The organism is Aureibacillus halotolerans, from assembly GCF_004363045.1.
Classification (GTDB): domain Bacteria; phylum Bacillota; class Bacilli; order Bacillales; family DSM-28697; genus Aureibacillus; species Aureibacillus halotolerans.
This window is the reverse complement of record NZ_SNYJ01000018.1, coordinates 1-51811: the sequence shown is the minus strand read 5'-3', so window position 1 is coordinate 51811 and position 51811 is coordinate 1. Positions and strand designations below refer to the sequence as shown.

Below are 51811 nucleotides of genomic sequence, written 5' to 3'. Positions count from 1 at the left end.
GTGCAACATCGATTCGAAAGGACCTCATCGTGTTTTCTTTTCACCCTACGGGCACAAGTGCAACATCGATTCGAAAGGACCTCATCGTGTTTTCTTTTCACCCTACGGGCACAAGTGCAACATCGATTCGAAAGGACCTCATCGTGTTTTCTTTGCCGCAGGAGTCTCACTAGTAGCCGTTTTTGGTTTATTATACAGAACGAATGAAATGAGAAAGATCTTTTTTGGGTTCATTTTCAACAGTTACCAAAGGACATTCGTGTAAAAGGCACCAGGCGATCTACCTTGAAACATTGCACTTACTTGCCTTATTTGGTTGCAACACGGCTTTTTACCCTCTATACGAGACCGAGCCACAATAAACAATGTCCGCAGAAACAAACATCAGCGTAGCCAACATACGTAGACTCTAGTGGGATCAGCGCGAGCTGAAGATCCCCTCGGAAAGCCTGCTTTCCGAGGAAGCTGAAGCCGTGCCCCACAGAAAGCGAAGTATGTTGACGGAGCGGTCGTCATTCCCGTGCACCTTAGCGCATCTTCAACTCGAAAAGACCTCGTCGTGTTTTCATTGCTACTGGAGTCTCACTAGTAGCCGCTTCTGGTTTATTGTAAATGACGTTTGAAATGAGAAAGTTCTTGTGGCTTCATTTTCAACCGTTAACCAAACAAAATTGGTGGGATTTTTCAAATGAAGAAAGCGAGCGTTTCACAAAAAAATCAGGCTGAATGAAAACGTTTGTCTTTCGAGGCGCGAAGGCTTGGCAGGCGCGGAGTTGCCATCAGGGCAATGAGCACCGGACAAGGCAAAGCAACGAAGAAAGCGAGCGTTTTTCATCAAATCATATCAGGCTGAATGAAAACGTTTGTCTTTCGAGGCGCGAAGGCTTGGCAGGCGCGGAGTTGCCATCAGGGCAATGAGCACCGGACAAGGCAAAGCAACGAAGAAAGCGAGCGTTTTTCATCAGTCTGAAAAGGAGAATTTACATGAAAAAAGCACTATCCGCCGCAGGGCTTGGAGCCATAAATGGCCCACAGCATTTGATCGAACTAGCAGGCAAGAATGGCTTCGAGGCCGTTGAAACTAGTGGAAGCGCTCTCTTGAAAATTGCAGATGAACAAGGCGTTGAAACCATTGATACTTGGCTTCGCGAGGCTGGGGTTACGATCTCAACTTTTGGGCTTGCTGTCGAATGGCGTCAAACGGATGAAAAATTTTCGGAAGGTCTCGCCGATTTGGTCAGACAGGCTCAGCTTGCAAAACGACTTGGTGTCAGGAATTTCTGTACCTATGTCCTGCCCGCAACGGACATGAATGCGTCTCAATTTATGGCAAAGGCCATATCAAGGTTAAGGTTGTGTGCCCAAGTATTAAAAAATGAGGGCATTCAGTTAGGGCTTGAATTCGTCGGACCACATCACTTGAGAACGATGTGGAAGCATCCTTTCATTTGGACGATGGAGCAAATGTTGGATATGGTGGACGCAATTGACGAGCCGAACGTTGGCTTGCTTCTTGATGGCTTCCACTGGTATACGACAGGCGCGACAAGCGAAGACATTAAACGCGCTGGGGTCGACCGTATCGTTCATGTACATATTAACGATGCACGTAATGTACCGGTTGAAGAGGTGTTGGACAACGACCGCCTTTCACCTGGAGAAGGGGTGATTGACCTAACGACGTTTCTGCAAACGTTAAAGGATATCGGGTATGAAGGAGCGGTTGCTCAAGAAATTTTGACAAAGGAGCCACCTACTGAAAAGCCTGAGGTTTTAGCGGAAAAAGCTAAAAACGCCTACGAAAAAATCTACGCAACCTTGTCCTAAGAAAGCGGAGGTGGGCACAATCGTTTTGTTAGAGAAAGTGTTGGATCAAAAGCAAATAAAGGTGGAGAAACTGCCCTATTTGTTGGCTTTACCACCGGGTCATAATAAAACAAGCAGCTCTTCTTACCCCCTCGTTTTGTTTCTGCATGGGCGTGGGGAGAGAGGCAGTGATCTTGAGAAAGTACGTACACAAGGTCTGCCAAAAGCGATGGAGGGCTGGAGGGAGTCCCCGTTTATCATGGTGGCACCTCAATGTCCAGAGGATTCGTACTGGCCATTCTTGCTCGAATCACTTCTGTCTTTACTCGACGACGTTTGTGAGAGGTACGCTGTCGATCAACAGAGAATTTACCTGACAGGACTAAGCATGGGTGGGTATGGGAGTTGGTTCCTAAGTTTGAAAGCACCCGATCGATTCGCGGCAGTCGCACCAATCTGTGGCGTCGGCATACCGACATTAGCCGATGCGTTAAAAGATACTGCGGTGTGGGCGTTTCATGGTGAGAAGGATACAGTTGTTCCTGTAGAGCATACAAAAACGATGGTGTCGGCTATCAATAAAGCAGGAGGCCACGCTAAGCTAACCATTTATCCCGAAGCAGATCATGATTCTTGGACAGTGACGTACGAAAATCCCGAATTCTTTTCCTGGATGTTGAAACAAAAAAAGATGTAACAACGTATAGAAGAGCGAGGAGATGTCTCCCGTTCTTTTTTTGTGTTTGAGCAGTTCTGTAACACAGAGATAATCAAATCATATAATACCGTTGGAGAATGTCCTTAAAGCATATGCTAAATGGCAACAGTGCTTGATAAACATTTTTTAAGCACAAGGTTTACTACTAATATTTCAGGGCATAATGAAGAATTAACAAAATCGTAACAGTTCGTTCATCATACTATAACAGTTTTATAGTAGACTAATGATAACGTTTTAATTACGATAATAACAAGGAGGGATAAAATGAAACAGTTTCTATTTACCTTTATAACAGACAAATCTCAATGGGAAGAAAAAATTGATGCAGAAGGTATGATGGATGCTTCAAGAAAAGTCAAGGAACGACTCCGTCAATATGGCAATCAAACGGTTCAAGTGAAGTACAAAGGTATTTACTATCCATCACGCGCGATCGGTTAAGACAACAAAGAAGGGATGTGATTCATTTGCACTGGTTTTCCTATCAATAGCAACGCTTTAATCCAAACAATGGGTTAAGGCGTTTTTTTATGTCCTACTTTTTTGTTTGCGTAATGGATGAGAGGGAAAAGTATGGGGATAAAGAGATGAATTGAGGAAAAGAGGAAAGACGAATGGAAAAGTCGTTTGACTACGAAATGATAGGCATTGGGGCAGGTCCATATGGTTTAGGTTTAGCTGCAATGCTTGAACAAAATGAAATCAGTGCTTTGTTTTTTGAACGCCGCAACAGCTTCGCCTGGCATCCAGGCATGCTCATTGAAAATGCCAACCTGCAAGTCCCCTTTTTGGCTGATTTAGCTACGCTTATTGATCCAACCTCTCCATATACCTATTTAAATTATTTGAAAGTCCACAACCGTCTACAGAAATTTTTCTTTTACCAACGGTTAGAAGTGCCTAGAGAAGAATACAGTCGTTATCTAGAATGGGTCGGACAATCCCTCGCCTCTGTCAGACTAGGGCATGAGGTTGTTGCTGTGGAGGATGACCTGGAGTCCGGTGGATACAATGTACATGTGAAAAACCTCGAGACACAGGTTGTCGACAGCTACTCCGCAAAGCATATTGCCGTAGCGACAGGCAATGAGCCCAGTTTGCCTGCTGGAGTAGAAGTCGATCCTGAGGAAGGCGTATTTCATTCAATGACCTATATGCACAATCGAGAGCTTTGCCGAAGAGCATCTTCTGTACTCGTCATAGGTTCTGGTCAAAGTGCAGCTGAAATTTATTTGGACCTGCTTACAGACCAACGAACCGATTCATCTCGTGAACTGTCATGGGTGACGCGCTCGCCAGGTTTTTTTCAACTCGAATCAGCAAAGCTAGGGCAAGAATTATTTTCACTGGACTACGTTCACTATTTTCATGAGCTCTCCGCAAGTGCTAGGCGTGATGCGCTCCCAACGCTTTCACAGCTTCGAAAAGGAATTGATCCAGAAACGTTGCGTGCAATTTACGACGAGCTATATGAGCAATCCATTGACCATCGACTCAAAACGACGATACAAGCGATGGCGTCGTTTGTTGCTCGTCAAAATAAGAAAGTAACGTTTAAGCAATGGCAGGAGGACAAGGAATTTTCGATGAACGCAGACGTTATTATTTTTGCAACGGGTGATCAGCCAAGGCTTCCTGACTGGATTAAGGCAAATTATAGCGAAAAGCTCACCTGGGAAGATGAGAAGGCCGGGGAATATGCGGTCGACAAAAACTATCGCTTGCAGTTTAAAACACCACGGGATCGTCACATCTACGCGCTCACAAACCTTGTGCATAGCCACGGTGCAGGAGCAACCAACTTAGGTTTAGCCACCTATCGTAATGCACAGATTGTCAATGATGTGGCCGGGAGTACGATCTATGATGTTCCAGAAAAAACGGTTTTTCAACAGTTTAGTCCTAAGGCGTAGGGGACGCATGATGGGCTTGGTTCCTAAAGGCAGAAGGCGTCTCGCCCATCTGATCTTTAAACACTCTAGAAAAGGTTTTAAAGGAATTGAATCCACAGGCTTCGGCAATATCGCCAATAGGCATCCTCGTTGAAAAGAGCAGACTGCACGCATACCGAATGCGCAGCTCATGAAGGTTGTCTGTAAATGATTTTCCCGAAATGGCGTTCATTTTCTCACTTAACTGCGAAGCGCTCATGTGAAATTTCCCAGCGAGCGCTTTTTGCTGTAGTGGCAATCTGAAATGGGCATGAAGATAGTCCATCACCTCCCAAATATCAGCCGAACGTTCGTGCTTGGTTGGCGGGGGAGGCGTTTCTTTTGCAGCTTCAAAAAAAAGTAGGAGTAGTTCTCCTAGCTTTGCCTGCAAGAGTACATGGCGGTGCGTCTCGTGATTTTCATACAATCGGAGCATTTCTTCTGAAAGCATTGTTGCTATTTTCTTTTGATCCATCGTCAACTGGACATGACTTTGGGGCCAACGTTCTCGTTCATAGAACAGAGGATAAAGTGAAGAGGAGGCAAGCTCCCAAGAAGTAAATAATTCAGACCTGAAGTTAATGTTATAGATCATTAAAGGATCACTTGGTGTATCGCAGTAAATTGAATGGGTATCAAACGGTCTAATGAAGGTGACAGTCCCAGGCTCGAGTGTAAAGGAGTGACCGTTGACCTCCTCCACTCCATGCCCGGATACGACATAGGCACACTCTAAAAAATCATGGCGATGAGTGTGAAATGTGGTAGAAATGGTATGGAGGTCAATATGGAACGGAAAAAGAGTATTGCCGTTTGGAAATTCCGATAAGTGATATTGATACAGCGTCAATGCGATCCCTCCAGCGCAACCATTCTCTCTATCTATTGTAGCACATTGCTTGCGTTACAAATGTGCGACAAAACATTGTCAAATGGGTAACATACGTTACTTTTAATTGAGCAGTGGGAACAATAGTAAAGAACAGCAGAGACGACACGAAAGGAGCCTCATAATGAAAACCCCTTTTAATCCACCTCTTTGGCGCAAGTGCATCGCAACAGTAACTTTGGCATTAGGAGCATTTACTTCAAAAAGTGTACTTGGGAAACAATTCTATAAATAAATCGTACAGCACAAAACCTCACAAGGAACGTCCCCTGTGAGGTTTTGCGGTTTTCTACGTCTGAGATTTAAAGTCTCCAACAACGAGCTGGAGATGTTGTGGCAAATTAACGATGGTGGATGGAGTGGTAAAGCGCCTTTCTCCATCACAATCAATTTCAAGGTTGGGCTCTGTCACAACTCGAATCTTTTTCGCTTGCCCATAGACAAGATCCTCGTGTTCAGGAGGGGCTTGCTGTAAACGCGAACGGAACATTTCAATAAAAGATGGCATCGTTGATTGTTTAATAATTAGGACATCAAACGTCCCGTCTTGCAAATTATTGCTCGGAAAGAAGGCACGCACGCCGCCGGTAAAAGGGCTATTCCCAACGAGCACCATCACTGCCTCCCCATCAAAGTGGAACTCATCAGATTCAATTTTCACATGAAAAGGTTTAGCTTCCTTCATATTTTGCAGTGTGCTCAAATAATAGGAAAGTCTTCCGAGAGAATCTTTATTATTTACTTGTTGCGAGACCGTCGTAATTAGACCGATCCCCCAAAAGTTAAGAAAATATTGGTCTCCATCATAGCCAATATCGATCGGTTCAATGTGGCATTGTATAATTTGATCTAACGCTTCTAACGGATCCTGAGACATTCCTAACGCACGCGAAAAGTCATTCGCTGTGCCTCCTGGGAGAACAGCAAAGACTGGGCGATGATTAAGGCGCGAGAGGGCATTGGCAAGCTGATAAATCGTTCCATCGCCGCCAGCTCCAATAATGAGATCATAAGTTTGATGAATGGAATCAATCAGATCATCCACTTCTTCAGGTCCTTTTGTTTGAAACGTCTCGACCTTTTGAAAATGTTTCAGAAGCGTCTCCTCAATATGGTCAAGCTCTTCAATAATCTTTTGCTTTCCCGCATTTGGATTGACAACTAAAGCGACGGACAGGATTTGACTCATGGTTTCCCCTGCTTTCTCTTCACATGAATTCGTTTCTTTACTTTTTCCCTAAAAAACAAAAAATCACACATAAAGAGGTTTAATGAGTCAGCATAAAAGGAATTACGTCCTTATGTTTGCTTGCTTAATTGGCAGCTATCTTGCTGTCTGTCAACTAGGCATTTGGATGCATAGGCGACCATTAGGGCGTGAAACAAAGATAGAGTTGGTTAATCGCTTGGTTGGAAGGATAAGCTGGAAGTATTCCCCCATAGCTAGGCTCAGGCGTTTTGAGTTGCTTGCTTGCTTTTTGATACTATGAATACATATTTGCATTTTGGCTCGGTTCCAAGCAACCGTACAAAAATAGACACATGGTCGCGGGGAACTGATTCGAAATATAAAAAATTTTCTTTCAGGAGGTCAATTTATGATGAAGAAATTATTTACCGCAGGGGTGGCGGCATTAGGTTTAGCCGCAATGGTAGGGTGTACGCAAGTAAGTGATAGTGGCACAATGCAAAAGATTGAAAACGGGGAAACCCTTACTGTTGGGTATGCAAACGAACGACCTTATGGGTACAGCGAAAACGGTCAACCGACTGGCATGTCTGTTGATATTTCCAGCACCATTTTTAAAGAATTAGGTGCGGCAGGTATTGAGGGAGATATTGTTGATTTTGGCTCTTTAATTAATGGCTTAAATTCAAGTCAATTTGATGCCGTAACGGCGGGGATGTACATCACACCTGACCGTTGTGAAAACGCGATGTTTGCCGAGCCGGAGTATCGTATGGGTGAAGGTCTTGCAGTAGCTCCAGGAAACCCGCACGATTTGCATAGTTATACCGATATTCTTGAAAACCAAGACATCACCGTAACTGTGATGACTGGTGGAGTGGAGTATGGGTACTTAATGGACATGGCTGAAGAAATGGGCATTGAGCCGACAAATATCAAAACAGTCAACACGATCGCTGACAACGTTGCAGCACTTCAATCGGGTCGTACAGACGCAATTACAATGACCGAAGCAACGTTGCTCACAGCCCTTAAAGGTAGCGAAAGTAGTCAGATTGAAGTTGTTGAAGACTTTGAACAGCCCATTATTAATGGAGAAGAAATCTTTGGTTACGGATCGACCGTGTTCGCTAAAGGCGATGAAGCGCTATTAGAGGCATACAATGAAAAGCTTGCGGAAATGAAAGAATCTGGTGAGCTCGTCGAAATTTATGAGAAGTACGGCTTAAGTGAAGAAAATCTTCCTGGTGATGTAACAACTGAGGAGCTTTGTGGAGCATAAAAAATGAGAAGAATGTGCGGGGAGGAGAAGATTGCTCCTCTGTCCGCGTCTGTACTGAGTGTCTGCAATCGCAGTACAGACGCGGGGAAGGCACTGTAATCACAAGGAGGACTGTACAAAAGTGAGTATTAGTGAAATTTTACCTCGTCTTTATGAAGCTTCGCTAGTAACGATACAGGTCTTGCTTGTATCTATTGTATTCATGTTTATTATTGCCTTTATCGCAGGACTATCAAGAGTATCCAAGTACAAGTTTGTGCGCGTATTGACGCTAATTTATGTAGAGTTTTTTAGAGGCACCTCGCTTTTAATTCAGCTTTTTTGGATTATGTTTGCTGTTCCGTTAATTTTCGGGATTAGATTTGACCCATTCCTCGCTGGTGTTATTGCGTTAAGTCTCAATTATGGTGCTTATTCATCAGAAGTTGTTCGAAGCTCAATTGAAGCAGTTTCAAAAGGACAAACTGAAGCCGGCATCGCTTTGAATATGTCGCGGAGACTGCGCATGTTTCGAATTATTTTGCCACAGGCGTTTCGCCGCATGCTGCCTGGGTTTGGGAACAACGTCATTGAGTTGTTAAAGGGAACGTCTTTGTTAAGCTTCATCACATTGACGGAGGCAACGAGGATGGCAAGGAACCTTGCTAACCAAAGCTTTGATGATTACTTAACCATCTTTACATGTCTTTTACTCGTCTACTTTACGATCGCACTTCCATTGGTGCTTATCACGAAATATCTTGAGCGCAGAGCATCGAGAGGAGTGGCTGACGCATGAGTTGGGATTGGAATTTAGTTTTTGAATCGATGCCTGCTTTATTAGATGGTATGCTTTCGACGTTATGGATTACAATAGCCGCCTTTATAGTGGCCCTTATTTTTGGATTAATATTAACGCTTTTGCGTCGAATACCATTCAAACCATTGGCCATGGTGTTTTATGGCATTTCGGAGTTTATTCGAATGACACCCCCATTAGTACAGTTGTTGTTTGTCTATTATGCATGGCCGCAAATTCCTGTTATCGGAGTGGCCTTAAGTCCTTTTGTCGCAGGCACTTTTACTTTAGGCTTACATTACAGTACGTACCTATCTGAAATTTATCGCAGTGGTATTGAAGGTGTTGATAAGGGGCAATGGGAAGCAAGCAGAGCATTAAACTTTAGCCACGTGCATACGTGGACTAAAATTGTTTTGCCTCAAGCGATTCCGCCAGTCATCCCACAATTAGGAAACTATCTGATTGTAATGTTTAAAGAAACGCCTTTGCTGATCGCCATTCAGTATTCAGAAATGCTAAAAGCAGCGAATACAATTACATCTTCAACATTCAAATACGTTGAAATTTATACGATCGCAGGTCTCCTTTTCCTCCTCCTGAGCTATCCATCTTCATTGCTCGTCCAGTACTTGGAAAAACGGATGAAAAATCGTTATGCACGTAAAGCGAAAAAAGTAGAAAGAAAGGGTGCTACAGCATGACAGAGCCCATTGTTAAATTTCAGGATGTGCATAAATCTTTTGGCGAATTAGAGGTCTTAAAAGGAATCGACCTAGAGATTAATCCAGGAGAAAAAGTCTCCATCATCGGACCGAGTGGATCGGGAAAGACGACGATTATTCGTATGCTGATGACACTTGAAAAGCCGACAAGCGGGAAAATCATCGTTGACGGTGATTATCTATGGCATATGGAGAAAAACGGAAAAATCGTCGAAGCCAATGAAAAGCATCTTCGCCAAGTGCGCGGAAATATTGGTATGGTGTTTCAGCACTTTAATCTGTTTCCGCATATGACGATTATGCAAAATTGTATTGAGGCGCCAATGCATGTGCTAGGACTTTCTAAAAAGGAAGCTAAACAACGTGCAATTGAAATGCTTGAAAAGGTAGGCTTGGCGGACAAGGTTGACAACTATCCAGTGCAGCTTTCTGGTGGTCAAAAGCAACGTGTGGCGATTGCGCGCGCGCTTGTGATGCAGCCAAAAGTCATGCTGTTTGATGAAGTGACGTCCGCTCTCGACCCAGAGCTTGTTGGTGAAGTATTAGGCGTCATTAAAGATTTAGCAGCGCAAGGCGATATGACGATGATTCTCATTACGCATGAAATGGACTTCGCTTGGGAAATTTCTGATCGTGTCGTTTTTCTCGCAGAAGGAAACCTTGTCGAGCAGGGACCACCGAGCAAGCTATTTGAAAATCCGGAAAGCGAGCGACTGCAATCCTTTTTGGAGCGTTTCAGTCAAACATCCGTTGCCCCTTCTTAAAGGGTGCGGATGTTTTTTTTATGTTGTCATCTAAACGTAAGGTTTATGAGTCTGCAAACAGGGAACGTTTCATATAACCTTCTAGATTTTATAACTGAAAGGAGACGATTTGAATGAGAGTATTAGTTGCAGGTGGTCACGGACATACGGGGAAGCATGTGTTGAAATACTTAAAAGAAAATGGGCATGAGCCCTTTGGAATGATTAGAAATGAGGAGCAAATTGATGCTATAAATGATCTCGGCGCCGTCGCTGTGATCGCAGACCTAGAAGAGGATCTGTCCTCAGCGGTGACGAGCATGGATGCGGTGATTTTTGCGGCAGGTTCAGGATCACAAACAGGACCGGACAAAACGGCGTCAGTGGATCGAGATGGAGCCATTCGTCTGATTGAAGCCTCGAAGGCAAAGCAAGTACGAAAGTTCGTCATGCTGAGCTCGATTGGTGCCGACAAACCTGAAAAAGCGCCAGAGGCAATGCGTCATTATGCAGAGGCAAAGCATGACGCCGACGAAGCCCTCGTAGATAGTGGCTTGGATTATACGATTGTACGACCAGGAGCCCTTTCATTTGATCCAGCGAAAGGAACGATACGTGCTGACAAACGTTTAGTTGACCGAAGCGGCGCTGTATCAAGACAGGATGTGGCTAAGGCGCTTGTTGAATCACTCGACACCCCATTAACGGCGAATCTTATATTTGAAATGCTTGACGGAGATACGCCAATTAAGGATGCCATCACGTCTGTATAATATGAATTGGGTACATTGGCGTTGCACAACGCAATAACAGCTATTGGCGGGCTTCCTACGAGGGAGAGCTAAGCGAGCTTGGTGGCGCAATGCGTGCTGGCCGAGACAGCTTAGCTCTTTCGTCTGTAGTGGCCGAGATGTTTGGGCGCATGACCACCCGACATCTTATCGCATGGTTTCATCTGTATTAAGGTATTGGTTCAGGCGTATAGTGAAAGGGTTTGAACGACTTTTTTAATTGCGGATCGCACATTTGTGCAAAATTTGTCAGTTGAATCTGTACAAACGTGGAGTAAACTATGATATTCTATGAACGGTGCCTATTTTATTTTCAAAGCATTGGAGGAAGACTATGGAACAGATTCTTATTGTTCTCGCGATTGCACTTGTGGCAAGCTATCTGATTATTCCTTACTTCGGGAAACTCGCAATGAAAACAGGTTTTGTCGACCAACCAAATGAACGTAAAATACATAAAGAACCAATCCCGTTGCTTGGAGGCTTCGCGATGATTGCCGTTTTTATGGCAATGTTAAGTGGGCTCCGGTTAATGAACTGGATTGAAGGAACGCAGTACATAGGCATAATGATTGCGCTGGCGTTGCTTCTGATTGCTGGATTTATCGACGATTATGCAAAAACACGAAAAAAAGACTTTCCTGCATTGCCTAAGCTTCTCCTTCAAATTGCGGCAGCCATTGTTGTCGTAAAGTGTGGAATTGTGATGCAAGGGGTCAGCATTCCGTTTTCTGAAGCTGGTTATCTAAGCTTCCCACCTCTTGTTGGCGAGATTCTTACTGTCCTTTGGTTTGTCGGATTAATGAATGCAATTAATTGGATTGACGGCATGGATGGTCTTGCTGGGGGGATTTCCGCCATTTCTGCAGGCACATTAATGTGTGTTGCTCTCGTTACAGGGGAAATGCTTTCTGCGGTGTTGGCAGCAAGTGTTGTTGGTATTACGCTTGGCTATTTAAAGCACAATTTTCATCCCGCCAAAATTCTTATGGGTGACACAGGGTCAATGTTTTTAGGTTTAGTGCTAGGCGTTGTTTCTGTGCTTGGTACACTTAAAGCAATGACAGCTGTATCTGTGGCGATACCTGTGCTTGCGTTAGGACTGCCAATTTTCGACAGCTTTTACGTTGTGTTTCGCAGATTATTGTCTGGCAAATCGATTCATATTGCTGACAAATCACACGCCCATCATCGTCTGCTTGCGACGGGACTTTCTCAACGACAAGCCGTCACATTTCTTTACTTGATCGGCATTTGCCTAGGATTATCCTCGGTAATTCTTACGCTCGTCTCAATGATTTAACCGAAAAAGCTGCTTCTTTTGGAGATGTTCAAAAGGAGCAGCTTTTTTATGTGGTGAAATTCGCCAAGTCGGTGGAACAAGTGTGACGGAGTAGATCCAAGAAATCAGGCCCATCACATCAACGGAATGCTCCTTAATGAGTTCAGCGTTGTTTCCCCAATTATCATTATGGGGAATACTATAAATGGAAACGAATAACTGTACAGCCGATCCATTACGGGCATGGCAGAGAGGATGAATATAGTGACAGAGGCGATACATGTTACATCAGAAATTGGAGCGCTAAAAAGGGTCATTATTCACCGGCCAGATGGAGAGCTTGAAAACCTCATGCCGGACTATATGGAGCGTTTATTGTTTGATGATATTCCTTACTTACCTGCCATACAAAAGGAGCATGATGTGTTTGCAGATGAGCTTCGTAAAGCAGGTGCAGAAGTACTCTACCTTAGAGATCTCATGATTGAAGTTCTGCGAGATCAAAACCAGCGCACTGCGTTCTGCAAGGAATTTTTGCGGCGTTATTATGCCTTTGAGCATGACATTTTTCAAGAGGTGCTCTCCTACTTAACGCAACAGACACCAGAAGGGGTGTTTAAAGCGGTCACCTCTGGCATTTTAAAGAAGGACATTCGCACGATTAAAAAAACGCATCTCGCTGATATGCTCGGGACGACCTATCCGTTTTATGTAGACCCAATGACCAATCTGTATTTCACACGTGATTCACAATCAGTGATTGGAAACACAGTGTCAATTAATGCGATGGATCAGCGCGCACGTTCTTGTGAGCCGTTTTTAATGGAGACGGTGTTTCAAAAGCACCCTTCATTTTCAAGTAAGGTCGAGCGACTTTGGATGAATCGCGATCATGGCCATAGTATTGAAGGGGGCGATATTCTTGTGCTTAGTGCTGAAGTGTTAGCCATTGGTGTATCTGCTCGAACGTCTCCACAAGGTATTGAACATCTTGCTTCAGCGCTTTTCAATGAGCATCCGACAGTGAAAAAAGTCATAGCGATTGAATTGCCGAAATCCCGTGCGTTTATGCACTTGGACACCGTTTTTACAATGGTAGATCATGATATGTTTACAATACATCCCCTTATTCTAGGGCCACGCGGAGACATCAACGTGTTTGTGATGTCCCCTGAAGGCAACGGCGAAATCACAATTAAGCGTGAAACGGATTTGAAAGGCACATTATGTAAATTGTTGGGCGTATCAAACATTGCTTTCATCCCTTGTGGAGGTGGCGATCACATCACAGCAGCAAGAGAGCAGTGGAGCGACGGGGCGAATACATTCGCGCTGGCACCCGGCAAGGTGATGACCTATGAACGGAATGCGACGACGAATCGATTGCTGCGAGAGGCAGGGTTGGATGTGGTAGAAATTCCAGATTCAGAGCTTTCAAGGGGAAGGGGAGGTCCACGTTGCATGACCTTTCCGATTTTGCGAGACGATGTGACTTGTTAAAAAAAGCAAAATGAAAACGCTTGTCTTATCTAAGCACGAAGATTTGGTAGGCGCAGAGTCGCCACAAGGGCAATGAGCACCGGAGAAGGCAAAGCAACGAAGAAAGCGAGCGTTTTTCATCAGCCTGAAGGCGTGAGGGCTGAATACACCCCCACGCTTTTTTGATTCGAATTTATACATAAAACAAAATAGCAAAGTAGATTGATGCACTCCCAGCGAGCACAAACACATGCCAAATCGCGTGATGATAGGGGATACGCTTCCAGAGAAAAAAGACGGTACCGATCGTGTAAAACAAACCACCGAGCAGAAGTAACAAAAATCCACCTGTCGTTAAGCCGTTGTATACGGGCTGAAGGAAAAACATAACCATCCATCCCATCGCCACATAACAAATCGTTGAAACGAAAATGAAACGATCTACGAAAAAGGCTTTATAGGTAATGCCGACAAGGGCGATCCCCCAGACGATGCCAAACAACGTCCAACCCGAAGTGCCACCAATGGTTATCAAAGCAATTGGTGTATACGTTCCCGCAATGAGCAAATAAATGGCTGAATGATCAAGAATTTCAAAGACTTTTTTAGCCGTTCCACGTAAACTGTGGGTCAATGTGGAAAACGTATAAAGCAAAAGCATGGAGACCCCAAAGATTGTGAAGCTGACGACGTGCAATGTGGTGCCTTGGTCAACGGCAAACACAATCAAAAGCACGAGAGCCGGTATACATAATAACGCGCCAATGCCGTGCGTCACAGCATTGGCGATTTCTTCTCTTAGACTAAACTCCATGGCGTTTCTCCTTTCAAGACATGTTACTGTTTGTAGTATATCACACGACGTTACGCTAAATGTGTTCCGTGTTTTTACTCGTCACGTTTTAGGGAATACTCTTTGTAAGACATTACTTAGGAGGCGTTTTGTGTGAACCAGCAAGAACTAAAGAAACATATAATGACGATTCTCGATGCCCATCAAGTAGGAACGTTGGCAACGATTAATGACGGCAAACCATACACGCGCTACATGACATTTTTTAATAAGGCGTTCACATTGTATACGCCAACAAGCAAATCGACACATAAGGTGGATCATATTGAACAAAACCCTAATGTCCATATTCTTCTTGGGTACGAAGGCGATGGGTACAACGATTCCTTCGTCGAAATTGAAGCCGTAGCAGAAATTGAAGAGGATCAAGAAACAAAAAAATCACTTTGGAATGAAAAACTAGGTCATTACTTATCTGGACCAGACGACCCGAATTATGTCGTCATTCGCTGTAAACCTAACAGCATCCGGTACATGAATGCAGGGAAAGAAACACCGCTCGAATTGGACTTCTAAGTCGTTGCCAAAAGGGCAATGAGCACCAAACAAGGCAAAGCAACAAAAAAAGCGAGCGTTTTTCACCATCCATATTCAATTCAGGCTGAATGAAAACGTTTGACTTTCGAGGCGCGAAGTCTTGTTCGGCGCGGAGTTGCCAAAAGGGCCATGAGCACCAAACAAGGCAAAGCGACAAAAAAAGCGAGCGTTTGTCATCAGCCTGAAAAGCCTTATCCGACAAGGATAAGGTATTTTTATGTACAATTTTACAGGAAATTCACAACAGGTTTACAAACCCTTTACAGAAGGTTGGTACGCTCAAACAATAGAGATTTATTGGATGAGATGATGGAAAAATCATTGTTGATTTGATAAAGAGATGTCTCAAACAAAATCATCTGACTTTTTTGTCTGTAAAGAGGAGCGAATACCTTTGGAAAGAGAAATGAAAACAAAGCAGGATGTCACGGAACGATTAACGACGCTACGAAAAATTGCTTCTTTAAAAGAAATTAAATGGATTGAGCGTGCCGTTCAAGCACATATCGCTAGCGTGTTTATGATGACGGGTTCCCTTAGCACGGTAAAGCGATATGTTGATCTTTTTCATTCTCATGGAGTCCCAGTCTTTTTGCATGTTGATCGTCTCGGAGGTTTAGTGTCGGACCGTCAAGGCATTGAGTACCTTGCCAATCATATTCGTCCAACAGGCATCATTTCCTCAAAAGGAAAGGTCATTCGCATTGCCGCCCATTACCGACTGCTAACTGTACAGAGAATGGTTTTGATGGATCAAGAAAGTGTCGATAAGAGCATTGCTAGCATACAAGAATTTGAGCCTGATTTTGTTCAAGTCATGCCTGCGATTTTGCCGGAATGGCTGGAACGCATTCATAAGCAGGTTCCACAGGTCGCGTTAATTGCCGGAGGGTTAATTGACAACCAAAGCCAAATGCAGGCTGCGATTAAAGCAGGGGCTTTGGCCGTATCTACGTCCTCACCAAGTCTGTGGGACCACCCTCTTCCATCCATTGTTCCCAGAGCTAAGCCTGGCCAATAAAAGAAAGAGGTCTACCAACCATAGATTATATTCCGTTATACTGACTGTCCTAGACAATGGACAGTTTTTTTATTTTATGTAACAATTTTTATATAGAGGTGTAAAGTTTTTATTGGCTAAAGCGTCTATTCTCGTAGTAAGGGGGTCACGACTAGATGATCGTTCAAGAAGATATTCAGGCTGCTGCGAATGGTGACGAGGAAGCTTTTCAAACCATTGTGGAATCGTATGGACCGTCGCTTTACAGAGCTGTTTTAGGTGTTCTGCGAGATCCGGAAGAAGCAAAGGATGCGACGCAGGAAGCCTTAATTAAAATATATAGATCGTTACCTTCTTTTGAAGGAAGAGGGTTAAAAACATGGATGACACGAATTGCTGTCAACCACGCCATTGATATGAAGCGCAAAAAGCAACGTGAGTATTTAAAGTGGGAAAAAGCATGTAACGAGCCTGATGATCCTCAAGAGGCCGTAGATTTTGGATTGATTCAAACAGAACTTCAGCACAGGATTCGTGAGCGTGTGCAAGACATTCCTGAACGATATCGAGGGGTCATGGTTGGATACTACCTAGAAGGGAAGACGTATGAAGAAATGGCTGCCTCGTTACAAGTGAAACCTAAATCGGTAGAAATTAAATTATATCGTGCTCGGCAATGGTTGCGGAAGCATTGGGATAAGGAGGATTTTGAATGAGCCCTCATGTGACAAAAAAACGATTAAACAGCTACTTGCACAAACGGCTGTCTGAAACAGAGGAGCAAGAAGTAGAGCTCCATTTATATAGCTGTGACGACTGTCTGACGATGTATATGGATGAAGTGCAGGGATTGCATAATGAAAAAGAGACAGATGAGGCCGACCTTTCATGGCTGGCAACCTTCCCGAAGGAAATGGGCACGTAAATGGGAACAAGGTTAACCGCATTTCTTATCGCTATTATCGCACCGGGACTTGGGCATTTGATTTTGGGAAGGCGGATTCGCGCATTCGTCTTCTTCTTTTTGTTTTTCTCCATCGGACTTGTCGCGGCGATCACCTTCTTTTATTCGATTAACAGCTACATTGTCGATGGAGGATTAATAGCTTTCATTTTCATTCTTCTCGCCATCGTTTGGGTCATCCATTTTATCGATCTGATCGTCATTAGTGTGCGATCAAAAAACAGTGATATCGACGCGCAAGAATACTACTCCGAATATTCCATTCGCAAATATGTAAAACAAAATGGGAAATATATGCTCCCTGGATTTACCCATCTCAGAATTGGCATGCCAATGAGGGCGGCGTCCGTTCTTTTGCTGTTTATCCTCTCGTTTTTCTTTTTCTGTCATCTTTTTCTGTCCAACTATATAGAATTAGCTCTTCTGCCGATATTATTTGCCATTAGTCTCTTTTTTTACGCCATGATAGATGCGGCTGAAATGGATCGTCGAAAGTCAGAAGAACCAATAAGTGATGGGCTACTTTTTGCTGAGCCCGTAGCTCACTCGACAGCTTCCTTAATGTCGCTAGTGTTTTTACCAGGGCTAGGTCATTTCGTCGCTGGGGCTAAGAAAAAAGGAATCGAATGGCTCGGTCTATATGCATTGCTCTTGTTGCCTTATTCTTCCCCAGTGATGGGAGCGGCGGCATTTATCGTTTGGGTGCTCGCAATGTTGGACCTTTCTCGAATCGCAAAGGAAGGCGTACCTGAAGAAAAAGAGCGTCGTTCCGGTCATCCTTTGGTGGGACCCTTTATTATCGTATTAGCTATTTTGGCTCTATGTGACTTCCTTATCAAATGGATGTCGCAGATGGCAAACCCGTTTCAATTCGGTGGGCCATACATGGTATGGCGATATGTTTATAGTGAGCCCATTTTTTTAATCATTACTTTAATTTTTGGCTTTATTGCATACAGGCGAATGAAATAGGGAACGGCATGGACAGAAAATGATCCATGTCGTTTTTTTTGCAGGAACGATTGAGGTTTAAAGAGAAAGGGAATAAAGATTCTAAATAAAGGGGGAAGGAAATGCTCATCAAAAAAACCATTCAAACCTCTCAGCGCGATCAATTTAAAGAGATCACTGGGGCGGTGCAAAGGGAAGTATCTTTACAGGATATGACGAGTGGCGTGGTCATTGTTTATTGTCCACATACCACGGCAGGGATTACGATTAACGAAAATGCAGACCCTGATGTGGTTCATGATATGCTGTTGGCATGGGATGAAGTATACCCTTGGCATCACCCAAAGTATAAGCATGCAGAAGGAAACACCGCGTCCCATTTAAAGGCTAGCACGGTAGGGGCATCACAGCATGTCATTGTGGAGGATGGGAAACTGCTGCTTGGCACATGGCAAGGGATTTATTTTTGTGAGTTTGATGGACCTAGAAACAGAACGTATTACATAAAAATGATGTAAGCATTTAAGCATTGAAAATGAAAAAGCGTGGCAATCTAATGAATACGACTATTTTCGAGGAGGAATATACAATGAGTGCAACAGAAAACAAACGACTAGGCAAATGGATCGCAATTGGAGCGATCGCTGGATTGGGAGCGGCTTTGTTAAAACGCTCAACGAGAGAAAGCGCGTTTCATTGTGTGCGTTCCTCAAGCACAACAGCATTCTCTGCGCTAAAGCAGCCCGCGAGATTCCTAAAGCAAACGTCCACTCAACTAAGAACAGTCGAATTACAGGCTGGGCGGATTGCGGAGGATTTGGAAGGGGTCGCACATCGGTTGGATAGCTTGAAACAAAATGCTGAACAAAATGAGCGCCCTACACTCGATACATCATTATAGAAACTGAGGTGACCCATGGCTTTTGCAAAAGAACTGTTTGCCAAAATCGGGAAAGATGAAATCACAGCGTTAGCCGCGTCATTAGCCTACTTTTTTTTGCTGTCGCTATTTCCATTTCTTATTTTTGCTGTCGCTTTGCTTGCCTACATGCCTATTTCCTATACGGATGTGTTTGAAGCCATTCAAAGCTATGCCCCAGGAGATACGCTCTCTGTTGTGGAGAAAAACCTAGAGGAGATTATGGCAGCGAACAGCACGAGCTTGCTGTCCTTTGGAATCGTGGGGGCACTCTGGAGTGCCTCTGTTGGTTTAAATGGACTAATGAAAGCGCTGAATCGGGCATACGAAGTGGAAGAAAACCGTTCCTTTGTTCATGCAAGAGGGCTTAGCATTTTATTGACCGTCAGTATGTTTCTCGTCCTCATTATTGCTTTATTGCTCCCCGTTTTCGGGAAAGAAATTGGCGTTTTTATTTTTTCCTATTTGAATTTATCCGCTACTTTTCTAGACATTTGGTCTTTGTTGCGTTGGGTTGTCAGCTCGGTCATTATTTTTATCGTTTTTTCATTTTTGCTGTGGACCGCGCCAAACCTACGCTTGTCCTACAAAGACGTTCTGCCTGGAGCTGCATTTTCAGCAATTGGCTGGCAATTGTCATCTCTTGCTTTCTCTTTTTATGTGAATAACGTGAACAACTACCAGGGGACGTACGGGAGTCTCGGTGGCATCATCGTCTTAATGGTTTGGCTGTATTTGTCAGGCCTTGTGATTTTAGTTGGCGGAGAAATAAATGCCTTGATTCGGAGGCGCCGCCATGAACGAATCACAACCGTTCGATAGCCAAAGAACCATCTAAAGGATGAATATAAAAAAGTGGAGTGCGCATCCGAAGATGTACATTCCACTTTTTTTGTTTCTTATTCCGTTTCGCCTAGCACTCGGTTGACACGTTTCGTGAGCATTTTCATGCCACCGCCACCTGCCTGGAAGTGACGAAGCTTCCCATCTGCATCAAACACGTAATAGGCAGGAACGTATTGGTTGTCAAAGGCATCTGTTAACTTATGCGCATTATCTACAAATATAGGCTGAGTAATTTCATGCTCATCCGCGACAGCCTTAATTTGATCAAGGTCAAGGTCTTTTTCAGAGCGTGGCATGTGAACAGCAACCACATTCAACTTATCTTTGTAATCGTCTCTGAATTGGTTCACGTTTGGCATGGCTTCTTTACATAGGCCACAGCTTACCGACCAGAAGTGAATGAGTGTAGGCTTATCTCCTACAAGGTCGGATTTTGTAAGGTCTCCATTCAACCATGTTGTCGCTCCATCAAGTTCTGGCAATTCTTCGCGCAATTTCATTTGCAAAAACCTCCTGCATTTATTGTGATTTTTAGTTTGTAATTATTATAAAAAACTAGATACGTTTATTATAAGAATTCTATGCAAGGTTGTCAAAGTATTGATATGCAAAGAAATGCTTTTCGTGAGGGCATTTGACTATTTGAAAACGTCGACTTTGGTCATGCGCCGCACGGCTTCTTCAATAACGGAAGGATCAGTTAACAAGCCGATGCGAACATAGCCTTCTCCATGCTTACCGAAGCCGACGCCAGGGGCAACAGCGATATTGGCGTTATCCAATAAGTCATTCGCGAAAGCAACGCTGGACGTATATTCTTTAGGAATAGGAACCCAAGCAAAAAATGATCCCTTTGGTTCGGGAAGAGGCCAGCCTGCCTTTTGGAACGATCTGATGAGTGCCGTACGTCGCTCATCATAAGTGGCGACAAGTTGCTGCACACAATCTTGAGGACCAAGAAGAGCCGTCGCAGCCGCTTCTTGAATGCCGCCAAACAAGCTCACATAATAATGGTCCTGTAAAAGCTCAATGTAGCGAATAATGTCAGGATGGCCAACCGCAAAAGCCACACGCCAGCCTGCCATGTTATATGTTTTTGAAAGCGTATAGATTTCTATGCCAACGTCTTTCGCACCAGGCGTTTGCATAAAGCTACGCGGTTTTTCTCCATGGCTGCCGATAGCACCGTATGCGAAATCATGAATTACGCAAATATCATGAGCATCAGCAAAGCGCACGGTCTTCTCGAAAAATGCCTCATCCGCTGTGGCTGCTGTTGGATTGTTCGGATAGTTTAAAAACATCATTTTTGCTTTCTCCGCAGTTTCATGAGGAATACTGTTGTAGTCAGGAAGGAACTGGTTTTCCTCAAGTAAAGGCATCTCATGCATCTTTGCGCCGGCTAAGGCAATGCCAGACCAATAATCTGGATAACCCGGATCTGGCACGAGAGCCACATCACCTTCATTCAGCAAGCACTGACTTAACTCAACCAGTCCCGTTTTGCCACCGAACAGAACAGCAACCTCGCTTTTCGCGTCGAGCGCAACGCCATATTCTCTCTCGTAGAAGGTTGCCGCCGCGTCTTTTAGAAAATCATAGCCTGAAAAGGGTGGGTATTTATGATACAAAGGGTTACCTGCCGCCGCCTGTAATGCTTTGACAATATGGGTAGGGGTGGGCTGATCAGGATTGCCTTGACCTAAATTAATAATATCGTGACCTGCCAGTTGCTTTTGGCGTACTTTGCCTGACAAAGCTGCAAAAAATTGATCAGGGAGTCGGTCAAGGGCAGCTGCTTTAGGAAAATGTTTCATTCGTCTACCACATCCTCATTTTGTTGATATTGTGCCTTATTTTAAGGAATGAACGGTTTTTTGTAAAGGGTGTAGGGTTGACACGTAAAAGTACACAATGGAATAATGTACAAAAACATGTTGTAGCACTAAGGGAGTGCGTAAATGAAGATTGCCATTATTCAAATGGATATTGTGTTTGGAGATCCACGCGAGAATATGAAAAACGCAGCAGCGCTTATTGCACGTGCGGTTGAAGAAAGTGCACCTGATGTTGTCATGCTTCCTGAGCTTTGGACAACAGGATACGACCTTGAACGTCTCGATGAGATTACTGAGTTTGGTGCAGAGGATGTACGCGCATTTGTGAAACAGCAAGCAGTAAAGCATGGCATTCACCTTGTTGCAGGCTCTGTTGCAAATCGTTCGGAGGCAGGCGTAGCAAATACGATGCTCGTGTACGACAAAACAGGCGAAGAAATTTGCAGCTATAGCAAGGCCCACTTGTTTCGATTGATGAACGAAGAAAAGTATCTCATTGCAGGAGAAAGTAGTGGTCATTTCTCAATGGATGGGGTCGCATGTGCGGGAATGATTTGTTATGATATTCGTTTTCCTGAATGGATGCGAAAACATGCCGTTGAAGGAACAGAAGTATTTTTCGTCGTCGCCGAATGGCCAGCACCGCGTACAGATCATTGGAGAGCCCTTTTGCAAAGCCGTGCGATCGAGAACCAGGCTTTCGTCGTCGCCTGCAATCGTGTCGGGTCTGATCCGGCCAATACATTTGGAGGCCACTCAATGGTCATTTCCCCTTGGGGAGAAATCCTCGCTGAAGCAGATGAGGATGCCGCCATTTTGATCGCCACAATTGATCGGAAGCAAGTGAATGAAATTCGTAACAAAATCACAGTGTTCGAAGATCGACGACCGAGTTTGTATACGAAATAAGATTCCATTCGAAAAAAAATATAAAAACTCCTCGCTGATACACGGTGAACAAATCGTTCGTGTATCAGTGGGGAGTTTTTTGGTCCGTTCTACGTCTCGGCCAAGTGTCGCCGACGTTTGCCTAAGAAAATGCATATAAAAATGATCAGCATCGGGAAAGATATTGTGTAAAAAAAGCTATGGCCACCAAATGCTTCAATAAACAGTCCACTCATAAACGGCCCAGAGATACTCCCTAGACTGAAGCTTACCCCACAAAGAATATTTCCTGCTGGGAGAAGATTTTTAGGAAGCAAATCCGTCATGTAACTAATACCCAAGGAAAATGTCGAACCGAGAAAAAGACCTGCCGTAAAAAAGCAGAGAGCAAGAGCAAGCGTATCTGCGCCAAAAAAGATTGCTGATAAAAAGGATAAAAAGCCTCCAAAATGCACAAGCAATAAGATAGGTCTTCTCCCAAAACGATCACTGAGCATACCGAGGGGGAGTTGTGACACCATTCCGCCTAAAGCAAACATTGGAAGAATAAAGGAAATGTCTTCGATCGCCATTCCTTGTCTCATCCCAAAGACAGGGAAGCTTGAATGAAGTGTCGCTTCCAATAATCCATAGCCTAATGGGGGAAGAAGTGCAATCCAAGCGTATCGCAACGTTGATCCGAAACGCGCGATGGAACTCATCGCATTTCCCGAAGCTTCATCCTGACCCGGACGTTCGTTGCGTACACCTAAAAACAGTAGCCATATGATCGTAATGATGCCGGCAGCAAGGAAAAATGGGAGAAACATGCTGTAATCAATGAAGCGGGTCATTAAAGGACCAACAGCGAAGCCGAAGCCAAAGCTCAGTCCATAAAAAGCGATGCTACGACCGAGTTTATCTTTTTCAGAAGTCGAAGTGATCCAAGTCTGTGTAGCGAAATGCAGCATGTTGTCGCCAATACCAATGACGAGGCGAAGCACAAACCAGAACCAAAGACCATCCCATACTGGAAACAAAAGCAAAGAAACAATCATTGTTAGCGTTCCGATAGTAATCAGTGGCTTATACCCAAATCGCTGTAGTGGTTTTTCCAAAAAAGGAGAAGCGATCAATACCCCTATGTACAGCCCTGTAGCATGCATTCCATTAATATATGAGGGGACGCCGCGCTGTTCTAAAAGAATCGCTAGTAAAGGGAGCAGCATCCCTTGAGTGAAGCCTGACACAAAGACAAGGCTAACAAGCAGCCAATACCTAGCTCGTAGGGATTGCATTTTTTCCATCCCCCTTTCAAAAGGTCAATTTCCGAACGCAATCATATCATGAATTTACGTGGAGTTCCTTAGATAGAAAATTCCAATGGATACATAGCCAAAGGAAGAGAAGTTTGAAGAGGGCAAAAAAAATGCACTCTGGTAGCTTTCTTCACAAGAGGCATGCAGTCTGCGCCACCGCAAAAAGGTTGCTGTAGACCCACTAGGGGGCGGTCTTGTAAAGTAAATATAGAAGCAAAAGTGGTCGTGTAAAGGGGACATTTGATGAAAGAGGATCTAAGGCGAATGGCAGACAGAGGCGTGTGGATATCAATTGCTGCTTATATTGTGTTGTCTGTGGGTAAGATCGTATTTAGCATTATGTTTGATTCAAAGGCGTTGCTCGCAGATGGCTTAAACAATGCATCTGACATTGTCGCCTCCATTGCTGTGCTAGTTGGTTTGAAAATCTCTAGGAAACCTCCTGATGCGGATCATAAGTACGGTCACTCTCGTGCAGAAACGATTGCGTCAATGGTGGCTTCCTTTATCATGGTAACGATTGGTCTTCAGGTCGTGTATAATGCAATTTTAGCGTTATGGAGGGGGGATGTTTCGTCACCAGACCCTTCTGCCATTTATGTCGCACTTGCAGGGGTCATTGTCATGGGCGGTGTCTCCATCTACAATCATCGGTTGGCCAAAAAAACGAAGAGTCTGGCATTAAAGGCAGTGGCAAAGGACAATCTGTCTGATGCTTTGGTCAGCATAGGTGCAGCTGTAGGGATTTTAGGAGCTGCTCTTTATATCACATGGTTAGATCCTGCTGCTGCAGTCATTGTCGGTTGTGTGATTTTAAAAACGGCATGGGATATTTTCTCAGAAGCCACCCATATGCTCACAGACGGCTTTCAAACGGATCGGCTTGAGGAGTATCATACGATCATATCAAACGTGTCAGGTGTTAAAAAAACGACGGATATTAAAGCAAGAATGTACGGCAATCAAGCGGTCGTTGATGTGACAATTGAAGTGGATAAAGATATTTCAGTAGAAGAAAGCCACCGCATTACCGATGACATAGAGGACCAGATGCATCAATCGTATGGGGTTGAAATGACACATATTCATATTGAGCCTAACGAAACAGAAGAGCATAAATGAAGGGGGAGATAGCCACGTGAACTTTCAAATGACGGAGAGTGGTTTTACAACGACGTTCGAACACGGCAATATCCACATTTCCGGTGACGAAACGCAAGGGTTTCGCCCGTATCAGCTTCTCGTTTCTTCCATAGCTGTATGCAGTGGAGGTGTTCTGCGTAAAGTTCTAGAGAAACGTAGAATGGTCGTTGATGACATTCAACTCTCGGCAGAGGTTCAACGAAACGAAGAAGAAGCCAACCGTGTCGAAGCGATTCATTTGCACTTTCGGATGAAAGGCGTCGATCTTGATGAGGAGAAAATACGCAAAAGCTTGGACATTACATTTAAAAATTGTTCAATGGCACAATCGGTGAAGGACAGTATCCGTCTGACGGACTCCTTTGAAATTGTTTCATAGCAACAAGAAAAAGCAGCCGCCCATTACGTAATTGGGAAGCTGCTTTTTCGTTATGAGGAAACGGGGTGTTCAATGCAATGATTGCATTTTCCGTAAATCTCAAATTTATGACCTGTAATCTCAAATTTGTCGAGATGCTCTTTTGCTTCGATTGATGGCATTGGGCAAGCATGCAACGCTACCGTCTTGCCACAGTCCAAACAAATAAAATGGTGATGGTGCTCGTTTGTGCCACACGACAGTCGAAACATTTTTTCACCGTTCAGCTCAGTCGTTTCGAGGATGTCGAGCTCCTCAAACAAATAAAGGTTTCGATAAATGGTGTCAAAACTCAATCCAGGATAGTCTGGTTTTAATGTTTCAAGGACTTGCCTTGCCGTTAAGTAGCCATTGTTTTTGGCGAATAAAGACAATAAATCCTCACGTTTCGTCGTGTATTTAAACCCTTTATCTTTTAAAATTGTTATGGCTTTTTGGACATTCACATGCGAACCTCCCTAAGCAAAACCTGATGTGGATAATAGGTAAAGTATACAGGATGCACGAGCTTTTGACAAATAACGAGCATGTGATGGAACGACGCAAATGACCACTACTGAATTATTTCATGGCTTTGTCTAAGAGTTCAATATTCATTTGCATAATTGAAACATAGTCTTCACCGGCTTGGATATCTTCCTCTGTGACGACTTCCATGTTATTTAATGTGAGTGATTCTGCCCCAATCTCGTTTTGGATCGTTTCGGCTACACGGGGCGTTACACTTTGTTCAAACAGCACGTATTCAATGGAGTGTTCTTGCGCCTCTGCAATAATATCAAGCAGTTGTTGCTGTGATGGCTCTTGGGTTGGAGAAAGTCCGGTAATGCTGATTTGTATAATGCCATAATGGCTTTCCCAGTATCCATACGCAGCATGCGACACAAGAATGACGGGGTCTTCTTTTGACTCCACCATACTGTGCATTTCCTCATCGAGCTCCATAAGCTGGGCCTTGAGGGTTTCGAAGTTTTCGTTGAAGGCTTCTTCTTGCACCGGCATGAGTGTCACAAGTTCATCTTTAATATTTTCCGCCATTTCGATGGCACGGATTGGATCAAGCCACGCGTGTGGATCAAATTCACCATGAACGTGGTTATGCTGAGATTCTTCAGTAGAATGATCGTGTTCAGCATCAGAATGGTCGTGTGTTTCCTCTTCAGCGGAATGCGAGTGTTTCTCACCATCATGGTCATGAGCCGTTTCACCCTCGGCATGGTCATGCTCCTCAGCAGAGTGATCGTGCGAGTCTTCTTCGGCAGAGTGGTCATGAGCCGTTTCACCCTCAGCATGGTCATGCTCTTCAGCAGAGTGATCATGCGAGTCTTCTTCGGCAGAGTGGTCATGAGCTTCGCCATCCTCATGGCCATGGCTTGAAATCAGGTCCACTCCTTCTGTTGCTTCTAAGATGGCAACGTCTTCACTCTGTAATGTCTCGACGGCAGCATCTGCAAAGGGTTCAAGCTGAACGCCGTTATAAATGAAAAGGTCGGCATCCGCAAGTTCAATCATTTCCTTTGAAGAGGGATCAAACGTATGCGCATCAGTACCTGGTGGATAAACACTTTTCACATCTACGTAGTCGCCGCCAATTTTTTGTGCGAAGTCCTGTAATGGAAAGATGGTCGTGTATATCGTTAGCGTATCTGTAGATTCGATTCCTGTATTTGCGGTTGACGTTGCCTCTCCATTATTGTTGCTGCAACCCCATAGCACCAACGGTAACGCAAAGGCGACGGAAGCTAGCTTGCGAAGATTCATTTTTATTTCTCCTCCTAAACGTAATCATTACGTTTTGATCTGGATATAATCTTATAGGCTTTTAATCAATGTGTCAACAACTCTACACAATTGATTCGTGCTTCTGTATTTTAGAAAATCACGAAGAATGATATATTTAAGGACGGAAATGTTTATTTAGAGGAGGATTTATTTGAAACAGCGTGGATGGATAATGGTCATTGTACTTGCAATAGTTGTTGTAGGTTTTATAGCGATCGTCGTATTAAACAATCAGTCAAACGGGTCTAATGCAAATGGTGGAAGTGGAATGTATACGGGACAAGGAGATCCAGAGGCATTTGCAGAATTATATAGTGAACAGCCTGTGCTTGGAGATGAGAATGCACCAGTTCAAATTGTGCAATTTGGCGACTATAAGTGTCCAGCATGTAAAAATTTCGAGGAGCAACTTGTTCCGATTATTAAGCAGGAATATGTGGATACAGGAAAAGCACAGTTTTATTTTATGAACTATCCGTTCCTTGGTGATGACGCAGCTATTCTGGCTTCATACGCCGAAGCTGTCTATGCGACGTTAGGGAATGACGCTTTTTGGACGTACAACAGCGCAGTGTATGAGCGTCAGGGAGATGAACGGCTCGCATGGGGCAATGATGAATTTAACCAAACCCTCATTCAGGAGCTCTTCAGCGAGGAAGAAGCTACACAGGTGTTGGAAGCTTACGAATCCGGTGATTTTGCCGACATTGTTGCTGATGAAAAGGCGTTTGCTGAGTCGCAAGGAGTGACTGGAACGCCATCTCTCTTTATCAATGGAAAAAAAGTGGAGATGGATAATCTCGAGCAAGTTGCAGATTTAAATAAACTAGTCGAAGAAGCAGCAACCAATGGGTAAGTGGGCATGGTTTGCCTGGATCGTTGCGGTCGTGGCAATGGCTGGCAGTCTTGTGTTTAGTGAGGTCATGAAATTTGTCCCATGCTCATTGTGCTGGTATCAACGGATTGCCATGTATCCGCTCGTTCTCATTTTAGGCATCGGTGTTTTTTATGAGGATAAGAGAGCGAGACTATACGCGCTTCCGTTGGCATTCATTGGCTGGCTAATTGCCCTTTACCACATCATTGAGCAGAACATACCAGCTGCGTCTCAGTTTTCTGTGTGCACGAGCGGAGTGCCTTGCTCAGCGAAATACATTAATTGGCTTGGTTTCATATCGATTCCTGTGTTATCTTTTACGGCGTTTACACTTATCATCGTAGGCTTGCTGTTGGCAAGAAGGTCTGCAAAATAATCCGAAACCGTAGCTTGAGTGAAGGAAGTTTCACTAATTGGAAAAGGGAGCGATGAAATGATTGTAACCACAACGAGTCAACTAGATGGCTATGTCATTACAGACTATATTGGAATTGCCTCAGGAGAAGCGATTATGGGGGCAAACATTGCTCGTGACTTTTTGTCCGGCATAACGGATATCATCGGCGGACGAAGCACGGCCTATGAACAAAACCTTTCCAAAGGACGCGAAATTGCCCTTGAAGAAATGCAGGAAGAAGCGAGAAGCCAAGGTGCTGATGCTATTATAGGTGTCGATATTGATTTTGAGACCGTTCGTGATGGCATGATGATGGTCATTGCAACAGGCACCGCGGTTCGCGTGCAGCGGAGATAGCTCATATTGACTTTCCTCACGCCTGCGGATGTAGTATACTCACTACGAATGCATTGAACGGGGGCCGTGAAAAAATGATTCTTTCTGATAAAACGATTGAGGCGAAGCTTGCCTCTGGAGACATCTCGATTGATCCATTGACACCGGAGCAAATCCAGCCGGCGTCAGTTGATTTACGCTTGGGTCGCCATTTCTTGAAAATAGACGAGAATTCAATTACCGGCATGTCTTTGGACAAGTCGGCCACCTATGTGGAATTTGAGCGCGATACAATTGTCATTCCACCAAGCTCTTTCTTGTTGGCGACTACAAAAGAGTATATTAAAATCGCGAATAACCTAACGGCCTTCGTCGAGGGACGAAGCTCCATTGGTCGAATGGGTCTGTTTATTCAAAACGCAGGGTGGGTTGATCCGGGATTCGAAGGTCAGATTACGCTTGAGCTGTTCAACGCGAACCGGGTGCCAATTGAGCTTACCGCCGACCGTCGTATTTGTCAGCTTGTGTTTGCACAAATGGACCAGGCGAGTCACAAACCATATGCCGGGAAATATCAAGGGCAAACCAATGCTGTTCAAAGCCGCGTGTTTCTTGACAAAGATATTGTCACTAAATAAAAAATGCCACCGAAAAAGGAGTCTTTTTCCGGTGGCGTTTTTTTGATGAAATGAAAATTAGAAAAACCAGCTTCCCGGGCAGGGAGAGCTGGTTTTTTTCACACTGTAAGGAATACTTACGCCTCTTTGTCAAACTCAATTTCAGCAACCGCGTCATGGAGATGAATCGATTCCTCATTTTGACAGTGAACGCTAAAACTTTGCACCGCGTCCATTTCAAACAAATCACTAGCAACAAGACGAACCATATCCTCAACAAATCGCGGATTTTCATAGGCTTTTTCTGTGACGTATTTTTCATCAGGTCGTTTCAATACAGGGTAAAGGATGGAGCTTGCATTGCTCTCAGCAGCTTCAAGCAAGGCCTCTTTCCATTGAAAATCCAATGCATGATCGCTGTAAAGCGTTGTTTCCATCGTAACGATGCCACGTTGATTATGGGCACTGTACTCACTGATTTCCTTTGAGCAAGGACACAATGTTGTGATTCTTGCTTGTAAACCTACTGAAAAGGATGTTTGATCACTGGCTCGATCATAGTCGGCCTTGATAAACACATCGACATAATGAAAGGCCGAAAAATCCGATAGAGGCGCTTTGCGATCAATGCCCCATGGAAAATCAATGCGCATGGATGCATCAGGTTGTGCAAGCCGATCAGCAAGCTTTTGCAAAAATGAATGACAAGAGCGTAATGAAACATCAAAGGCTCCGTTTTCTTCACGATGCTGCGTAAGCATTTCCGTGAAACGGCTCATGTTTGTCCCTTTTTGATGCTGCAGCAAAGAAGAGGTCAATGCAAATGTACCAACGACTGTTTGTTGTGTTGGCGTGAACGGTGAATGAAGTGCGACTGGGAATTTCACATTCGTAATACCTACAGACTTTATTGAAAACAAGAAATCTTTTTCGAGATTTTGCAAATCAGGCATGTCTTCTTTTTTTGACGGCTTTGTCCGTTCTCCTGGAGGGACAGAACCAAAAAGCGCTAAACGGTCGGCTTTGGTTGGCAATGATTTTGATGAACTCATTCTTTGGATGCTCCTTTTACGCATAGTATTCAAGATGAAAATAAGTGTATGGATTTAACGACATTTCGTTTTATGATGATGTGCCTGTGAAGACTTCTCTGGCACTGGGTCAATACCGCCTGGATGAAAAGGATGGCACTTTGCCAAACGCCTTATCGTCAGCCAGCCACCAGCTAAGGCACCATGCTTCTCAATCGCTTCACGACCGTAGTGTGAGCAAGTAGGATAAAAACGACAGGTCGGTGGCTTGAGAGGTGAGATGACTTTTTGATACAAACGAATCACCAAAAGAAAGGCATGTTTCATGGTCCATTCCTCCCAGAATAATCAGTGTTATCGTAGCACATCCCTACTTCACTGCTCAAGTTAAAGACAAGCGTACCACGAACGCTATCCGGTGAAAAGCGGATTTTCCACTGCTTCAGTAATTTACCATCGTTTCTCAGGAATAGCCAGCCATGGGGTGCAAAGACTATGTATAACATAAAAAAAGGAAGGGAGCATTGATATGAAGCAGCTTTGGCTGGTAGTTATTCTATTTATGATATTCCCGTCAATAGCATTTGCAAAGGGCAACGGGGAAAACAATGAAAAAGCATTGGTTCCAGATTCAGCGCTCAATATTTCGCAAGAGAACACCTACCCAAATTCGACAAATGATCAGCCATATCTTAAACCAAGTGAAGCCGCGCGTGAACTCATCGACACGGCTGGTATTCCAATTGAAAATCCAGAGCTCATTCGTTTGTTTAATGAGACGCAAATCAATATGTCGCCATTGTCCATTGGCTCAAGAGCGACCATTTTTCTTGGCGAATGGCCGTTAGCTTACACCTCTGAAGAAACAAGTGCAAATTGGCAGTATCAACTCGTCAATGTGAACAAAATCGATAACCGTGGCGGAACTGCGCCGAAGCAAATGGCGTATGCACAGGAAAATGAGAAGCAAGTGTCAGGTGGCTTAACAGCGGCTCTTCCACATGGGGTAACGGTACAAAAAATGATGCAGCAAAAGGCAAAGCAGAAAACAAAGCTGTCGCTCGCTTTCTCAACGATTGTAGGCAAAGGCACGAAAAAAGAGCAGTTCTATAATGTTCCGCCGAAAAAATTAGGGTATTTGTACGGGTATGTGCCTGCCGTGAATGAACGCGGTCATGTCACATATGGAGAAGTGTATTTGTCAATACGAGGGAACTCGCCTGAAATCGTAGTGAAAAATGTGACCCAGCAAGGTGTGGGTGCATGGATTCCTGTCCAGGATTACGTCTCCTTCACCTTTATGACATCAGACTCGCCACGATCTTGATAAAAGGCTGACCTAAAATAAAGAGTAGGTCAGCCTTTTATTTTGGTATCGCTTTCTACACGATGCATGGGCAAGCGAAAAACCGTCTCGCAAAGGTGTGCGAGACGGTGAAAATAATCATAGGTGAGATTTTGAAAAAGCCGTAAGCTGTTCAGAGCGATTGGCAAAGCTTTCATTTGGATAATACGCTTCCTTCACGAGCACATTGGGGCCAAGGCATTTGACTGCGGGGCAATGGCAGTGAAGCTGCTTGGCAGAAGCGGAGGCAAGCCACGCATCGAAAACGGATGTGAGGGACTGTTCAACTACGGATCCACAAGCATCATCGTTATCAAAGTCAGTGATATGGATCGATCCATCAAAGATGTTTACATTCAGACGCGAACGGCCATCTGGATCGTTGCGTACCGTGCAAAGTGAACTTTTCTCCAGTCGATGGAGCAGACCAAGGCTCTTTTCATCCATTGTGCATGAATAAAATGGCAGTGTGCCGAACAGCATCCACATAGATGGATCACGAAAATCAAGCAAATGATGAATGGCATCGCGGATTTCTTCTAGACTTAGAATATCAAGATCCTCCGCAAAATCAGCCGGGTACATTGGGTGAATTTCATGGCGCTGACAGCCCATGGCAAGAACATCTTCATGGATCGTTTGCAGATGGGGGAGCGTCCTTCTGTTAAGCATCGTCTCCGCCGACACAAAGACCCCAGCCTCTGTTAACGCGCGGGCATTGTCACGCATGCGCTGCAAATACTGAGCTCTGCTTTTTTCAGAAGGCTTGCGGTCCATTCGCGCAAAACCACCAGTGATAAAATCGTCATCTGTGCCCCAGTTGTGTGAGATGTGTAGGACATCAAGGTAGGGCAGAATGGACTCGTAGCGTGAAAAAGGCAGTGTCAAATTAGAGTTGACTTGTGTATACACACCGCGTGAGTGGGCGTACGCCATGAGTGGTCGAACATAATTGTCTACGCTTGCCTTCGACAGCATTGGTTCGCCGCCTGTAATACTAATCGTTTGCAAATCAGGAATTTCCTCTAAGCGTTGAATCAAGAGCTCAATCGGAAGCGCCTCGGCGTCCCGTTGCGTCAGCATATGACCGACGGCGCAATGCTCACAGCGCATATTGCATAACGTCGTTGTTGTAAATTCGACAGACGATAGAGTCATTTTTCCGTGCTTCGTTACGTCCTGATAGGCTTCCCAAGGGTCAAAGGCTGGCGTTATTGGTTTTTTCATTGTAGGTGTGTGAACTGATGTTTCATTCATAAAAAAACTCCTTTTGCACGTTGCCACATATGTACGTCAGGCAACTCTATTAGCAATGATAGCGTAGTTTTCCCAATGCGAAAAGGGGGGCAGTGAATGAAGTCATTATTCCCCCCTCATTCAGGTTAAGCGCAAAGTGCTCGTTCCAAGCCTCGACCTGCGCGGGTAGGAGGTACAACTGCGCGTTAAAGCGCTGAGTTGCCATAAAGGCAATGAGCACCGAACCAGGCAAAGCAACAAAGAAAGCGAGCGTTTCAGCCCCCCCCCAGGCGCATTGAAAACGCTTGTCTTATCAAAGCGAAAGGCTTGGCAGGCGCGGAGTTGCCATAAGGGCAATGAGCACCGGACAAGTCAAAGCAACGAAGAAAGCGAGCGTTTCTCAAAAGCCCGAAGGCATAATTGAGCGCTTTTCGCTAACACTATTCAAAAAATGAATGATGTAAAGGAGTGAAGCCCATGCTTCGAATGTTCATCGCATTCTCCACCTGCTGTGCCTTGTTATTGTCCTCTGCAACGGTGTATGCAGCTTCAACAACCCCGATTCATTGGGGATTCGTCAGAAGCAAAAACGAAGTAGCGCCCGAAGCCGGAAAACATGCCGATGCTTTATTGGAAAAATACAATGCCTTTTACAAAGATGCGGACGCCACTGAAAAAACCGTCTATCTCACCTTTGACAATGGCTATGAAAATGGCTACACTGCGAAAATTCTTGATGTCCTAAAGAAAACCGAAACCCCAGGAGCTTTTTTTATTACGGGGCATTATTTGAAGGACCAGCCTGAGCTTGTCAATCGGATGGTGGACGAGGGGCATATCGTTGGCAACCATTCGTGGAGCCATCCAGACATGACGACTGTATCGAGAGAGAAATTTGCACAGGAGCTTTCAAAAGTAAGTGACGGATTTAAAGAACTGACAGGGCAAGATGGGATGACCTATTTGCGTCCTCCCCGAGGTATTTTCAGTGAACGCTCTTTGGAATGGTCGCAGGAGCTTGGCTATGTCAATGTGTTCTGGTCCTTGGCGTTCGTGGACTGGAAGATTGATCAGCAGCGTGGTGGCGATTATGCGTATAACGAAATTATGAAGCAAGCCCATCCAGGAGCTGTATTTTTACTGCACACGGTATCCAAAGACAATGCTGATGCCTTGGAGCGTGCGATTAACGACTTGAAAGCTCGAGGTTACCAATTTGCCTCCCTAGACGATTACATGCTTGACCATACGATGATTGATCCGTTGGCGAACTAGCCAGCGGTTTTTTTTCATTCATGTCATGATATGATAGAGAAACGTACGTCATGTTCGGTTGTTAGGGGGAGAACGATGAAGAGGGCAGTGCATATAGAAAAACCTTATCGTTTTGATCAGGCCATCCTGTCACTAAAAAAAGAGCCGTTGCTTGACGCGGATTTACAGCAGCGCCGTGTCCGTTTGCCATTCCTCTATGGAGAGGACAAGCACATCATTACGATTGAACAAACAAGCGAAGCGGACGACACCGTTTCTTTTTCAATAGATGGCCCTGAAGAGAAGAATGCGAATGATGCGGCTGTGAGGTTTGCTTCAGAGGTGTTGGACTTCAATACATCGTTCGCCACTATGCACACGCACTTTACGAACTCAGATTTAGCAGAGCTATTTCAGACCTATCAGGGGACACCCCTTGTACGGGATGTCAATGCGTATTACTGTTTGATGAAAACATTGATTCATCAGCAGCTCAATGTCGCCTTTGCGCGTACACTGACAGAGCGTTTTATCCGTCTTTGTGGCGAACAAAAGGACGGTGTTTGGTTTATGCCCGACATTGAACGTGTCGCAAGTTTTTCCTATGAATCGCTTCGTGAACAACAGTTTAGCATGCGCAAAGCGGAGTACGTCATTGACCTTTCAAGAGAAATCGTCAACGGGACATTGAATCTCGAAAAGGTCGCGACGTTACCCGACGAGGAGGTCGTTCAGGAATTAACTGCGTACCGTGGTGTCGGTGTGTGGACAGCGCGCTCGTTTCTGCTTTTTGGTCTCGGTCGTGCTGATCTATTTCCGTCCGCTGATGTGGGACTGCAAAAGGCACTACATCCTCTATTGGGTGCGGATGTAAGACCCACTACACAGGAGCTGGAGCAGCGCTCGCCAGCATGGGCACCTTATCGCAGCTATGCCTCCGTGTATTTATGGAAGTCAATTGAAAACAGCTAGAAAGTAGGTGGGCGTATGACCAATCCAGGTCAGCAGCCATTAAAACAAGGACAAAAGTTTCCATTAAAGATAAAGCGCCTCGGCATTAATGGGGAAGGCGTAGGTCATTACAAAGGGCAAACAGTGTTTGTCAAAGGCGCGTTGCCAGGAGAAACGGTTTTCTTGCAGGCCGAGCGTATTCACCCGCGTTTTACAGAGGCCACATTGCTAAAAATCGACCGCTCATCAAAAAAGCGAATCGAGCCCCCCTGTCCCGTTTTTGACGTGTGCGGCGGTTGCCAAATTCAGCATTTGTCTTACAAAGGCCAGTTGGATCATAAACGCGATTTGGTGATGCAGGCAATGACACGCTTCGGACCTAAGGGACTGCCGCTTGAAAAGCTCATTAAGCCAACAGTCGGCATGGACGACCCGTGGCATTACCGCAATAAAAGCCAGATGCAGATTCGCCGTGTGAATGGAAAGCTGCTCACAGGGCTTTATCAAGAGGGGAGCCATAAACTCGTCGATTTGTCGCATTGTCCGGTCCAGCATGAATCGATCAATGCAGCCACGCAAAAGGTTAAACGAATCGTCGACCAGCTGCAAATTGATATATACGACGAGCGAAAGCATAAAGGCACGCTGCGCTCAATCGTCGTGCGCACCGGTTTTAAATCGGGAGAGCTTCAGGTGGTGCTCGTTACAAAAACGAAAGAGTTGCCAAAGCGTGAGCTGCTCATTTCGGAACTCCGCAAAGAACTTCCTGATATGACGTCGCTCGTGCAAAACATTCAACCAGAAAAAACATCCCTTGTGATGGGCAAGGAATCCGTCGTTTTGTTCGGAAATGAGAAGGTGGAGGAGCGACTCGGCGATCGAACGTACGAGCTAAGCGCCACGGCCTTTTTCCAGCTTAATCCGATCCAGACCGAAAAGCTCTACAACGAAGTGTCGCGTGTCGCTTCACTTACAGGCACAGAAAAGGTTGCCGATTTGTATTGCGGTGTTGGAACAATCGGGCTCTGGCTCGCTAAAAAAGCAGGAGAAGTCAGAGGAATGGACATCACAACCTCTGCAATTGACGATGCGCGGAAAAACGCCACCAAAAATGGCGTCAAAAACGCCGTTTACGAAACAGGAACCCCTGAAGAGTGGTTGAAGCGCTGGCGCAGTGAAGGCTGGAAGCCCGACGTGGTTGTTATGGATCCCCCACGCACCGGGGCCGGTACGGTCGTGCCCCTACTATTAAAGGAACGTCCAAAGCAAATCATTTACGTGTCGTGCAACCCGTCGACGCTTGCCAAGGACCTGAACGCTTTATCCGAGGCATACAGCATTAAATCTATGCAGCCCTTGGATATGTTCCCGCAGACTGCGCAGGTGGAGTGTGTGGTTGAATTGAATCTGTATAAGAAGACAATCGGGTGAGAAAATAATAAAAGGCTCATAGCTGATAAAGCATGAGCCTTTTTGTGACGTATTTGATTATTTATCGATGTTTCGTTTACACTTCGTTGTAATTCGTCTCTGTTGCGTTGACTATTTGAATTCAATAAGCATATACTGAATACTACCTACCTATAAGGGGATGTGTGATATGAAAACAATCTTTGAGCAAATTGGTGAAAAGATATTGACGTGGCTAGAACTCCATAATGAAACTCAGACATTCATTGCGAAGAGAATGGGCGTATCTAAACAGGTAATGAGTAAAATTGTTAATGGGAAAAAAGCAATTACTCTTGAAGAGATAACGAAGATCGCAGATATTATTGATGTATCTGTTGATGAGCTGCTTAGACCTAAAAATGATCTGAAAGTTATCGAAGAACCTGTTTTGTTTATGATCGGCACCTTAGAAAATGAGAACACGAAGGAAGGTATGCAATTTCTAAATCATGTAATGAACGAAATGATGGGGCTTGAAAAAGTACTGGGAAAAAAATAAGGAGGCAATATGAGTAGAATTCAGCATTTAAGTGAAAAAGAAATAAATGAGATTGAGATGAAGGCTAAAAAGAAGCTTGGGGAAAAGTTTAAAGTGAACAGAATTCTCAGAGACGAGGTGTTTGAGTTAGTCCAACAGGAAGCAACGTTGCTCAAGTATCCTATACATGATAATGAATTATGTGCTTTTGTTTGTCTCAAAGAAAACAGAACTTTTGTTTATATAAACACTTTTATCCCTAGAGAAAAACAAGTGTTTGCAGCTGCTCATGAGCTTTATCATATTTGGTATGATAAGGACAGGTTGTTAGAGCCAGAATTATTGCATAATGACGTGATGGATAATGAGACTGAGAATATCAATGAACAAAAGGCGAACCGTTTTGCAGCGCTTTTGCTCGTTCCTACAGATGTACTGCATAGTGAGTTGATGTCGAGAGCTATTCAAAAAGATACATTGAGCATTGAAGACGTGATAGTTCTGATGGCTTTTTTTTATGTTCCTTTCAAAACAATGGTAAGAAGATTAAATGAAATTGATTTTATTGACCAAAAAAAGACCAGTGAATTTCTATCAGTGCCGGATCGTGATCCACAAGCCGGTGTAATGCTCGTACGAAAAAGACTTCAGCTTAATGATTCATCACAAGAGCGAACGAATGAGATTTTCTTTGAGAAGCTAGCAGAGAATGCAATAGAAGCTTTCGATAAGAAATTAATTAGTGAAAGGAAACTTCGGAGTATTTTATCTTTGATGAATCAGTCTCCTGAATCACTGCAGGTAATTAAGGGAGCAGATGAAGTCGATTTGGATATATTATTAGAGGATTATGATGGCAATGAATGAATGGATTTGGAAAGAGGCGATGCTAGATACAGATTTTGCGCTGAAGCTAGGTGAGGTTAACAAATTTACCGCTCTTGAAGCATACATACCAAAAATGATTCAAAAACTGTACATTCACCGCTATGTGTATGAAAATGAAATCCTTGTACCTAGAAGCACGAAGGACCAAATTGACAATCTCATCTCCCTTGACCAAGCACAGATAGTCGATGCAGAAACACTTCTGTATAACAGCAGTAGAGCCTTCATTTATCAACAGACCATTCATCAATTGGAGAAGACGGATTCACTTACAAGACCCGAGGGGAAAAATTGGGGTGAGGTTATTTCAATAGCCTATGCCTTTGCAAGTGGCATCCCTTTTTTATTGTCAGATGAAAGTGATCTTCAAGCATTGTTAGATGATGAACTAAACTCTGGAACAGATAAAGATATTCAAGTCGTGCGTTTAGGTGATTTTATCATGGGAATGAAAGATAAAGGGTTTCCGCGGAAGGATGCTTATTTAATTTGGTGTTGTGCGCATAGGCATCATATAGAATGGGCAAAGAATATCTTTCATAAAGACATGTGGGTTCGATAATGGATTGGGATTGAACGTAGCGATCAGTTCGATAAACATTTCGACCATGACTGGACAACCTTTGAAAGGAATGTGCTGAAATATTGAAACATTCCTTTTTATTTAAATTTATCGATGGTTACCTCGAACAATTTATCTCTGTGCTAAATGCGCATCTCTTTTAGACTGAAATATTTAAAGTTTGTCCTTCTTTTAACTTTGCCTACATTCAATACTAATGGATAAAATGTCGGTATGGGGTCAGCGCGAATACATGAAAAAAGGTATTGGTGGGGGCGGTTGGGGTCTTGGCAAATTAGTTTGTAATGAATTGAACAGGGTTATTGAAAGCCAAATAGTGTTAACCGTGACAGACTATAAAGCTTGAATAGAGGAAAAACGATTGCAAACTCGTTTGACCAAGAACGATGGCAATAAATGAGGGGAAAAGAGATGGTAAAAACGAAGCCGATTTATGTGGAGACATTGATCAATAGCGATATGCTAAATGTATGGGAATACACGCAAAATCCAGACCTCCATCAACAATGGGATTTACGGTTTTCTGAGATTGACTATTTGCCAAAAGAAAAAGAGAGTGATCCGCAAAGGTTTCTTTATACAACGAAGATTGGTATGGGAATGCGGATTTCAGGCAAAGGGGAAAGTATAAGAACGATACATAAAGATGGGGAAAGAGTGTCCTCATTAAAATTTTGGACAGATCATCCTCTTTCATTAATTAAAGAGGGGAGCGGTTATTGGAAGTATGTTGAAACCGATGCTGGCATTCAGTTCATCACACAGTACGATTATAAAACAAGGTTTGGGTTCGCAGGGAAGATGCTTGATCAGCTCTTTAAACCATTGATGGGCTGGGCGACGGCATGGAGTTTTGATTGTTTAAAATTATGGTTGGAAAAAGAAATCCCCCCGCGCCTCTCATTTAATAAAAGTATGATCCATTCAATTGTAAGCATTGTTTTAGCTTTTATCTGGGTCTATCAAGGACTCGTTCCTAAAATCCTTTTTCAAGATGCGGGCGAGTTAGCCTTATTCAGAGGAACAGGAATGTTTCAAGGACATGAGGCGTTGTTTTTATATGCGTTAGGAACCGCCCAAATCCTCTTTGGATTGCTTATCCTTCGTTTTAGTAGAACAAAAATGCTTCATAGGATAAACATTCTGTCCCTTGTGTGTTTAGGTTTCGGTGCGTTGATGAGCCAATGGAGTATTTTTGCTGCTCCTTTTAATCCAACGACAATCACAATGGCGATGATCGGTTTATCCTTGATTGCATTGCTCAATGGTGATTTACCTAACGCTTCTAACTGTAAAAGACAACGAGTTCGTGGGGAGTGAAACAATGAGATCCATATATGAACAAGCTATGGGTGAATCTTATAAGAAGCTCCATCCGCAAATTCAGAAAAAATTCGGGCTGACAATTGATGAGAAGACGGCATGCCTATGTAAGGGCGTAATGGAGGAAATATGGGGCGGTCGTGCTTATATGTACCCTTTTCTTCAACTGGGTACATATAAGCACGTCACTTTTCCAGAAAGGGGAAGGGACATTCCGTTTACGCTGGAGAATTATGCGTATCAAAATTCTTACGGTAGCGAGTGTATGGCTTGGATACGGAAGTTTCATTTTGACAGAACACGACATTTCGATGCGACGATGATGTATAGTCCCAGTAGGCAAGGAATCGTAGACTATTTAGGAATTGATCAGGATTTGAAAACGGACATCGACATTTCCGTTTTGTCTAATGGAGGAATTAGACTTTCGTCAGGTCCATTGGCTTTTTATAAAAAAAGATTAAAAATTCCAATACCAAGCTTTTTTTCAGGCCATGCTGAGGCAGAGGAATGGTATGATGAGAAAGAAGAAACCTTTCATATCAAGGTAGAAGTGAAGAATAAACACTATGGAACGATTTTCGGATACAAAGGACGTTTTACAATTGAGTATTTTAGCTGTGCTGAAGATGAAATACCTGCGTATGCGAGGCCAAGATGTGGAGTGTATCAAGATTAGATCAAAAGAATACTTAGATCTGGCAAGTGTGCAGAGTGACCCTTATTCTAAATCTGGTCGTTTGAAACATTTGCGAAAGTAAGTAGTTGATTTATGGAATTCTCACAATTGTTATATTTTTTAATTGTGGTATGCTCATTTCAGTGCAATTATAGGATGTGAAGAAGCGTTGTTTACAAAAACAAAAATTTTTATCAGTTCAGTTGCTCAAGATTCACTCGCTCCTTTGCGAGTGAGTATGTGGGACCATCTAAAAGAGCTCGGGCACGAACCAATACTGTTTGAAAAAAATTTTGGTGCATGGGATGTCCATACACATCCTGTTCAAAAATGTATAGAATGTGTACGGCAATCAGATGCATTTTTACTATTCATATCAAATAAAGCTGGTACGTTTTATGAACAGTCTCAACGCACTGTAACCCACATGGAACTCATTGAAGCTTGTAACCGACAGAAAACCATTCTAGTTTTTGTGGAAAGTGATGTAAAGAAGGAGTATTTCGGGAGGGCGAAGGGCTTTGTAGAGGAGTTTGTGGATTCTTATAAAGATGAAACGGCCGCCTTCCCAAAGGCTTCCCAAATTGTTGAGACTTTACGGTCTTGCGAGTTGTCACCTCATATAGATCCTTATATTTGGTTTTTTATCCATGACATTGAGAGACGTGGAATCTATTTTGAGGATATATCCCTTGCTGTCGCGAATGACTGGAAAATGTATTTTAGTGACCTCTTACGAAGAGGCATCCAATTGATGCCTTTTAAAGACGCCATCGAAACGAATGAAGCCCAATTGGAGAAATATGATCTATTTTTCGACACGCTGACGAGTATTATACCAACTATAAATATCAAAGGATTTCATAACCTTGAAGTCTTCTTGGAATCCCTCCAACATTCGGTACATGGTGACAATGTAGAGCAAGATTATGGTTTCGTTCAGGAGGTTATAGGGTCTTTCAATACTTGTTCAGCCGTTACTTTATATAAGTTTCAGAAGGATCGCATGGTAGTCGTAGAGAAGACAGGTTCTGCTACTGGAGATGCGTATTATACTCTAGATGACAAAGACTCATTCGTTGCACTTACATATAATGATCCAGAGCGAGCAGATCAGGTGTTTTTTAAGGAATCAAATGACACCTTTTATTTTTGTCTCCAGCTTCCAGAGCATGTTTTAACATTTCATTTACCTTGTGGATCAGAATGGAACACTGACAAGTTCATGGCTTCCAAAGATATTGTGATACGTGCTATAATAAATAAAAATGCATTTGTGTTTGAATTGGCACGAATGTTGCTAGGAGGGATGCAACATGGCGAGTAAGGTGTATGTATCATTGAATGGTGTCGTTTCGGAAGCAATAGGTACTCAACCAAAAGATGCGCTCTTGTTTGCTCCTTCAAAGAAAAGTGTTTCGCAAGTGATTCATGAGCAACGTGCGAATCGGCGAAAAAATAGTCAGCTCATTAAAGAGCGACTTGATGAGGCCTTTAAAAGATAAAATAACCTAGACGCATTGCTTGCTGTATAACAGTCAAGCAATGCGTTTTATTATGCGCAGCACGATAAGTTTCGAAAACAGTGGGCGCTGTCGTTAAGTGAAAGAAAAATCTTGAAATAATGACAGAAGAAAAAGGAGCGACGTAGGCACTTTTAAAAACTATTCTTTTCAGGCACGCTCTTTTTATGAAATGTATGATGATCAAGTGGAGTGCGAGATTAAAGATTACAATAGAGGTGATTTAAAAACAACAAATTTAAAAAAGCTAACGGACCCTAGCGAGACACCTATTTCAAAACGATCTGGCTACTGACAAACGCTCGCTTTCCTCGTTCTTTGCATTGTCCGTGCAACAAATCCACTCCACCCAAGGCTTCGATGAATCGGCGAACGGTGTGCCACAACCTGAAAGAAACGATAGGTGGCTATTGAATTAATATTTCACATTGGCCAACTGCTCAGAAAGATTCCAGAGCTCATTGGCAACCTTTTGGTCAAGGGATTGTTCGGGCATTTTGGCTTCTTTTGGAAACCCGCGCGTCTCGTTCATTTTGTCGGGGCCGTAGTACCCTCCATCTTTTGCGTTTGGATTTGTCGCTGCATAAAGCGTTGGCAGGGCCCCTTGAGCAGCTGGTTGAAACATAAACCACATAGCGCGACGGAGAATGCCATTGATGCTGAACTTACCCGCTCCATTTGGCATAAGCTCCGTACGCGAAATGCCTGGATGGGCTGCAATGCTCCGCACGCCCCAACTAGCCACAACGCTGCGGCGATGTAACTCGAAGGCAAACATCAAACATGCCAGCTTTGATTGGCGATAAACAGGCATCGCTTTGTAGTGATGTGTCGCCTGCAGGTCGTTAAAGTCGATCACACCTTGGCGCGCAGCTACGCTGGAAAGTGTAACAACGACCGGATCTTTCCCTTTGCGAAGGAGAGGCATTAAGTGAGACGTCAGAGCGAAATGCCCAAGGTAGTTGGTCCCAAATTGCAATTCAAATCCGTCGTTGGTCGTTTTTCGGGTCGGTGGACTCATGACGCCAGCATTGTTAATTAACACGTCGAGTTTTTGAAGTGATGTACTCATACGTTGCCCGAATGCTCTCACGGATTCTAAATTGGCAAGGTCGAGCAATTCAAATTGAATATTGGCTGATGAGACTTGGTTGCGAATTGCATTCGCCGCCGCCTCCCCTTTAGCGGCGTTGCGGCCTGCAAGTATAACATCCATCCCTTTACCCGCAAGCACAAGGGCGGTTTCGTAACCTAATCCTCCAGTACCTGTGACAACGGCTGACCGTCCACGTTGAGATGGTATATCCACCGATCTCCAGTTATTTTCATGCCCCATTTTACAATCCTCCTCGAGTCTAGAATAATTGATACGTTCGGACGTTTTATCGCCTCTGCAATGGTGAACATTGGATTAACACGGAGTATCTACATTTAGTTTGGTTAATGTCTCTTTATCAATCACCTCACCACTTAAAGGGTTGACTGGGTGCTTCCGTCTGTTTCTATGGTAGCCGTTAAAGTATTGTCGAAGTCAAGAAAGATTTCATTTCGTCAATTTCACGATAATCAGTGTGAAAACAGTCATGATAACAACGTTTATACTTGGCGTTCTTCCTGTTTATGTTTAATCACATTAGAGTGTAGTTTAAGTCGACAGCATATTATTTGTCACAAAAAATACCCCTCGCGTATACGAAGAGTATTCCAACAGTCCCAAAATTAAGTATGAAAGTTTCCTAATTAATGTTCATTATGAAAGTCAACTTTATAAGAATCGTAAAAAGCGACTTTTAGTTCAATTAGGTTTAGATTCTTTTTTAATACATCGATTTGCCTTATTACTTCTTTACGGTGAGCGAGGATAATATCTTTCCTCAACTCTACGGTGCTTTCGCCATTTACACCCAATTCGATATATTTTTTGATTTCTTTAATAGGCATGTCTGTATTTCTCAGGCAACAAATGAATTTTACAATCCCTAAATCTCTTTCCGAGAATACGCGATTTCCCGCTTCGTTTCGCTCGACAAAAGGCAGCAGTCCTTCTTTATCGTAAAAACGAAGAGTATGCGTTGTTACGTCGCAAAGATTGGCAACCTGATGAATACTGTACAATCTCGCTCACCCCATAATAACTCATTTTTTACCCTAAACCTTGATTAAACTCTATTATATGGAATAACTACCCTTTGTTCAAATCTATGAAGGGTTTGAAGGGGGGATGGTGTCGTACTCAAAATTAATCATAGAATTGTATATAATAAGGTGAATCTCATTTCGAAGACAAGTTGATTTACTGAACTCATTTATCTCTTTAGACTTTGGGATTAAACAACCGATCGATCTTCTCACGATCATAGTCCAAAATCCAATCATTGAATTCGTCATAGAGCGGTTGCAAGTCCGCTTTATTAGCGGCGATGACATCACAACCTCGGTCATCGTAAAGATGGTAAATCATTTTCTTGGTCTCATTGACGAAATACACGTCTTTGGCATTTCCGGAAAGGCCCTTTGCAATCTGAGACGGTTGAGGAAAGTCTTCGTAGCTGATGGCCTCTAAAAGCGCCTGATAGCGAAAATCCTTCTTTTTACATGGAAGAATAAATCGATGCGTCACCATCTCACCACATTCTTCGTCAGCCTCATCTTCTATAAAGACGCTTGGCAGCAGCCTGTGCTGTAACTTCCGTATCACTTCGTTGTCTTTCACATAGTTGAGGTATAGCTTTAATGGTCTCTTTTGCAGGAAGGGATCTGTTCTCTCGCATTGAATGTCTGTAATAAGAAACATCTCGTCCGAATCATGAAACATATGATTAAAAATCCCAAGGCTTCTTTCTTTTATTTGCTGTAGGTTCTCACGTTTCTGGTGTTCAACCCAAGGCATGGATATTTCAAAACGAAGTCCATAACGCCATAAATAAAATAAGGGCGGTCGCAGCGTGAAATTGTCAAAGTGCTCTTTCAAAAACGAGAAGAAAAAATGATTCATAGACCCTCCAATGATTTTCATGTGGAATGATTTTATCTTATCAAAAGAAAGGAGACCTGCATATGCGCAGCAAAGCGGAGATGATGGACCTCGGCATGCAGTTCGCACAGTCTCATAAAGAAGTTCGACTATTCACCTTAGAGGGCTCACGAACAAACCCTACCATACAAGAGGACGTCTTTCAGGATTATGACTTCAGCTATTTTGTCACCGATATGGACGTGTTCAAGCAAAATGATGATTGGCTGGATGTCTTTGGTGAACGAATTTTAATGCAAAAACCAGAGGATATGGAGCTTTTCCCAGCAGAGCTTGGCAATTGGTTTTCCTATCTGATGATTTTTGCGGATGGCACAAAGATCGATTTGACATTAATTCCACTGAATGAGCACAAAGCGTATTTTGAGCAAAGTGACGGTCTCGTTGAAGTTCTGCTGGACAAGGATGACCTCATTCCAACATCAATCACAGCGACAGATCGGCATTATCATATTCTTAAACCGTCACAGAGAGCATTTCATGATTGCTGCAACGAGTTTTGGATGACCTCCACCTATGTAGCCAAAGGACTCGCAAGGAAAGAGATCCTGTTTGCCATTGATCATATGAATGATCCCTTTCGCCCGCAGCTGCTGACAATGCTGCGTTGGAAGGTCGGTCTTGAGACGGGGTTCTCCATTAGCATTGGCAAGAATGATAAATTTCTAAAAGCTTACATACGAGACGATACGTGGGCGAGGTTGTTAACGACCTACAACATGGAAACGTACGACAGCATGTGGCAGGGGCTTGATACGTGTATTGCCTTATTTAAAGAAACGGCTTTTTCAATAAAGGAATCGCACCTGTATAGTTATCCTGATGACAAGGGTATCCTCGCTTACTTAGAGCAAATGCAGCGTGATTATCGGTAAAAGTTCTTTCGAAAATGATTCCATGTCCTCTTCAAACTTTCGCCGCTTCTTCCGAAATATACGATAAGGAACAGATTGTCAATAGGGGTTTTTAATCTTCTGAAGACTGCATTTGTTCATACTTAATGATCGTTATATGTTGAAGAAGTATTACTGGGGGAGAAAAACATTGATTGATTTAACAGCAGATCGAAAAAAATTGTTCGACTATATTGGACTAACTGAGATGGACTTGCAGCTTTTGCATAAGGCACAGCCTGCTTTTGAGGATATTGTCGATGAACTCGTGGACGAGCTTTATACGGACATTCAAATGCAGCCAGAGCTATTACACATCATTAATCAACATAGCACGATCGAGCGATTAAAAGAGACACAGCGTTGGTACTTCTTGTCGATGACCGACGGAGTAATCAACGAAGAATATATTGAGCGACGTTTATTCATTGGCCGTGTGCACTCACGTATTGGTTTGACAACCAATTGGTATCTAGGCACCTATATTCTGTATCAGAATCTTGCGGCCAAGCATTTGCAACGAACAATTCCTGGCGAGTGGACAGAGGTTGTGTACGCCCTCTCTAAAATGTTTAACCTTGACTCGCAGCTCGTTCTTGAAGCCTATGAGGAGGATGAGAAGGCGAAGATTGAAACGTTGCTGACGAACCAAAAAGAGCTTGTCCAAGGCATTAGTGGAGCGATCCAGGAGCTTGGTGCCATGATGAATGAGCTTGGGGAGAGCAGTAAACAGGTCGCTGGCTCTGCACACGAAAGTGCTGAAATGCAAAAATTGACGCATGCCCACGTGGAACAGCTAGCCACTGAGATTGACTCAATTGACGCACTAGGATCGTCCATGAAGCATGTGGCGGATCAATCGCAAATGCTCGGCTTGAATGCAGCGATAGAGGCAGCTCGAGCTGGGGAGTCAGGACGGGGGTTCGGCGTAGTGGCTGACGAAATTCGCAAGCTTGCTAAGCTGTCAGAGGAATCGTTAACGACGGTTGAGGAGCGGATTCGCCATATTCGTGACATGCTAGGTAAAGTCCATGCAGGCTCAGACAAAGCCTTTGGACTGTCACAGCAACAGGAGGCCCTCTCTGGTACATTGGTATCCTTTGTCAAAACGATTGAGGCCCTTGCGGAGGAATTAGAAGCGTTGCGGGCAAAAGGAGTCTAATGTTAAAAAGCCACTCGGATTGCCGAGTGGCTTTACCTTTGAGGACGTAAGAGCATCCAGATCGAGAATGCCTATTTCTAGACTTCCCTGGAAAGATTTTAAGAATCGGATGCAGTAAAAGATTCATTGAATTCCTTAATAACGGCATCTCCACCTTCGTTTTTCCATGCGTCTATCGTATCCTGAAAACCTTCTTCGTCAAGCTGCCCAATGATATATTGCCATGTGGCATCACGAATCATTTGATTTAGCTGCTCGCCTTTTTGGGCATAAGTGTCAGAGTCCAATGCAACGACAGGGTCGTGTATCAGATATTCCTCATTCTCTTTAATCAGCTCTTCTGATAATTGTTGTATGTCAGAGGTGTGATACAGTTCGTAACGACCATTCGTAGCAGGTTCACCTATTTCGATGCTCCCATAAGGGTCGACTTCCCGATCCATGACTGCTTTATCCACAATGATTTCAGCACGACCTTCAGTCACCTGATAGTGCTCACCATCGATGCCAAACTTTAGTAGGTTCGCATTTTCGGGCATCATCAATTTGTCGTAGAAACTAAGGACTTGTAATAACTCTTCTTCGGTTTCTATAGCGCTTTTTGGAAACATTACTAGGTTTCCAAATCCCGGAATTGCCCAAATTTGATAGGTGCCATCAGGTCCCTTAACCTTGTTTTGAATACCGAACTCAATGCCGGGGTTAAGTTCAACGGCATCATTGTAAAGGCTTTGCACATCCCCCATCGAACCGACATACACGCCAGCCGTTCCATCCTTAAATTGCGCTTGCTGATCAGCTTTACTCGTGACCGGAAAGTCTTGATTCATAAACCCGTTGCTGTGAATATCTTTAAGGTAATTCATTGTTTCCATATATTCTGGAAACATAAAGCTAGGTAGGAGCTGCCCGTCTTGTTCGCCCCAATTGTTTGGTGTATTGAACCAAGAAGAAATCGTTTTAAATGCACCGTATTCAAGATCATTTCGATCTGTAAGTCCAATTGTATCATCTAGACCATTGCCATCGGGGTCAGCTTCTGTAAACGCTCGAAGCATCTCGTAAAACTCAGCAGTGGTCGTTGGCGCATCTAGACCTAGGTTTTTCGCCCAATCCTTCCGATAAATCATCCCTTGGCGAGAGAGAGGGCGCCCTTGATAGAGGGAATACAGTTTGCCATCAACCATTGAATTTTGCAGAATCTGGTCATCAAGCTTGCCTAGGTGTTCAAACTGATCAAGGTAAGGGCCAATCTCCCAAAACTGTCCATCTTTAATCGCTTCTTTAAATAAAACAAACGTCGACTGATTTCCGATATACACAGCTTCTGGGAAAGAGTTGGTCGCAAAGCTAGCATTCAGTCTTTCCCCGTAAGTATTGCCAGGGACCCATTGTATATCTATATCTGTGTTCGTGTTCTCTTCTAAAGCGTTTAGAATCTTGTCGTCGGGAACTTCAGCAGAATGCAATACAGCCATCATGGAAAAAGAGAATGGGGAATCTTCGTTGCTAGCGTTATCACTAGTAGTAGTATTATTTGAATCGTTCTCATTACTGCAACCGAAAAGCACTATAATCATTAACACACTCAGAGTTAGAAAATAAGATCGCATGTGTATTACCCCCGTCTTTAATTAATTGTATGTCATTAACAAAACAATTCACTTGAACGTAAATGTGAGTCCTACGATTTGGTCGTTTTAAGAATCAGTCTCAGCGAAAGATTCATTGTATTCCTTGATAGCAGCATCTCCACCTTCGTTTTTCCATGTGTCTATGGCTTCCTGAAATCCGTCTTCATCGATCTGGCCAATGATGAATTGCCATGTTGCATCTCGGATGATGATATTCAGCTGTTCACCTTTTTGAGCGAGAGTGACCGAGTCTAATGCCACCGTGGGATCGTGAATTAAGTACTCTTCATTTTCTTTAATTAGTTCTTCTGCTTTTCCTTGTAAATCTGTGGCGATAAAGGCTCCATACCGTCCATTGGTAGCAGGTTCACCTATTTCGATGCTGCCGTATGGGTATACTTCACGATCTATAATCGCTTTATCGGCAATAAGTTCAGCACGACCGTCCGTCACCTGATAGTGCTCACCCTCGATGCCCCAATTTATTAGGTTGGCATTTTCAGGCATCATTAACTTGTCATAGAAGCTAAGAATTTGTAATAATTCTTCTTCAGATTCCACAGAACTTTTTGGAAACATCACTAGATTTCCGAACCCTGGAATCGCCCAAATTTGATAGGTGCCATCAGGTCCTTTGATTTTGTTTTGAATGCCGAATTCAGTTTCAGGGTTAATTGCAGCGGCGTCCTCATAAAACCCTTGTATACCAGATAGCGAACCGACATACACGCCAGCTGTTCCATTCTTGAATTGCGCGATTTGATCTGTTTTGCTCGTAACAGGAAAATCTTGATTCATTTGCCCTTTACTGTGAATACCTCGAAGGAACTTCATCGTCTCCAAGTATTCTGGAAACAAGAAACTTGGGAGGAGCTGACCATCTTTTTCGCCCCAATTGTTTGGCGTATTAAACCAGGAAGACATCGTTTTAAATGCGCCGTACTCGAGATCACTTCGATCCGTGAGACCAATCGTATCATCGAGGCCGTTGCCATCCGGATCATCTTCCGTAAACGCGCGAACCATCTCAGCAAACTCATCGGTCGTCGTTGGCGCTTCTAACCCTAAATTATCCGCCCAGTCCTTCCTGAAAATGAATCCTTGACGAGAAAGGGGACGTCCTTGATAAAGAGAATAGAGTTTGCCATCAACCATTGTGTTGCCTAAAACTTGTTCATCGAGTTTGCTTAAATTCTCGAATTGGTTTATATAAGGACCAATCTCCCAAAACTGACCGTCCCGAATCGCTTCTTTAAATTGAACAAAGGTGGTTTGATTTTTCATATACACAGCATCAGCAAATGAATTCGTTGCAAACGCAGAATTCAACCGTTCCACATACGTGTTGTCTGGTACCCATTGAATGTCAATGTCTGTGTTTGTGTTTTCCTCTAAAGCATTTAGAATTTTGTCATCAGGTACTTCAGGGGTGTGCAGGTTTGCCATGATTGAAAAAGCAAATGGTTCGGGCGGGGCATCTTCAGTTTCTGTCTGACCGGACTGGTCGGCGCTTTCGTTTTGTTTTGAAGCGCTTTCATTGTTGGAACATGCAAAAAGACCAAACACCATAAACAATAAACCAACATACGACAAACTGCGCATATTATCAGCTCTCTTTCGCTAAAAAAGTTTAGTTGTTTATAATTAGTTTACTAAATGAAATATGAATTGTATAGTGTTTTTTTTATTTTCTAAATTCAATGTTGAGCCTACGTATTTTGATCTGTGAAATGTGAGTTGAATTAAAAAAACCGCCCAATGAATAGGGCAGCAGTGTAAACGTGTATATTACGACGAATGTTAAATTAACCTTGTCCTTGTTGATGTGTTTGTTGTGAATTCACCAATAACGCAGATGATTCACGTATGACGAGTTCAGTATCGACCAGTATTTTTAACGTATCATTCTCTTCTTCGTTTTCATTCGCACGAATCAATTTTTCAACTGCCAAAGAAGCGATTTTGTCTTTCTTTACATGGATTGTTGTAAGCTCAGGTGTTACTACCTTTGATTCGAAAATATTATCAAAGCCTACAACGGATATGTCGTCAGGGACACGTAATCCAACATTTGTAATGGACTTAATCGTACTTATGGCCATGTAGTCACACTCACAAAACAAGGCTGTGGGTAAGTCATTCCTCCCAGCTAACTCCTTCTCAAACTGTTTTTGCGACGTAATATCTGTCGGTGGGAGATGGAAAAAATTCTGCTTGCTGATCTGCAAATCTTGATCAGCGAGAGCTTGTAAAAACGCTTTTTTACGCATTTCAAAATTGTACATTCGCGTTGTCGATTCAACATAGCCGATAGTTGTATGACCTAAATTTAATAAATGTTGAACAGCTTGATGTGCCCCTAGCTCATTATTCATCACAATAAAATTTACACCAGTCGATGGAAAACACGTATCAAGAACAATCATATTTGAATGCAGGGTAGGGATAATGTTCATATGTTCCTTGGTAAGATTTGTCCCTAGAAACAATATGCCTGCTGATTTTTGTTCAAACTCCAATCGACGGATATCTTCAAACATAGATTCAATTCGAACTGGAGAAACAATGAGAGAGTAGCCTTTCGATCCTGTAGTTTTGTCTAAACTATGAATGAATTCTGTGAAAAATGGAAGTGTGTCGTACTGCTCAGTAACGATCCCAGCATTTATAGAAACAACCAAGCGGAGTAATTTAGAGGAAGCTTCCTTCATCGGTTCGTTTAATAAGGGACGAGTGATATATCCATGTGAATGAGCGATCTCAATAATTTTCTTCCGCGTTTCTGCACTTACCCCTTTTTTTCCGTTTAATGCAAGCGACACTGCGGATTTCGAGACGTTGGCCAGCTTGGCAATATCATCAATTTTCATACCTTTCAATTCACCTCTTACAACCTAATTAGTTTCACTGTTGATTTTTTTGTTAATTGTATCACAAAGTAGTCTGCACCTCACTAGCGTTGCATTAAAAGTACTGATCATTAAAAATACAAAGAATGTTCAATAAACAAGTCGTTATACAATGAAAAAACCCTTTACAATGGAGGGAGAGGTGGTCACCTGTCC

Annotated in this window: 56 protein-coding genes; 39 read left to right on the top strand and 17 right to left on the bottom strand. The window is 43.5% G+C overall.

Going from position 1 to position 51811, the window contains the following annotated elements; translation table 11 throughout:
• Nucleotides 1-984: 984 nt before the first annotated feature.
• From EV213_RS16755 to EV213_RS16745, 4 genes are all read left to right on the top strand, one after another.
• On the top strand, nucleotides 985-1827 hold the full coding sequence (locus EV213_RS16755; protein ID WP_133581714.1) for a sugar phosphate isomerase/epimerase family protein: 843 nt from the start codon (nucleotides 985-987) through the stop codon (nucleotides 1825-1827).
• A 25-nt stretch (nucleotides 1828-1852) separates the two neighbouring features.
• Nucleotides 1853-2503: a carboxylesterase family protein gene (locus EV213_RS16750; RefSeq protein WP_243740225.1), complete on the top strand. Its 651-nt coding sequence runs from the start codon at nucleotides 1853-1855 to the stop codon at nucleotides 2501-2503.
• A gap of 288 nt (nucleotides 2504-2791) precedes the next feature.
• Nucleotides 2792-2968 carry a hypothetical protein gene (locus tag EV213_RS20840; RefSeq protein ID WP_166639370.1) on the top strand — a complete coding sequence of 59 codons (177 nt, stop codon included), beginning with the start codon at nucleotides 2792-2794 and terminating at the stop codon, nucleotides 2966-2968.
• 173 nt (nucleotides 2969-3141) lie between these two features.
• Nucleotides 3142-4440 carry a lysine N(6)-hydroxylase/L-ornithine N(5)-oxygenase family protein gene (locus tag EV213_RS16745; protein ID WP_133581713.1) on the top strand — a complete coding sequence of 433 codons (1299 nt, stop codon included), beginning with the start codon at nucleotides 3142-3144 and terminating at the stop codon, nucleotides 4438-4440.
• Here the strand turns inward: EV213_RS16745 and EV213_RS16740 are convergent.
• Both EV213_RS16740 and EV213_RS16735 read right to left on the bottom strand, forming a co-directional pair.
• Complete coding sequence (locus tag EV213_RS16740) at nucleotides 4430-5308, bottom strand: AraC family transcriptional regulator (RefSeq protein ID WP_133581712.1); 879 nt, start codon at nucleotides 5306-5308, stop codon at nucleotides 4430-4432. The genes EV213_RS16745 and EV213_RS16740 overlap by 11 nt on opposite strands.
• Nucleotides 5309-5636: 328 nt before the next feature.
• Nucleotides 5637-6536, bottom strand: coding sequence for a diacylglycerol/lipid kinase family protein (locus tag EV213_RS16735; protein WP_133581711.1), 900 nt, complete (start codon nucleotides 6534-6536; stop codon nucleotides 5637-5639).
• A gap of 409 nt (nucleotides 6537-6945) precedes the next feature.
• Between EV213_RS16735 and ehuB the strand changes: the two genes are divergently transcribed.
• From ehuB to EV213_RS16700, 7 genes are all read left to right on the top strand, one after another.
• Nucleotides 6946-7818 (top strand): ectoine/hydroxyectoine ABC transporter substrate-binding protein EhuB, encoded by an 873-nt coding sequence (gene ehuB / locus EV213_RS16730; protein WP_133581710.1) that lies wholly within the window; start codon nucleotides 6946-6948, stop codon nucleotides 7816-7818.
• Nucleotides 7819-7939: 121 nt separating this feature from the next.
• Nucleotides 7940-8596, top strand: a complete 657-nt coding sequence (gene ehuC / locus EV213_RS16725) for an ectoine/hydroxyectoine ABC transporter permease subunit EhuC (RefSeq protein WP_133581709.1) — start codon at nucleotides 7940-7942, stop codon at nucleotides 8594-8596.
• Nucleotides 8593-9300, top strand: a complete 708-nt coding sequence (gene ehuD, locus EV213_RS16720; RefSeq protein WP_133581708.1) for an ectoine/hydroxyectoine ABC transporter permease subunit EhuD — start codon at nucleotides 8593-8595, stop codon at nucleotides 9298-9300. The genes ehuC and ehuD overlap by 4 nt, the downstream gene beginning before the upstream one ends.
• Complete coding sequence (gene ehuA, locus EV213_RS16715; protein WP_133581707.1) at nucleotides 9297-10085, top strand: ectoine/hydroxyectoine ABC transporter ATP-binding protein EhuA; 789 nt, start codon at nucleotides 9297-9299, stop codon at nucleotides 10083-10085. The genes ehuD and ehuA overlap by 4 nt, the downstream gene beginning before the upstream one ends.
• Before the next feature lie 113 nt (nucleotides 10086-10198).
• The gene (locus EV213_RS16710) at nucleotides 10199-10837 is read left to right on the top strand and encodes an SDR family oxidoreductase (protein WP_133581706.1); all 639 of its coding nucleotides are present in this window, start codon (nucleotides 10199-10201) and stop codon (nucleotides 10835-10837) included.
• Nucleotides 10838-11189: 352 nt separating this feature from the next.
• Nucleotides 11190-12158 (top strand): MraY family glycosyltransferase, encoded by a 969-nt coding sequence (locus tag EV213_RS16705; RefSeq protein ID WP_133581705.1) that lies wholly within the window; start codon nucleotides 11190-11192, stop codon nucleotides 12156-12158.
• A 243-nt stretch (nucleotides 12159-12401) separates the two neighbouring features.
• Nucleotides 12402-13637 (top strand): arginine deiminase, encoded by a 1236-nt coding sequence (locus tag EV213_RS16700; protein WP_133581704.1) that lies wholly within the window; start codon nucleotides 12402-12404, stop codon nucleotides 13635-13637.
• 172 nt (nucleotides 13638-13809) lie between these two features.
• Here the strand turns inward: EV213_RS16700 and trhA are convergent, their stop codons facing one another.
• Nucleotides 13810-14430 (bottom strand): PAQR family membrane homeostasis protein TrhA, encoded by a 621-nt coding sequence (gene trhA / locus EV213_RS16695; protein WP_133581703.1) that lies wholly within the window; start codon nucleotides 14428-14430, stop codon nucleotides 13810-13812.
• A gap of 132 nt (nucleotides 14431-14562) precedes the next feature.
• Here trhA and EV213_RS16690 point away from each other — a divergent pair, with 132 nt between their 5' ends.
• The 8 genes from EV213_RS16690 (at nucleotide 14563) to EV213_RS16655 (ending at nucleotide 19662) form a co-directional block, all read left to right on the top strand.
• Complete coding sequence (locus tag EV213_RS16690; protein WP_133581702.1) at nucleotides 14563-14985, top strand: pyridoxamine 5'-phosphate oxidase family protein; 423 nt, start codon at nucleotides 14563-14565, stop codon at nucleotides 14983-14985.
• Between the two features lie 415 nt (nucleotides 14986-15400).
• Nucleotides 15401-16027 carry a glycerol-3-phosphate responsive antiterminator gene (locus tag EV213_RS16685; protein ID WP_166639369.1) on the top strand — a complete coding sequence of 209 codons (627 nt, stop codon included), beginning with the start codon at nucleotides 15401-15403 and terminating at the stop codon, nucleotides 16025-16027.
• Nucleotides 16028-16182: 155 nt separating this feature from the next.
• On the top strand, nucleotides 16183-16722 hold the full coding sequence (locus tag EV213_RS16680) for an RNA polymerase sigma factor (protein WP_133581700.1): 540 nt from the start codon (nucleotides 16183-16185) through the stop codon (nucleotides 16720-16722).
• Complete coding sequence (locus EV213_RS16675) at nucleotides 16719-16931, top strand: zf-HC2 domain-containing protein (protein WP_133581699.1); 213 nt, start codon at nucleotides 16719-16721, stop codon at nucleotides 16929-16931. The genes EV213_RS16680 and EV213_RS16675 overlap by 4 nt, the downstream gene beginning before the upstream one ends.
• Nucleotides 16932-17942 (top strand): hypothetical protein, encoded by a 1011-nt coding sequence (locus EV213_RS16670; RefSeq protein WP_133581698.1) that lies wholly within the window; start codon nucleotides 16932-16934, stop codon nucleotides 17940-17942.
• Nucleotides 17943-18043: 101 nt separating this feature from the next.
• A complete protein-coding gene (locus EV213_RS16665; RefSeq protein ID WP_133581697.1) occupies nucleotides 18044-18439 on the top strand; it encodes a secondary thiamine-phosphate synthase enzyme YjbQ in 396 nt (131 codons plus the stop codon).
• A 71-nt stretch (nucleotides 18440-18510) separates the two neighbouring features.
• Nucleotides 18511-18822, top strand: a complete 312-nt coding sequence (locus tag EV213_RS16660; protein WP_133581696.1) for a hypothetical protein — start codon at nucleotides 18511-18513, stop codon at nucleotides 18820-18822.
• A 15-nt stretch (nucleotides 18823-18837) separates the two neighbouring features.
• Nucleotides 18838-19662: a YihY/virulence factor BrkB family protein gene (locus tag EV213_RS16655; protein ID WP_133581695.1), complete on the top strand. Its 825-nt coding sequence runs from the start codon at nucleotides 18838-18840 to the stop codon at nucleotides 19660-19662.
• A gap of 77 nt (nucleotides 19663-19739) precedes the next feature.
• Here the strand turns inward: EV213_RS16655 and EV213_RS16650 are convergent, their stop codons facing one another.
• Together EV213_RS16650 and EV213_RS16645 are read right to left on the bottom strand one after the other, a co-directional pair.
• Nucleotides 19740-20186, bottom strand: coding sequence for a TlpA family protein disulfide reductase (locus EV213_RS16650; RefSeq protein ID WP_133581694.1), 447 nt, complete (start codon nucleotides 20184-20186; stop codon nucleotides 19740-19742).
• Nucleotides 20187-20324: 138 nt separating this feature from the next.
• Complete coding sequence (locus EV213_RS16645; RefSeq protein ID WP_133581693.1) at nucleotides 20325-21503, bottom strand: pyridoxal phosphate-dependent aminotransferase; 1179 nt, start codon at nucleotides 21501-21503, stop codon at nucleotides 20325-20327.
• 144 nt (nucleotides 21504-21647) lie between these two features.
• Here EV213_RS16645 and EV213_RS16640 point away from each other — a divergent pair, with 144 nt between their 5' ends.
• Nucleotides 21648-22433: a carbon-nitrogen family hydrolase gene (locus EV213_RS16640; RefSeq protein ID WP_133581692.1), complete on the top strand. Its 786-nt coding sequence runs from the start codon at nucleotides 21648-21650 to the stop codon at nucleotides 22431-22433.
• 89 nt (nucleotides 22434-22522) lie between these two features.
• On the opposite strand, the gene EV213_RS16635 is transcribed toward EV213_RS16640, so the two are convergent.
• Nucleotides 22523-23689, bottom strand: a complete 1167-nt coding sequence (locus EV213_RS16635; RefSeq protein ID WP_133581691.1) for an MFS transporter — start codon at nucleotides 23687-23689, stop codon at nucleotides 22523-22525.
• Between the two features lie 264 nt (nucleotides 23690-23953).
• Here EV213_RS16635 and EV213_RS16630 point away from each other — a divergent pair, with 264 nt between their 5' ends.
• A complete protein-coding gene (locus tag EV213_RS16630; RefSeq protein ID WP_133581690.1) occupies nucleotides 23954-24832 on the top strand; it encodes a cation diffusion facilitator family transporter in 879 nt (292 codons plus the stop codon).
• A gap of 16 nt (nucleotides 24833-24848) precedes the next feature.
• Complete coding sequence (locus EV213_RS16625; RefSeq protein WP_133581689.1) at nucleotides 24849-25232, top strand: OsmC family protein; 384 nt, start codon at nucleotides 24849-24851, stop codon at nucleotides 25230-25232.
• 50 nt (nucleotides 25233-25282) lie between these two features.
• On the opposite strand, the gene EV213_RS16620 is transcribed toward EV213_RS16625, so the two are convergent.
• Nucleotides 25283-25717: a Fur family transcriptional regulator gene (locus tag EV213_RS16620; protein WP_133581688.1), complete on the bottom strand. Its 435-nt coding sequence runs from the start codon at nucleotides 25715-25717 to the stop codon at nucleotides 25283-25285.
• A 115-nt stretch (nucleotides 25718-25832) separates the two neighbouring features.
• A complete protein-coding gene (locus EV213_RS16615) occupies nucleotides 25833-27032 on the bottom strand; it encodes a metal ABC transporter solute-binding protein, Zn/Mn family (RefSeq protein WP_133581687.1) in 1200 nt (399 codons plus the stop codon).
• Nucleotides 27033-27204: 172 nt separating this feature from the next.
• Here EV213_RS16615 and EV213_RS16610 point away from each other — a divergent pair, with 172 nt between their 5' ends.
• The 4 genes from EV213_RS16610 (at nucleotide 27205) to dcd (ending at nucleotide 29301) form a co-directional block, all read left to right on the top strand.
• On the top strand, nucleotides 27205-27909 hold the full coding sequence (locus tag EV213_RS16610; RefSeq protein ID WP_133581686.1) for a DsbA family protein: 705 nt from the start codon (nucleotides 27205-27207) through the stop codon (nucleotides 27907-27909).
• Nucleotides 27902-28306 (top strand): disulfide oxidoreductase, encoded by a 405-nt coding sequence (locus tag EV213_RS16605; protein ID WP_133581685.1) that lies wholly within the window; start codon nucleotides 27902-27904, stop codon nucleotides 28304-28306. The genes EV213_RS16610 and EV213_RS16605 overlap by 8 nt, the downstream gene beginning before the upstream one ends.
• A gap of 57 nt (nucleotides 28307-28363) precedes the next feature.
• On the top strand, nucleotides 28364-28684 hold the full coding sequence (locus tag EV213_RS16600; protein WP_133581684.1) for a YbjQ family protein: 321 nt from the start codon (nucleotides 28364-28366) through the stop codon (nucleotides 28682-28684).
• Nucleotides 28685-28758: 74 nt separating this feature from the next.
• On the top strand, nucleotides 28759-29301 hold the full coding sequence (dcd, locus tag EV213_RS16595) for a dCTP deaminase (RefSeq protein WP_133581683.1): 543 nt from the start codon (nucleotides 28759-28761) through the stop codon (nucleotides 29299-29301).
• A gap of 116 nt (nucleotides 29302-29417) precedes the next feature.
• Here the strand turns inward: dcd and folE2 are convergent, their stop codons facing one another.
• Entirely contained in the window at nucleotides 29418-30332 is a 915-nt protein-coding gene (folE2, locus tag EV213_RS16590) for a GTP cyclohydrolase FolE2 (RefSeq protein WP_208112774.1), read from the bottom strand.
• Nucleotides 30333-30386: 54 nt separating this feature from the next.
• The gene (gene yidD / locus EV213_RS16585; protein WP_133581682.1) at nucleotides 30387-30638 is read right to left on the bottom strand and encodes a membrane protein insertion efficiency factor YidD; all 252 of its coding nucleotides are present in this window, start codon (nucleotides 30636-30638) and stop codon (nucleotides 30387-30389) included.
• 202 nt (nucleotides 30639-30840) lie between these two features.
• Between yidD and EV213_RS16580 the strand changes: the two genes are divergently transcribed.
• Nucleotides 30841-31638, top strand: coding sequence for a YfkD famly protein (locus EV213_RS16580; RefSeq protein ID WP_133581681.1), 798 nt, complete (start codon nucleotides 30841-30843; stop codon nucleotides 31636-31638).
• Nucleotides 31639-31755: 117 nt separating this feature from the next.
• Here the strand turns inward: EV213_RS16580 and yfkAB are convergent, their stop codons facing one another.
• The gene (gene yfkAB / locus EV213_RS16575) at nucleotides 31756-32913 is read right to left on the bottom strand and encodes a radical SAM/CxCxxxxC motif protein YfkAB (RefSeq protein ID WP_133581680.1); all 1158 of its coding nucleotides are present in this window, start codon (nucleotides 32911-32913) and stop codon (nucleotides 31756-31758) included.
• A gap of 465 nt (nucleotides 32914-33378) precedes the next feature.
• Between yfkAB and pdaA the strand changes: the two genes are divergently transcribed.
• The 10 genes from pdaA to EV213_RS16525 all read left to right on the top strand — a co-directional run bounded on the left by pdaA (nucleotide 33379) and on the right by EV213_RS16525 (nucleotide 42005).
• Nucleotides 33379-34167, top strand: coding sequence for a delta-lactam-biosynthetic de-N-acetylase (gene pdaA, locus EV213_RS16570; RefSeq protein WP_243740227.1), 789 nt, complete (start codon nucleotides 33379-33381; stop codon nucleotides 34165-34167).
• Between the two features lie 75 nt (nucleotides 34168-34242).
• Nucleotides 34243-35118, top strand: coding sequence for a DNA-3-methyladenine glycosylase family protein (locus tag EV213_RS16565; RefSeq protein WP_166639368.1), 876 nt, complete (start codon nucleotides 34243-34245; stop codon nucleotides 35116-35118).
• 15 nt (nucleotides 35119-35133) lie between these two features.
• Nucleotides 35134-36528, top strand: coding sequence for a 23S rRNA (uracil(1939)-C(5))-methyltransferase RlmD (gene rlmD, locus EV213_RS16560; RefSeq protein WP_133581677.1), 1395 nt, complete (start codon nucleotides 35134-35136; stop codon nucleotides 36526-36528).
• 169 nt (nucleotides 36529-36697) lie between these two features.
• Nucleotides 36698-37048: a helix-turn-helix domain-containing protein gene (locus EV213_RS16555; protein WP_166639367.1), complete on the top strand. Its 351-nt coding sequence runs from the start codon at nucleotides 36698-36700 to the stop codon at nucleotides 37046-37048.
• Between the two features lie 9 nt (nucleotides 37049-37057).
• Nucleotides 37058-37894: an ImmA/IrrE family metallo-endopeptidase gene (locus EV213_RS16550; protein WP_133581675.1), complete on the top strand. Its 837-nt coding sequence runs from the start codon at nucleotides 37058-37060 to the stop codon at nucleotides 37892-37894.
• The gene (locus tag EV213_RS16545) at nucleotides 37887-38477 is read left to right on the top strand and encodes a hypothetical protein (protein WP_133581674.1); all 591 of its coding nucleotides are present in this window, start codon (nucleotides 37887-37889) and stop codon (nucleotides 38475-38477) included. Before EV213_RS16550 ends, EV213_RS16545 begins: the two co-directional genes overlap by 8 nt.
• 432 nt (nucleotides 38478-38909) lie before the next feature.
• On the top strand, nucleotides 38910-39818 hold the full coding sequence (locus EV213_RS16540) for a DoxX-like family protein (protein WP_133581673.1): 909 nt from the start codon (nucleotides 38910-38912) through the stop codon (nucleotides 39816-39818).
• 4 nt (nucleotides 39819-39822) lie between these two features.
• Nucleotides 39823-40500, top strand: a complete 678-nt coding sequence (locus EV213_RS16535) for a DUF4166 domain-containing protein (RefSeq protein WP_166639366.1) — start codon at nucleotides 39823-39825, stop codon at nucleotides 40498-40500.
• 169 nt (nucleotides 40501-40669) lie between these two features.
• Nucleotides 40670-41827, top strand: coding sequence for a DUF4062 domain-containing protein (locus EV213_RS16530; RefSeq protein ID WP_166639365.1), 1158 nt, complete (start codon nucleotides 40670-40672; stop codon nucleotides 41825-41827).
• Entirely contained in the window at nucleotides 41817-42005 is a 189-nt protein-coding gene (locus EV213_RS16525; protein ID WP_133581670.1) for a hypothetical protein, read from the top strand. The genes EV213_RS16530 and EV213_RS16525 overlap by 11 nt, the downstream gene beginning before the upstream one ends.
• Nucleotides 42006-42438: 433 nt before the next feature.
• On the opposite strand, the gene EV213_RS16520 is transcribed toward EV213_RS16525, so the two are convergent.
• From EV213_RS16520 to EV213_RS16510, 3 genes are all read right to left on the bottom strand, one after another.
• On the bottom strand, nucleotides 42439-43359 hold the full coding sequence (locus EV213_RS16520; RefSeq protein WP_133581669.1) for an oxidoreductase: 921 nt from the start codon (nucleotides 43357-43359) through the stop codon (nucleotides 42439-42441).
• Nucleotides 43360-43763: 404 nt separating this feature from the next.
• Nucleotides 43764-44138, bottom strand: a complete 375-nt coding sequence (locus tag EV213_RS16515; RefSeq protein WP_133581668.1) for a MerR family transcriptional regulator — start codon at nucleotides 44136-44138, stop codon at nucleotides 43764-43766.
• Between the two features lie 199 nt (nucleotides 44139-44337).
• Entirely contained in the window at nucleotides 44338-45018 is a 681-nt protein-coding gene (locus EV213_RS16510; RefSeq protein ID WP_133581667.1) for a DUF3885 domain-containing protein, read from the bottom strand.
• Between the two features lie 62 nt (nucleotides 45019-45080).
• On the opposite strand from EV213_RS16510, the gene ant(6) reads away from it, so the two are divergent.
• Together ant(6) and EV213_RS21240 are read left to right on the top strand one after the other, a co-directional pair.
• Entirely contained in the window at nucleotides 45081-45932 is an 852-nt protein-coding gene (gene ant(6), locus EV213_RS16505; protein WP_133581666.1) for an aminoglycoside 6-adenylyltransferase, read from the top strand.
• Nucleotides 45933-46101: 169 nt separating this feature from the next.
• Nucleotides 46102-47112 (top strand): globin-coupled sensor protein, encoded by a 1011-nt coding sequence (locus EV213_RS21240; RefSeq protein ID WP_133581665.1) that lies wholly within the window; start codon nucleotides 46102-46104, stop codon nucleotides 47110-47112.
• Between the two features lie 98 nt (nucleotides 47113-47210).
• Here EV213_RS21240 and EV213_RS16495 read toward each other — a convergent pair whose 3' ends face one another.
• The 3 genes from EV213_RS16495 to EV213_RS16485 form a co-directional block, all read right to left on the bottom strand.
• Nucleotides 47211-48725: an extracellular solute-binding protein gene (locus EV213_RS16495; protein ID WP_133581664.1), complete on the bottom strand. Its 1515-nt coding sequence runs from the start codon at nucleotides 48723-48725 to the stop codon at nucleotides 47211-47213.
• A gap of 87 nt (nucleotides 48726-48812) precedes the next feature.
• Nucleotides 48813-50348: an extracellular solute-binding protein gene (locus EV213_RS16490; protein WP_133581663.1), complete on the bottom strand. Its 1536-nt coding sequence runs from the start codon at nucleotides 50346-50348 to the stop codon at nucleotides 48813-48815.
• A gap of 203 nt (nucleotides 50349-50551) precedes the next feature.
• Nucleotides 50552-51616 carry a LacI family DNA-binding transcriptional regulator gene (locus tag EV213_RS16485; protein ID WP_133581662.1) on the bottom strand — a complete coding sequence of 355 codons (1065 nt, stop codon included), beginning with the start codon at nucleotides 51614-51616 and terminating at the stop codon, nucleotides 50552-50554.
• Nucleotides 51617-51811: the final 195 nt, after the last annotated feature.

Coding starts and splice junctions, on each gene's coding strand:
- yidD (WP_133581682.1), bottom strand. CDS start 30,638: ATGAAACATGCCTTTCTTTTGGTGATTCGTTTGTATCAAAAAGTCATC.
- EV213_RS16640 (WP_133581692.1), top strand. CDS start 21,648: ATGAAGATTGCCATTATTCAAATGGATATTGTGTTTGGAGATCCACGC.
- EV213_RS16645 (WP_133581693.1), bottom strand. CDS start 21,503: ATGAAACATTTTCCTAAAGCAGCTGCCCTTGACCGACTCCCTGATCAA.
- EV213_RS16710 (WP_133581706.1), top strand. CDS start 10,199: ATGAGAGTATTAGTTGCAGGTGGTCACGGACATACGGGGAAGCATGTG.
- EV213_RS16510 (WP_133581667.1), bottom strand. CDS start 45,018: ATGAATCATTTTTTCTTCTCGTTTTTGAAAGAGCACTTTGACAATTTC.
- EV213_RS16550 (WP_133581675.1), top strand. CDS start 37,058: ATGAGTAGAATTCAGCATTTAAGTGAAAAAGAAATAAATGAGATTGAG.
- EV213_RS16665 (WP_133581697.1), top strand. CDS start 18,044: ATGCTCATCAAAAAAACCATTCAAACCTCTCAGCGCGATCAATTTAAA.
- trhA (WP_133581703.1), bottom strand. CDS start 14,430: ATGGAGTTTAGTCTAAGAGAAGAAATCGCCAATGCTGTGACGCACGGC.
- pdaA (WP_243740227.1), top strand. CDS start 33,379: ATGTTCATCGCATTCTCCACCTGCTGTGCCTTGTTATTGTCCTCTGCA.
- EV213_RS16540 (WP_133581673.1), top strand. CDS start 38,910: ATGGTAAAAACGAAGCCGATTTATGTGGAGACATTGATCAATAGCGAT.
- EV213_RS16735 (WP_133581711.1), bottom strand. CDS start 6,536: ATGAGTCAAATCCTGTCCGTCGCTTTAGTTGTCAATCCAAATGCGGGA.
- EV213_RS16660 (WP_133581696.1), top strand. CDS start 18,511: ATGAGTGCAACAGAAAACAAACGACTAGGCAAATGGATCGCAATTGGA.
- EV213_RS16745 (WP_133581713.1), top strand. CDS start 3,142: ATGGAAAAGTCGTTTGACTACGAAATGATAGGCATTGGGGCAGGTCCA.
- EV213_RS16650 (WP_133581694.1), bottom strand. CDS start 20,186: ATGAAATTGCGCGAAGAATTGCCAGAACTTGATGGAGCGACAACATGG.
- EV213_RS16675 (WP_133581699.1), top strand. CDS start 16,719: ATGAGCCCTCATGTGACAAAAAAACGATTAAACAGCTACTTGCACAAA.
- EV213_RS16615 (WP_133581687.1), bottom strand. CDS start 27,032: ATGAATCTTCGCAAGCTAGCTTCCGTCGCCTTTGCGTTACCGTTGGTG.
- EV213_RS16655 (WP_133581695.1), top strand. CDS start 18,838: ATGGCTTTTGCAAAAGAACTGTTTGCCAAAATCGGGAAAGATGAAATC.
- ehuD (WP_133581708.1), top strand. CDS start 8,593: ATGAGTTGGGATTGGAATTTAGTTTTTGAATCGATGCCTGCTTTATTA.
- EV213_RS16600 (WP_133581684.1), top strand. CDS start 28,364: ATGATTGTAACCACAACGAGTCAACTAGATGGCTATGTCATTACAGAC.
- EV213_RS16755 (WP_133581714.1), top strand. CDS start 985: ATGAAAAAAGCACTATCCGCCGCAGGGCTTGGAGCCATAAATGGCCCA.
- dcd (WP_133581683.1), top strand. CDS start 28,759: ATGATTCTTTCTGATAAAACGATTGAGGCGAAGCTTGCCTCTGGAGAC.
- EV213_RS16670 (WP_133581698.1), top strand. CDS start 16,932: ATGGGAACAAGGTTAACCGCATTTCTTATCGCTATTATCGCACCGGGA.
- rlmD (WP_133581677.1), top strand. CDS start 35,134: ATGACCAATCCAGGTCAGCAGCCATTAAAACAAGGACAAAAGTTTCCA.
- ehuB (WP_133581710.1), top strand. CDS start 6,946: ATGATGAAGAAATTATTTACCGCAGGGGTGGCGGCATTAGGTTTAGCC.
- folE2 (WP_208112774.1), bottom strand. CDS start 30,332: ATGAGTTCATCAAAATCATTGCCAACCAAAGCCGACCGTTTAGCGCTT.
- EV213_RS16580 (WP_133581681.1), top strand. CDS start 30,841: ATGAAGCAGCTTTGGCTGGTAGTTATTCTATTTATGATATTCCCGTCA.
- EV213_RS16630 (WP_133581690.1), top strand. CDS start 23,954: ATGAAAGAGGATCTAAGGCGAATGGCAGACAGAGGCGTGTGGATATCA.
- EV213_RS16490 (WP_133581663.1), bottom strand. CDS start 50,348: ATGCGCAGTTTGTCGTATGTTGGTTTATTGTTTATGGTGTTTGGTCTT.
- EV213_RS16680 (WP_133581700.1), top strand. CDS start 16,183: ATGATCGTTCAAGAAGATATTCAGGCTGCTGCGAATGGTGACGAGGAA.
- EV213_RS16525 (WP_133581670.1), top strand. CDS start 41,817: ATGGCGAGTAAGGTGTATGTATCATTGAATGGTGTCGTTTCGGAAGCA.
- EV213_RS16605 (WP_133581685.1), top strand. CDS start 27,902: ATGGGTAAGTGGGCATGGTTTGCCTGGATCGTTGCGGTCGTGGCAATG.
- EV213_RS16485 (WP_133581662.1), bottom strand. CDS start 51,616: ATGAAAATTGATGATATTGCCAAGCTGGCCAACGTCTCGAAATCCGCA.
- yfkAB (WP_133581680.1), bottom strand. CDS start 32,913: ATGAATGAAACATCAGTTCACACACCTACAATGAAAAAACCAATAACG.
- EV213_RS16545 (WP_133581674.1), top strand. CDS start 37,887: ATGAATGAATGGATTTGGAAAGAGGCGATGCTAGATACAGATTTTGCG.
- EV213_RS16635 (WP_133581691.1), bottom strand. CDS start 23,689: ATGCAATCCCTACGAGCTAGGTATTGGCTGCTTGTTAGCCTTGTCTTT.
- EV213_RS16520 (WP_133581669.1), bottom strand. CDS start 43,359: ATGGGGCATGAAAATAACTGGAGATCGGTGGATATACCATCTCAACGT.
- EV213_RS20840 (WP_166639370.1), top strand. CDS start 2,792: ATGAAACAGTTTCTATTTACCTTTATAACAGACAAATCTCAATGGGAA.
- EV213_RS16705 (WP_133581705.1), top strand. CDS start 11,190: ATGGAACAGATTCTTATTGTTCTCGCGATTGCACTTGTGGCAAGCTAT.
- ehuA (WP_133581707.1), top strand. CDS start 9,297: ATGACAGAGCCCATTGTTAAATTTCAGGATGTGCATAAATCTTTTGGC.
- EV213_RS16565 (WP_166639368.1), top strand. CDS start 34,243: ATGAAGAGGGCAGTGCATATAGAAAAACCTTATCGTTTTGATCAGGCC.
- EV213_RS16535 (WP_166639366.1), top strand. CDS start 39,823: ATGAGATCCATATATGAACAAGCTATGGGTGAATCTTATAAGAAGCTC.
- EV213_RS16555 (WP_166639367.1), top strand. CDS start 36,698: ATGAAAACAATCTTTGAGCAAATTGGTGAAAAGATATTGACGTGGCTA.
- EV213_RS16495 (WP_133581664.1), bottom strand. CDS start 48,725: ATGCGATCTTATTTTCTAACTCTGAGTGTGTTAATGATTATAGTGCTT.